At 60.3% G+C, this 57,671-nt stretch carries 44 protein-coding genes (1 of these 44 running past the window's edge); 29 read left to right on the top strand and 15 right to left on the bottom strand.

Features of this window, described 5'->3' with window-relative positions; all coding sequences use genetic code 11:
* Positions 1 to 313 carry the 3' end of a carboxypeptidase regulatory-like domain-containing protein gene (locus WKF55_05645; GenBank protein ID MEJ7759058.1) on the top strand. 428 nt of this gene lie to the left of the window's left edge, so 313 of the gene's 741 nt are visible here — the last part of the coding sequence; the start codon falls outside the window, past its left edge; the stop codon is at positions 311 to 313.
* On the opposite strand, the gene WKF55_05640 is transcribed toward WKF55_05645, so the two are convergent.
* Genes WKF55_05640 through WKF55_05625 form a run of 4 tightly spaced genes read right to left on the bottom strand, consistent with a single transcriptional unit; the run spans position 310 to position 4,647 of the window.
* Positions 310 to 1,212, bottom strand: coding sequence for an MlaD family protein (locus WKF55_05640; GenBank protein ID MEJ7759057.1), 903 nt, complete (start codon positions 1,210 to 1,212; stop codon positions 310 to 312). The genes WKF55_05645 and WKF55_05640 overlap by 4 nt on opposite strands.
* A complete protein-coding gene (locus WKF55_05635; GenBank protein ID MEJ7759056.1) occupies positions 1,209 to 1,952 on the bottom strand; it encodes an ABC transporter permease in 744 nt (247 codons plus the stop codon). The genes WKF55_05640 and WKF55_05635 overlap by 4 nt, the downstream gene beginning before the upstream one ends.
* A 17-nt stretch (positions 1,953 to 1,969) precedes the next feature.
* Positions 1,970 to 3,055, bottom strand: a complete 1,086-nt coding sequence (locus WKF55_05630; protein MEJ7759055.1) for an LptF/LptG family permease — start codon at positions 3,053 to 3,055, stop codon at positions 1,970 to 1,972.
* Positions 3,052 to 4,647, bottom strand: a complete 1,596-nt coding sequence (locus tag WKF55_05625; protein ID MEJ7759054.1) for an LptF/LptG family permease — start codon at positions 4,645 to 4,647, stop codon at positions 3,052 to 3,054. Before WKF55_05625 ends, WKF55_05630 begins: the two co-directional genes overlap by 4 nt.
* A gap of 136 nt (positions 4,648 to 4,783) precedes the next feature.
* Between WKF55_05625 and sprA the strand changes: the two genes are divergently transcribed.
* From sprA to WKF55_05600, 5 genes are all read left to right on the top strand, one after another.
* Positions 4,784 to 11,047: a cell surface protein SprA gene (gene sprA / locus WKF55_05620; protein MEJ7759053.1), complete on the top strand. Its 6,264-nt coding sequence runs from the start codon at positions 4,784 to 4,786 to the stop codon at positions 11,045 to 11,047.
* Positions 11,044 to 11,955, top strand: a complete 912-nt coding sequence (locus tag WKF55_05615) for a M28 family peptidase (GenBank protein ID MEJ7759052.1) — start codon at positions 11,044 to 11,046, stop codon at positions 11,953 to 11,955. The genes sprA and WKF55_05615 overlap by 4 nt, the downstream gene beginning before the upstream one ends.
* 13 nt (positions 11,956 to 11,968) lie before the next feature.
* Positions 11,969 to 12,553 (top strand): helix-hairpin-helix domain-containing protein, encoded by a 585-nt coding sequence (locus tag WKF55_05610; protein ID MEJ7759051.1) that lies wholly within the window; start codon positions 11,969 to 11,971, stop codon positions 12,551 to 12,553.
* Between the two features lie 44 nt (positions 12,554 to 12,597).
* The gene (locus WKF55_05605; GenBank protein MEJ7759050.1) at positions 12,598 to 13,794 is read left to right on the top strand and encodes a type IV pilus twitching motility protein PilT; all 1,197 of its coding nucleotides are present in this window, start codon (positions 12,598 to 12,600) and stop codon (positions 13,792 to 13,794) included.
* 82 nt (positions 13,795 to 13,876) lie between these two features.
* The gene (locus tag WKF55_05600; protein MEJ7759049.1) at positions 13,877 to 15,070 is read left to right on the top strand and encodes a type II secretion system F family protein; all 1,194 of its coding nucleotides are present in this window, start codon (positions 13,877 to 13,879) and stop codon (positions 15,068 to 15,070) included.
* A gap of 636 nt (positions 15,071 to 15,706) precedes the next feature.
* Here the strand turns inward: WKF55_05600 and WKF55_05595 are convergent.
* Both WKF55_05595 and WKF55_05590 read right to left on the bottom strand, forming a co-directional pair.
* Positions 15,707 to 16,315: a hypothetical protein gene (locus WKF55_05595; protein MEJ7759048.1), complete on the bottom strand. Its 609-nt coding sequence runs from the start codon at positions 16,313 to 16,315 to the stop codon at positions 15,707 to 15,709.
* Positions 16,312 to 16,596 (bottom strand): hypothetical protein, encoded by a 285-nt coding sequence (locus WKF55_05590; protein MEJ7759047.1) that lies wholly within the window; start codon positions 16,594 to 16,596, stop codon positions 16,312 to 16,314. The genes WKF55_05595 and WKF55_05590 overlap by 4 nt, the downstream gene beginning before the upstream one ends.
* Before the next feature lie 413 nt (positions 16,597 to 17,009).
* Between WKF55_05590 and WKF55_05585 the strand changes: the two genes are divergently transcribed.
* The 5 genes from WKF55_05585 (at position 17,010) to WKF55_05565 (ending at position 22,534) form a co-directional block, all read left to right on the top strand.
* Positions 17,010 to 17,417, top strand: coding sequence for a DUF6404 family protein (locus WKF55_05585; GenBank protein ID MEJ7759046.1), 408 nt, complete (start codon positions 17,010 to 17,012; stop codon positions 17,415 to 17,417).
* Positions 17,418 to 17,668: 251 nt separating this feature from the next.
* Positions 17,669 to 18,307, top strand: a complete 639-nt coding sequence (locus WKF55_05580; protein MEJ7759045.1) for a hypothetical protein — start codon at positions 17,669 to 17,671, stop codon at positions 18,305 to 18,307.
* 4 nt (positions 18,308 to 18,311) lie between these two features.
* The gene (locus WKF55_05575) at positions 18,312 to 18,902 is read left to right on the top strand and encodes an RNA polymerase sigma-70 factor (GenBank protein MEJ7759044.1); all 591 of its coding nucleotides are present in this window, start codon (positions 18,312 to 18,314) and stop codon (positions 18,900 to 18,902) included.
* 102 nt (positions 18,903 to 19,004) lie between these two features.
* Positions 19,005 to 20,093: a FecR domain-containing protein gene (locus WKF55_05570; GenBank protein ID MEJ7759043.1), complete on the top strand. Its 1,089-nt coding sequence runs from the start codon at positions 19,005 to 19,007 to the stop codon at positions 20,091 to 20,093.
* On the top strand, positions 20,093 to 22,534 hold the full coding sequence (locus tag WKF55_05565) for a TonB-dependent receptor plug domain-containing protein (protein ID MEJ7759042.1): 2,442 nt from the start codon (positions 20,093 to 20,095) through the stop codon (positions 22,532 to 22,534). The genes WKF55_05570 and WKF55_05565 overlap by 1 nt, the downstream gene beginning before the upstream one ends.
* A 158-nt stretch (positions 22,535 to 22,692) precedes the next feature.
* Here the strand turns inward: WKF55_05565 and WKF55_05560 are convergent, their stop codons facing one another.
* The gene (locus WKF55_05560) at positions 22,693 to 25,533 is read right to left on the bottom strand and encodes an insulinase family protein (GenBank protein MEJ7759041.1); all 2,841 of its coding nucleotides are present in this window, start codon (positions 25,531 to 25,533) and stop codon (positions 22,693 to 22,695) included.
* A gap of 165 nt (positions 25,534 to 25,698) precedes the next feature.
* Between WKF55_05560 and WKF55_05555 the strand changes: the two genes are divergently transcribed.
* From WKF55_05555 to WKF55_05535, 5 genes are all read left to right on the top strand, one after another.
* Complete coding sequence (locus WKF55_05555; GenBank protein ID MEJ7759040.1) at positions 25,699 to 26,742, top strand: glycoside hydrolase domain-containing protein; 1,044 nt, start codon at positions 25,699 to 25,701, stop codon at positions 26,740 to 26,742.
* A gap of 150 nt (positions 26,743 to 26,892) precedes the next feature.
* On the top strand, positions 26,893 to 28,557 hold the full coding sequence (locus WKF55_05550; GenBank protein ID MEJ7759039.1) for an ATP-binding protein: 1,665 nt from the start codon (positions 26,893 to 26,895) through the stop codon (positions 28,555 to 28,557).
* 60 nt (positions 28,558 to 28,617) lie between these two features.
* The gene (locus WKF55_05545; protein MEJ7759038.1) at positions 28,618 to 30,459 is read left to right on the top strand and encodes an ABC transporter ATP-binding protein; all 1,842 of its coding nucleotides are present in this window, start codon (positions 28,618 to 28,620) and stop codon (positions 30,457 to 30,459) included.
* A 23-nt stretch (positions 30,460 to 30,482) separates the two neighbouring features.
* Complete coding sequence (locus tag WKF55_05540; protein ID MEJ7759037.1) at positions 30,483 to 31,766, top strand: hypothetical protein; 1,284 nt, start codon at positions 30,483 to 30,485, stop codon at positions 31,764 to 31,766.
* A complete protein-coding gene (locus tag WKF55_05535; protein MEJ7759036.1) occupies positions 31,723 to 33,027 on the top strand; it encodes a hypothetical protein in 1,305 nt (434 codons plus the stop codon). The genes WKF55_05540 and WKF55_05535 overlap by 44 nt, the downstream gene beginning before the upstream one ends.
* Here WKF55_05535 and WKF55_05530 read toward each other — a convergent pair.
* Positions 32,970 to 34,043: a M48 family metalloprotease gene (locus WKF55_05530; GenBank protein ID MEJ7759035.1), complete on the bottom strand. Its 1,074-nt coding sequence runs from the start codon at positions 34,041 to 34,043 to the stop codon at positions 32,970 to 32,972. The two genes, WKF55_05535 and WKF55_05530, sit on opposite strands and share 58 nt — an antisense overlap.
* Positions 34,040 to 34,621, bottom strand: a complete 582-nt coding sequence (locus tag WKF55_05525; protein ID MEJ7759034.1) for a LemA family protein — start codon at positions 34,619 to 34,621, stop codon at positions 34,040 to 34,042. Before WKF55_05525 ends, WKF55_05530 begins: the two co-directional genes overlap by 4 nt.
* A gap of 214 nt (positions 34,622 to 34,835) precedes the next feature.
* Between WKF55_05525 and WKF55_05520 the strand changes: the two genes are divergently transcribed.
* The 7 genes from WKF55_05520 (at position 34,836) to WKF55_05490 (ending at position 44,571) form a co-directional block, all read left to right on the top strand.
* On the top strand, positions 34,836 to 36,278 hold the full coding sequence (locus WKF55_05520) for a DUF4403 family protein (GenBank protein MEJ7759033.1): 1,443 nt from the start codon (positions 34,836 to 34,838) through the stop codon (positions 36,276 to 36,278).
* On the top strand, positions 36,278 to 37,585 hold the full coding sequence (locus tag WKF55_05515) for an APC family permease (protein ID MEJ7759032.1): 1,308 nt from the start codon (positions 36,278 to 36,280) through the stop codon (positions 37,583 to 37,585). The genes WKF55_05520 and WKF55_05515 overlap by 1 nt, the downstream gene beginning before the upstream one ends.
* 58 nt (positions 37,586 to 37,643) lie before the next feature.
* Complete coding sequence (locus WKF55_05510; GenBank protein ID MEJ7759031.1) at positions 37,644 to 40,574, top strand: M14 family zinc carboxypeptidase; 2,931 nt, start codon at positions 37,644 to 37,646, stop codon at positions 40,572 to 40,574.
* A 134-nt stretch (positions 40,575 to 40,708) separates the two neighbouring features.
* Positions 40,709 to 41,251, top strand: coding sequence for an RNA polymerase sigma factor (locus WKF55_05505; protein ID MEJ7759030.1), 543 nt, complete (start codon positions 40,709 to 40,711; stop codon positions 41,249 to 41,251).
* Positions 41,248 to 42,249: a hypothetical protein gene (locus tag WKF55_05500; GenBank protein MEJ7759029.1), complete on the top strand. Its 1,002-nt coding sequence runs from the start codon at positions 41,248 to 41,250 to the stop codon at positions 42,247 to 42,249. The genes WKF55_05505 and WKF55_05500 overlap by 4 nt, the downstream gene beginning before the upstream one ends.
* Before the next feature lie 6 nt (positions 42,250 to 42,255).
* Entirely contained in the window at positions 42,256 to 43,743 is a 1,488-nt protein-coding gene (locus tag WKF55_05495; GenBank protein ID MEJ7759028.1) for a HEAT repeat domain-containing protein, read from the top strand.
* 12 nt (positions 43,744 to 43,755) lie between these two features.
* Positions 43,756 to 44,571 carry a HEAT repeat domain-containing protein gene (locus tag WKF55_05490; protein ID MEJ7759027.1) on the top strand — a complete coding sequence of 272 codons (816 nt, stop codon included), beginning with the start codon at positions 43,756 to 43,758 and terminating at the stop codon, positions 44,569 to 44,571.
* Here WKF55_05490 and WKF55_05485 read toward each other — a convergent pair.
* The gene (locus tag WKF55_05485; protein MEJ7759026.1) at positions 44,568 to 46,796 is read right to left on the bottom strand and encodes a DUF2723 domain-containing protein; all 2,229 of its coding nucleotides are present in this window, start codon (positions 46,794 to 46,796) and stop codon (positions 44,568 to 44,570) included. The genes WKF55_05490 and WKF55_05485 overlap by 4 nt on opposite strands.
* Positions 46,797 to 46,935: 139 nt before the next feature.
* On the opposite strand from WKF55_05485, the gene WKF55_05480 reads away from it, so the two are divergent.
* Both WKF55_05480 and WKF55_05475 read left to right on the top strand, forming a co-directional pair.
* Positions 46,936 to 47,652: a cytochrome c biogenesis protein CcdA gene (locus WKF55_05480; GenBank protein MEJ7759025.1), complete on the top strand. Its 717-nt coding sequence runs from the start codon at positions 46,936 to 46,938 to the stop codon at positions 47,650 to 47,652.
* Positions 47,653 to 47,737: 85 nt separating this feature from the next.
* Positions 47,738 to 48,244 (top strand): TlpA disulfide reductase family protein, encoded by a 507-nt coding sequence (locus WKF55_05475; GenBank protein MEJ7759024.1) that lies wholly within the window; start codon positions 47,738 to 47,740, stop codon positions 48,242 to 48,244.
* Here the strand turns inward: WKF55_05475 and WKF55_05470 are convergent.
* Positions 48,241 to 48,579 carry a redoxin domain-containing protein gene (locus WKF55_05470; GenBank protein MEJ7759023.1) on the bottom strand — a complete coding sequence of 113 codons (339 nt, stop codon included), beginning with the start codon at positions 48,577 to 48,579 and terminating at the stop codon, positions 48,241 to 48,243. The genes WKF55_05475 and WKF55_05470 overlap by 4 nt on opposite strands.
* Before the next feature lie 9 nt (positions 48,580 to 48,588).
* Positions 48,589 to 48,831 (bottom strand): hypothetical protein, encoded by a 243-nt coding sequence (locus tag WKF55_05465; GenBank protein ID MEJ7759022.1) that lies wholly within the window; start codon positions 48,829 to 48,831, stop codon positions 48,589 to 48,591.
* Between the two features lie 40 nt (positions 48,832 to 48,871).
* Here WKF55_05465 and WKF55_05460 point away from each other — a divergent pair, with 40 nt between their 5' ends.
* From WKF55_05460 to WKF55_05450, 3 genes are all read left to right on the top strand, one after another.
* Entirely contained in the window at positions 48,872 to 50,158 is a 1,287-nt protein-coding gene (locus tag WKF55_05460) for a hypothetical protein (GenBank protein ID MEJ7759021.1), read from the top strand.
* Positions 50,159 to 50,226: 68 nt separating this feature from the next.
* Positions 50,227 to 51,813, top strand: a complete 1,587-nt coding sequence (locus tag WKF55_05455; protein ID MEJ7759020.1) for a hypothetical protein — start codon at positions 50,227 to 50,229, stop codon at positions 51,811 to 51,813.
* A gap of 76 nt (positions 51,814 to 51,889) precedes the next feature.
* Complete coding sequence (locus WKF55_05450) at positions 51,890 to 52,246, top strand: hypothetical protein (protein MEJ7759019.1); 357 nt, start codon at positions 51,890 to 51,892, stop codon at positions 52,244 to 52,246.
* 53 nt (positions 52,247 to 52,299) lie between these two features.
* On the opposite strand, the gene WKF55_05445 is transcribed toward WKF55_05450, so the two are convergent.
* Positions 52,300 to 55,116 (bottom strand): TonB-dependent receptor, encoded by a 2,817-nt coding sequence (locus WKF55_05445; protein ID MEJ7759018.1) that lies wholly within the window; start codon positions 55,114 to 55,116, stop codon positions 52,300 to 52,302.
* 289 nt (positions 55,117 to 55,405) lie between these two features.
* Here WKF55_05445 and WKF55_05440 point away from each other — a divergent pair, with 289 nt between their 5' ends.
* The gene (locus tag WKF55_05440) at positions 55,406 to 55,777 is read left to right on the top strand and encodes a hypothetical protein (protein MEJ7759017.1); all 372 of its coding nucleotides are present in this window, start codon (positions 55,406 to 55,408) and stop codon (positions 55,775 to 55,777) included.
* A gap of 20 nt (positions 55,778 to 55,797) precedes the next feature.
* Here WKF55_05440 and WKF55_05435 read toward each other — a convergent pair whose 3' ends face one another.
* Positions 55,798 to 56,736, bottom strand: coding sequence for a PhzF family phenazine biosynthesis protein (locus WKF55_05435; GenBank protein ID MEJ7759016.1), 939 nt, complete (start codon positions 56,734 to 56,736; stop codon positions 55,798 to 55,800).
* Positions 56,737 to 56,739: 3 nt separating this feature from the next.
* On the bottom strand, positions 56,740 to 57,671 hold a 932-nt coding region (locus WKF55_05430), incomplete at its 5' end, for an ATP-dependent DNA ligase (GenBank protein ID MEJ7759015.1).

The following is a 57,671-nucleotide window of genomic DNA, read 5'->3' as shown; positions in this document are numbered from 1 at the left end:
TCTTACCCGTGAAGACGTCGACGCACGAGCTGCATCGAGATCCGAAGACCTGCTCCGCATGGTCACTGGAGTCAGAATCCGCTATCGCGGCATGGTCCCGTCGATCCAGTTTCTGCGGTGCGGGAGCGTCGCAGTCTACATTGACGGATTCAGGTCACACGATGGCTACGTGGGGTATTTCGCGCTGAGTCCACTCGATATCGAAGCAATGGAAGTCTATCACGGCATGGCAAGCGTCCCGCCGGAGTTCAGCCCCCGCCCTAACGACTGCGCCGCAGTCGTCGTCTGGACGAGATGGCACGGTGGGAATTAGAAAATCTTCAGGTTGATGTAACGCCGCGGGTTGTTCTTGACGTCGGCGAGCAGCGAATCCATCCGCTGGATCAACTTCCTTACGTCGTTGTAGGCGCCAGGATCATTCAGTGCCAGGCCAACAGTCCCCGGGCCGGAGTTCGCCTTCGACACCAGCGAATCGAGTTTCGCACTTGTTGCCTTGAAATCCGCCGTCAGAGCCGTCATGTTCGCGGACGTCTGCCTGACGTTGCTGAGCGTGGAATCGATCTTGGACGAGTCGATGCCGGAAGTAGCCCGCCGCAATGACGCCTGGGTCGCGATCAGCTGGCGGTTTTGCTCGGCGGCAATGACGCTGAACTGCGATACCAGCCGGTTCATGTTCAGCACCAGCTCATTCGACGACGCCAGGCTCTTGCGGAGATCGGCAACCCCTCCCGCAGCGATGAGCTCTTTCTGCAACGAGGTCGTAATTGCATTCACTGAGGTCGCAATGGAATCGGCCTTTCCGGTGAGTCCCGCAATACCAGGGGAGGATGGCCCGACAGGAACCGTATCCTCAGCGGGAATCGAGCGTGAGTTCGGGCCCACTGGTGTCAGCGCGATAGCCATGTCGCCAAAAATGCCGTTCGGCACTACAGTCGCCACCGTTCCCCGCGGAACCTTGTATTCGTCGCCAAGACGGAAGGTGGTCAGCACAGTTCCGTCCTGCCGGAGCTGCACTTCGTCGACGTATCCCACGTTGACACCTGCCAGCAACACCGGCTGCCCCTGCTTCAGTCCGGACGACCACGGGAACTTCGCGTACAGCGCATAACCCTTCGACAGGCCGCCCCGCGCCAGCCAGAGTGAACCCACGATAGCGATCAGTATCGCAATGGCCATCACTATTCCAACGAGTACGTCGTCGCGTTTTTTCATGCCTGTAAGTAGGGTGCGAGCAAAAGCGCAGTCAGCGCGTCGAGAACAAGTATGGCCACGGATGTGATTACCACCGCTTGCGCGGTACTGCGACCCACCCCCTCAGCGCCAGCGGTGGTGTTGTAGCCTTCATAGGAGCAGAAAAAGGCGATCGCTCCGCCAAACAGAATCGACTTAATGATACTGTAGACTATCTGGAACGGCGCGAATGCCAGCCGCAGCCCTTCCGAAAAAGCCGCGCCTGTCACATCCGTGGCAACCACGGCGGTAAAGAATGCGGTTCCAACTCCGATTGCATTGGCCATGATCGTCAACATCGGCACCATTATCAGCGCAGCGAGCAGACGGGGGACAACCAGATAGGCGATGGGATCGTAGGCGAGCGTCTCGAGTGCGTCGATCTGCTCGGTCACGCGCATGGTTCCGATTTCGGCAGTGATGCGCGCGCCCACCCGGCCGGTCAGAACCAGGCCCGTGAGCAGTGGGCCAAGTTCCAGAACGATCGATTGCCGGGATATCAGCCCCACGACCGACAGCTGCACTCCGCCAAACAGCTGATAGCGGGTCTGGAACGCGGTCACAGCGCCGATGAACGCCGCCACGATTGCCGTAAGCGGGAGGGAATCGACTCCGATATTGCGCATCTGCCTTATCGTCTCGGAGCCGTATGTAGCGGGATCCTTCAACCCCCGGCCGATATCGCGCATGAAATATCCACGTTCGCCGACCCGTGCGAACATGCCCGAAACCGCAGCGATCAAGTCTTCACGCGTGCAAAAAGTACGGCGCCAACAACACCGAAGAGAATGCTGGGCACCCAGGCCGCGAACTCGGGCGGAACGAGGCCGTTACCGCCAAGCCCCTTCATGAGCTGGATCATGAACATGAAAATGAGCGTAGTGCCGAGGGATACCCCGACACCGTATGCTGCACCCCCGCGTTGGGTGCTCGTCGCCAGAGCTGCCGCAAACAGCAAAATAATGACGCTCGTTACCGGAATGACGATCTTCAGCATCCGCTCCACGCGCAGCTGGTCGACGTCCGCGCCCGAACGCTCCATCGCGTTGATGAAGTTCCCCAGATCCCGGAATGCCATGTCAGTAGGCGCCTTTGGAGTGAGCATCAGGTCCTGAGGCCGCTCGACGAATCTGCGGTCGACCAGTGAATCGAATTTGTATGAAATGTTGTAAAGCGAGTCGGAGATCACGTGCATCACCCCCTGGCCGATGTTCCAGCCTTTGCGAGGCCCCCAATACTTCGCATTGCTTGCCGCTACAATATAAGAAGGGTAGCTGGGGCCTCTGCCTCTTCGCTCGACCGTCATGCCATCGATAACGCGGCTTTCGACATGCAGCGTCTGCACCTTGTAGACGCGGCCAGCATCCGCTGCGTAAGCGAAGTTGTAGCGCTCACTCATGGAAGTGAACGTCTGATTTTCGAGCAGCTCGAGCTTCCGCGAGTTGGACTGCGGTGCAATCTCACCAATCACCAACCCCATGCCGCTCGCCAGTATAGCGCCCAGAAAAATTGGAGCGATGAAACGATAGAAACTTATTCCCGACGCTTTGGCGGCCGTCATCTCCGAATGCCGGGTAAAGCTGCCAATCGAAAAAACGGTGGCGAACAGCACTGCCGCCGGAAGGATCAGAAACATCGACTCCGGCAAACCGTAGACGTAGCTGAGCGCGATGTTCCGGATCGGAAGTTGTTTTGCCAGATACTTGTCGAGATTGTCGGTGACGTCGAAGACAATCAGCAGCAGCGGAAACCCGAATGCGGTTGCTGTGAATATCTTCCAGAATTCGGAGAAGACGTATCTGTCCAGCGGACGAACGAGACTCACGCGCGATGCGAACCAGAACCAGTCACTGCCCCTGTCCCGTGGGGTGGCGTGCGTCCGAATCGACCGCGGATGGCGTCGATGATCTCCCGCGAGTCTCCACCGCGGGAAGATCCGGTTCTGTTGCCGACCTTTGCCAGCATCACCAGCGCCAGCGCGCCAAATACGAGATTGGCGCCCCACATCGACATGAACGGCGGAACCAGGCCGCGCCGAGCGAGCGACTCACCGGCGATCAGGCCGACATAATACAGCGCAAACACTACAAGACTCACCCCGATGGTGAGACCTACGCCACCTCGGGGGAAACGGAGCGCGATAGGCGCTCCAAGCAGCACGAATACAAAGCAGGCAGCCGCGAGCGCAAACTTCTTGTGGATCTCGACTTCGTAAAGATTCACCGTGTTTCGCGCATCCATGAGGCGAAGGCGAGCCGTCTCGACCTGGGCCGGAATAACCCCGTCCGGGATGACAACAGGCTGCCTGACAACGCTCGGGTCCGTTTGTCCAGGCGGCTGACCAGGTTCGACAGCTTCGGCAACGGGCGCAAACCGCTGTCCAGGCCCAGCGTTACCTGTCGACGGGGCGCGGGGCGACGGTTGCTGGGCGCCAAGCCCGCCGGCTCCCACCTGCCCCAGCAGCCCGCAATAGGCGTCGCCAAGTCCTACCGTTATCGGAGTGGCGGTGCGGGTTTCGAAGACCTCTCTGGCCAGCTTCACATTCCGGTTTTTTGCGAGAGCGGTTTTTTCAGCAAACTCCATTTGTGCCTCAGTCAGCGACCGGCGCGCGATCGACGCGTTCTGCTCCATTTCGCACACCGACATTTCCCGTTCGCCCTTATAGCCATCGTTGGCAGTCTTGCGGAATTCGTTACCCACGCCCTTGATGCGGATCAGCTCCGTGTCGAAGTGCAAACGCTGTAGCTGATCGGGGGAGGCTACCGGAACATCCTGGACCGTCCCGCTGTATAGCGTCAACTGGAGATCTGCCTGGTCGGGCGACATGCCCATATTGCCGCTGTCCGCGTAAATCGTACGCCGCCGGATTGGGTCACCGACATCGTAGATGGTCACTTCGCGCATGATGTTGGACGTCTTCTCGAGGTGGCCGGCCCGCAGATACAGCTTGCCGGGACTCACCTCGTTGATGACCTGCTCGCGCAACCCGAAAGTGGGTTTTTTCTGCGCGATATCGCTCTGTAGCGTGCGCAGCTTGTGGTTTGCACGCGGGAGAATCTGATCGTTGAACGCGACCATGAAGAACGTCACCCCGAGCGCCGCCCACAGTACGGGCGTCAGTACATACCTCAGGCTGACACCGCTGGCCTTCATTGCGGTTATCTCGTTTTCCGAGGCTAGCCGGCTGAACGCATACAGCGTCGATACCAGGACAGCCATCGGCAGCGACAGCGCAACCGTCAGCGGAATTGAGAGCCCCAGAAACTCGGCGATTATCTCCAATGGCAACCCCTTGCCGACAAGATCGCCGAACCGCTTGGCGATGTATTGCAGCAGCAGCAGCGCCGTGAGCGCCGTCATGGCGAACATGAGGGGGCCGAAATGCTCCTTGAGGACGTATTTGTGGAGTATCTTCACACTGTGAAATATACGGGGCCGCTGTGCCTGTGACCCTCATTTGAGAGTCCGACCCGGGGATCGATCGGCTGTACGCGGGCATCTGATCTCATGGCTGCTCACGTTCATGGCGACCGGTCTGAGCGCGGATTCAGCAATGGCTCAGCAAATACCCCGCGACACCGCGAGGCAAGCTCCCAGCGATACCATACTACGGCCGCCGCGAGACACATCGTCCGTGCGGCCGGGCGTCCGGATCAGGCTAGGCGGCGATTCCGTTGCGCTACGCCTCCCGACGGTTTTATCTCGCGCCGAGCGGGAGACCTTCCGGGAGGCGGTTCAGCAGATCGAGGCTGCGCGCGCAACGGCTTTCCAGCAGAACATGCGCTCCATCGAGCGAGCGGTGTGGGGCCAGATAGCGGCTTCTTCGTTCGCGACGGCCGTAAAGTCGCCCGATTACCCCCAGGAGATGATCGACAAGGCCGATCGCCGCGTGGCAGCCCGCGCGAGCGACATCATCGCCGACCATTCAGACCTTGGCCTGCAGCTCAACGCCCGCATGGAATTCCGCGGCGAGCGAAACCAGAATGACCGCTGCGCCGTTGGCGGGTTCATCGACCCCACCTACAACTGCGGTAGTGGCTTCCTGCCGATACTCGATTTTCAGTTCAACGCGCGATCGGGTGGTGTGATTGCCGACCGAATTCACGTCGATGTGGACTATGACACGCAGCGCGAGTTTGATGCATCCAACAACATCTCGATCAGTTACGGCGGAAAGCCCGGCGAAATGCTCCAGCGTGTTGAAATCGGCAACGTCACGTTTCAGCCGCCGGCATCGCGCTTCATCACTGCCGGAATCCCGAGTGGCAACTACGGGCTCCAGGCGATCGCCAGAGTGGGCTCGGCACGGCTTAAGGCGATAGTTGCGCAACAGAAAGGCAATGTCGTCAGCGACCGGGTGTTTACGGTCGGCGCAAACACACTTTCGTCCGTGGATCGGCGCATTGAGGATCATCAGTTCGAACCTCGCCGGTTTTTCTTTACCGTGCCTCCCCGGCTGCTCACGAACGCTTATCCGAACATCGATATCCTGGACAGCCGGAGGATGGCCGAGCTGGCGATGTCGCTGCCCGACACTCTGCGTCCAACCCGTGTGTTCCTCTACCGCCTCCTGATTGGTGGGCAGCCGGTAAATCCGAGCGGGCCTCAGTTCCGCATCATCGGCGATGCCCGCTCGCGCCGCGGCCAGGTTTACGAACGGCTCCGCGAAGGGATCGACTACTACGTGGATCCATCTCAGCTATGGATTGCCCTCGTTCGACCACTTTCGCTGAACAACGAGCGGCTTGTCGCCGCCTACCGCGTCCGGGTGAATGGCAGGGATACTATCCACGTCACCACCGGCGGAACGCCGGACCTCGAGTTCCGTCCCCAACTGGAGCAATTCGCGAACCTGCTATGGGATCCGCAAATAGTCCCGGGTGACCCTGCGTTCACCCGGGAAATCAGGAGCGTGTACCGAATCGGCGGCCCGGACGTGATCCGCCAGAGCGTTGTCCTAAAAGTCGTAACGGGCACGAGCGATGACCAGGAGAAGGCGGTCGATCCCACACTCCGGGGAGCGGATACGTTCCTTCAGCTATTCGGATTGGCGCAACGCACGAATACTTCGACCTTCGACATAGAGAACAGGCTATGGCCACGGCCATCCGATCCGAACTTCGAGCTGAGTCTCGGGCCATCCTCGGCCCGCGTGATCCGCGATCAGTTTCTCGTCTTTCCGTCGTTACGGCCGTTCGCGAGCGACGGGCTCGCCGGCCGGGTCAATCCCTCTAACGATACGATCTACACAATCCCCGCCGAGTACTTGCGGTCTGCACAACGTCCGCCGTCGGTTTACCATATCCGCGCGCGCTACCAAGCTGAGGGCAGCGGAACGGGCGGTACCCTGATGCTCGGTGCAGTGCAGGTGAGACCGAACTCGGACCGGATCTTCATGGATGGAACTCCGCTCGTTCGGGGCAGCGACTACACGGTCGATTACGACCTCGGACGCGTAACTTTTACCCGCCCCGACACGCTCTTCCGTCATCCGCGACAAGTGAGCGTTCAGTTCGAGGAAAACCCGATTTTCGCCCAAACCCCGACATCGATCCTCGGAGCTACGGCAGAGTTTCCCCTTTCGAGCGGCAGTGTGAATTTCACGGCAATCTCCCAGACCCAGAATTCGGCTTTCAATCGTCCGCCCCTTGGTTTCGAGCCTGCCGCTTCTCTCGTTGCGGGCGTTACGGCCCAGTTCGACTTCAATGCATCACCGCTGACGTCATTGGTGTCGATGCTTCCGCACGGTGAAACGCGGGTGCCATCGAGAGTGAGCGTTTCAGGAGAGTTCGCTGCCAGCCGTCCGAAGCCAAACGCCGCTGGCCAGGCATACATCGAATCGTTCGAAGGCGAAGGGGGCATCACCGTGTCCCTGGCTGATCCACAATGGTACTACAGCAGCCAGCCCGCACTTGGACGAGAAGTGGCATCGCGGCTCGGCTCCGATATTTTCGACCTCGCGCGGGCGTCGACCATGGCGTGGCAGAGTGAGGGTCTCGATCTGGCCGGCAATCCTGTTCGCTACCGGATCGAGGATATCGACCCGCTTACCAACATTGTTGGCGCGGGACTGTCGGGGTTCGAGCAGATTTTATGGATGACGCTCTACCCGCTTTCCATCGGCGGGCTCCGTGAAGGCGGTAACGTGACTGGAACCGGAGATCGTTTTCAGTGGACCGTCGGCATGGCCCCGCAGGGTCGAAGATGGAGATCGATTCGTACTCCGCTCGGACCTAGCGGCTCGGATCTTTCGCGAGTGGAGAGCGTGGAATTCTGGGCGCAGATACCGATCGCACCGGGCCGGCGCGCACGCAATCCGCTGATGGTGCTGGATTTTGGAGATGTGTCCGAAAACACGGTAGCCTTCGCTCCCGATACTCTCAGAGTGCGCAGGGGCGCCCCAAGCACGGCAGGTACCGCTGACAGCACTTACACCGGAAAGTCGTTGCAGGGATACGACCGCCTCGACAGCGAACGTGATCCATTCTCGCGCGCCTTCAACGTCGGAGTCGACGACAGGGGAATTGCAGGCGACGTTGCCGACGCAATCGTAGTCGTCACGGACACGGTACCAGGCGGGCCGGCACGGGTGGAGACGGTTGGCAACGTCGCGACTTGCAGAGGCGGCTACTCTCTCGTGCAGATCCTCGGCGACTCTCGCAGCAACTGCACAGTATTGAACAACCGGCTGGATGGAGAGGACATCGACTCTGACGATGTCCTTAACCTCACCGTCGTCGATCGTGATGCAGAGCAGTTGAAGCGCTATGTAGTGGATCTCGCGGACAGTTCCAGCTACAACCGCGTCGGCCGATGTGAGGCGGCGCGGCCGACAGTTGGCGTTCAGGCGGAGCGAATGTGCTGGGTATTCTTTCGCATCCCATTCAGATCGGCGAGCGATTCGCTGGGTTTGCCGCTGCTTCGCCGCGTTCGTGCACTGCGGATGACGATGGTTTCCAGCGATCGCGTGACGGATGGAGAATTTATCCGGGTGCCGCTCGCGCGTTTGCGGCTCACTGGCGCTCCCTGGCTCAAACGGCGTGATACAGGCTTGCGCGGCGTCGCCGCCGAGGAACCGGGCGGGGGATTTGTGACCGCCGGTGTCATCGGCACTCAGGACCGCAATCTTCCCGGGGGAATCGACTACGAATCTCCGCCCGGCGTCGTCGACGAGCCGGACAGTAAACGCATCAATTTTGAATCGAACCGCGTTCAGATCAACGAACGGTCGCTCAGGCTGACGGCAGGCAATCTCAACCGATACGACCGGGCCGAAGCCTATTTCCGTTTTCCTGACGGCGAAAAGAATTTCATGGCCTACAAGGAGCTGCGACTGTGGGCACGCGGCATCCGCAATGGCTGGGGCGACAATGGGGAGCTCCAGTTCTTCGTCAAGATCGGACGTGATCCCAATAATTTCTATCTCTATCGCACCCCGCTCAACGGAGGATCAGGGCGGAGTGCGTGGCTACCCGAAATCCGCGTTGATTTTCTCAAGCTGTTCGCACTGCGAGCAGAGATTCAGAACGCATACCTGCAGGGACGGACGAGAGGGTCATGCACAGGCACGGACTCCGCCCTCATCGCCAGCTCGCCCGTCCCTCCTTCGGGCGTGCGGTACGTCGCATGTTCTGATGGATATATCGCCTACACGTCCGATCCTGGCGTAAGTGCCCCGAACCTCTCTTCAGTCCAAGAGCTGTCGGTAGGTATGATCAGAGTGGGCGAGATGGGTTCATCGCGGCCGGTGGCTCCTGGTGACACGCTCGAGCTCTGGGTCGATGATATCCGACTCGGCGGCGTTGTGGATGCAGCGGGCTTCGCCGGTCAGATCGGACTATCCGTGATTGCGAGCGATTTCGCGGACATTCGAATGAATGTGAGCCGCCGCGACCCTCAGTTCAGGCAGCTTGCCGAGCAACCGAGCTTCCTAACCGACAACAGCGTGAACGTCAGCTCCGCTTTCCATCTCGAGAAACTGCTGCCGAGGTCGCTGGGTCTTTCAATCCCCATCACCTTCAACTACGCCTCGGCCAGTATCGACCCGTTGTTCGTTTCGCGATCGGATGTGCAGGGTGACGTAATCGAGGGATTGCGAACTCCGCGGTCGGCTGCCACGTCCGTGACATTTTCTGTCGCGCGTGCCACGCCGCTTACAAACTCGAGGTTCGCGCCACTGCTCAACAATCTGTCGTTGTCCAGTGCGTACACATCGGCAGCGGCGAGAAGCGAGTACGAAGATGGCCGTGCTCGCAACTTCACTGTCGGGCTGGATTACAACCTGTCGCGGGCGTTGCTTCCGAATCTCTCCCGATGGTCGCCGGCCGAGTTGCATGTCACGAGTGTTTATAGCCGGGGCAGGGACCGGCGGTCGGCGTTTACAAAACCGGCCGCCGCGTTCGACGACATACCCCGGGATATCGCCGGCCTCACAAGTACATGGCGGAACGGAACTTCATTACAATTACGGCCGTCCCGCTCATTGTCTGGGCGGCTCGATTTCAGCTCTGTGCGCGACCTGCGAGGTTATGGCGACGACACGCCTCTGGGAATAATCGCAAGCACCGAACGTGCGGGCCTGCTCGGTGCGAACACAGGATTGGAGAGAGAGCGGGAGATGCAGGCCGGGATCAACTTTACCCCGGCGATATCGTCGTGGATCAAGCCCCGCATCGACATCGGCAGCTCGTTCAACATGCTTCGCGATCCGAACACCCTGAGCTATCTGAATGTTGAAGACACAGTAGTGCGGCTGCCGCGAAGGCTCGGCAGCGCACAAACCACATCCGCTGGTTTGACGATTGATCTTCCTCGTGCAGCGAGACTGTATGCTGACAGCGGCGGCCTGGTGCGTCGAATGCTCACGGCCATGCAGCCGCTCGATGTGAACTTCAATCGAAGTCTCATTTCGGTATTCGATGGGAGCCCATACGATCCACCGATATCCTATCAGTTCGCGTTTGGCGGGCCGGGACGGTTTCGCGAGCTTGGCGGCAGGCCCGCAACAAGCGCCGGCATGCTGAGCCAGCTCTCCGCCAATCATTCGATGATCCTTCCGTTCGGTATGACGTTGGCGAACCGCTATCAGCTCATCAATGCCCGCAACTGGACGCGGCGCATCGATGAACGGCAGGCAGTGGCCGATGGCACGCAGGTAGTTTTCCCGGATGTGTCGCTGAGATGGAGCATGAAGCCCAGCCGCCTGCGTGGTGTGTTTTCTAGCATCGGCGGGAGCGCACGTGCCGTTCAGACACGGCAGGTAAATGCACGACAGCCCGAACTGGTTACGGGCCTCGGGGGGCAGGATGAAGTCGATGACGGCGAGCCTGCTGCGTTTATGATGGACCGGGGAGTGTCGGTGGTACGCAGCTACCCGGCAAATCTCTCATTGGTATTTGCTGGCGCGAGGCCGTTTTCCAGCACGCTCGGATACACGATTTCACAGCGCAGGGAGACGCGCCCCGGCCTGAGCGCGAAGAATGCGAGTGCGGACGTGAACGTCGAGATCGCGAAGCCGTGGGCGGTGCCGCCAGAGTGGAAACTCCGCAGCGATCTGCGTACGAGGCTCAGCTATCAGGACACTCAGGGCGATAACTTCGTCCTCAACCCGCTGGCCAGTAACGGCGAAAGCCGGTTGAGCGACAACGGGCGCCGCGCATGGAGCTTCAGTGCCGATACCGACGTTGCAGAGAATCTTTCATCCAGTTTTGTCGTGTCTCGTGTCGAGAGCTTCGACAAGAATCTGAACCGCCGTTTCACACAGACTGTGCTGAGCGCAATTCTGCACCTGCAATTCTTCGCCGGCGATCTCAAGTGAATCGACGCCTGGCCTGGCTCGCAGTGGCGACCGCGTCGGCTATCGCCGGTTGCAGTGGCGACAGCGGACCGAAGGCTGGCAAATTCGACGGTGACGCCGCGCTGAAGTATGCCGCGGCGCAGATGGCGTTTGGCCCTCGCGTTCCCGGGACGCCCGGCGCGCAACGCGGCGGCGACTGGATTCTGCAGCAGATGCGAGAGCGCGCGGATACGGTCATCGTGCAGAGCTGGATGCATACCACGGTCGACGGCAAGCAACTTCCGATGCGCAATATTCTCGCGCGGTTTCAACCGGCGGCGACATCCCGCATTCTTTACCTGACGCATTGGGACACCCGGCCCGTCAGTGACAACAGCGAAAACCTGGGCGACCAGCAACTCCCTGTGCCCGGCGCGAACGATGGAGCATCGGGAGTAGGACTCTTTGTCGCCCTCGCCGACGCGTTGAAGAAGACGCCGCCATCCATTGGCGTCGATCTGCTGTTCGTGGATGGGGAGGACTACGGAAACTTCAACACGATGCAGGACGTGTTGATCGGTTCCACCTACTTCGCATCGCATCTGCCGGATTCGTCGTACAAACCTATCTTCGGCGTGCTGTGGGACATGATCGGAGATGCAGATCTTGCAATCAAGAAGGAGCCGTACTCGATGCAGGGTGCGCCGGAGGTCGTCGATCGGGTCTGGCAGAAAGCGGCGGAACTTGGACACGACGACGTATTTCTTCCGGTGGCGATCGATTATCCGGTGACGGATGATCACGTGCCTCTGCTGAAGGCGGGACTGCGCGTGATCGACGTGATCGATCTCGATTATCCATTCCATCACCGCCCCACGGATACAATCGAGCGGATTTCTGCACGTTCGCTGTCTATCGTGGGGGAGGTCGCGGAGGCGCTGCTGCGCTAGCTGACAGAGGGCAATGCGGCAAATTGTTTACCCAGGCCGCAGGGCGGTGCAGGTCTGCATTCGCCAACAGGCGACCATCAACACCATGGCTACGCCGGGTGAGCGCAAAGCGCTGATGTTTCTGGGGGTGGTAATCGCGCTTGGGTCCGGTACCCGCGCCGTGACAGCTTTCACTGGCGATGTGCCCGCGGACAAAAGTGCGCGCCACGCCATCGATGCGCAGATTGCAGCGGTCGATTCAGTGCGCCGTGCGGGTACCGGAAAACGAAAAGGGAAGGGACGCCGCGCGAAAAGGCCAGTGGCCGCCGTTCCCTCTGTCATCGACGTCGACGTTGCGACGGTTGCAGAGATCGAGACGCTGCGGTGGATCGGCCCCGCGCTCGCCGCCCGCATCGTTGCAGATCGCGATAGCCTTGGCCCGTTTGGCAGTCTGAAGGAGCTGGAGCGAGTTCGCGGCATCGGTCCCGCGCTCGCCGCAAAGCTCGACTCGACCGTAACCTTTTCTCTCGTACCGCGTCCTTCAACCACAGAATACTCAAGGTCTTCCGCGCCCGCCAAGCGCCGGCGGAAGCCTCGCCCGGGGGATGTAAATCTTTGACTGCTCCTACCGCCATCGCTGTCAGGAGCGAGGAGATAGCAAAGATGACCGCACCAATGCAGGCGATTGCCTCGGCAGAGACGCCCGTTCAACCGCCGCCGCCGGCGATGGGTATCAACCTGCGTACGCTGCTGGAGGAGATGGTGTCGGTCGGCGCCTCTGACCTGCACATCGTCGCCGGTGAGTGCCCAAAGCTCCGCATCGATGGCCAGATGACGAGCGCCCGCACGGGCGGCATCCTCACGCCAAAGGACACGCTGTCGCTTTCCTATTCGGTGCTCACGGAGAATCAGAAGAAGCGCTTCGAGATGGAGGACGAGCTGGACTTTTCGTTCGGCATCGCCAGTCTCGCCCGCTTCCGCGGTAACTGCTTTCGCCAGCGCGGGTGCGTCTCGATGGTCATCCGCCAGATCCCGTTTTCGATCAGGACTTTTCAGGATCTCGGTCTTTCGGCGGCAATCGCGAAGATGGCGGAGAAGCCGCGCGGCCTGGTGCTGGTTACAGGTCCGACGGGGTCTGGAAAGTCCACAACCCTTGCGGCGCTGATAGACAAGATCAACCGCGAGCGGAAAGGCCATATCATCACCGTCGAAGATCCGATCGAGTTCATCCACAATCACCAGGGATGTCTCATCAATCAGCGCGAGGTGGGAACCGATACAAAGTCGTTCGCGTCGGCACTCAAGTATGCGCTGCGTGAAGATCCCGACGTCATTCTGATCGGCGAGATGCGTGATCTGGAAACGATCCAGGCGGCTCTCACCATCGCCGAGACCGGACACCTTGCGTTTGCAACGCTCCATACCAACTCGGCTGCAGAAGCCATCAACCGCATTATCGATGTATTCCCCGCTCATCAGCAGTCACAGGTGCGGGCGCAGCTTGCGTTCGTGCTCGAGGGAATCGTAACGCAGACGCTGGTGCCCAGGGCCAGCGGCCGCGGGCGCGCCATGGCGGCTGAGATTCTGGTGGTGACGCCGGCAATCCGCGCGCTCATCAGGGACGACAAGGTTCATCAGATCTACTCGTCGATGCAGGCTGGCAAGAAGTTCGGCATGCAGACCCTGAACGATGCTCTTTACGCTCTCTACATGGCTCGCGAGATCGGAATCGACGAAGCGCTCAAGGTGACAAGCTCGCCTGACGAATTTCTGCGGATGATCGGGAAGGAGCCAACGCCGGACTCGACTGCTCCGCCCAGCCAGCGACCGCTCACTGGTGGACTGGCCAACAAACGATAGAGCTGCACGCATTTCCGGCTGGCGGGTTCTCGTGGACCGCGCCACCGGATGTTCGCCATACTGACGTAATGGAGATCTGGTAATGACGACGTTTACATATACTGCCCGCTCGTTTTCGGGCGACATTCGCACCGCCACTCTGGAGGCGGCGTCGCGCGACGACGTGGTCGCTCAGCTCAGGCGGCAGCGGCTCAATGTCGTGAAGATAGACGAGGCGACACCGAAGAAGCCCAAGCGTGGCCACATCAAGATGCGCGATATCGTCATCTTTACGCGGCAGTTCAGCACAATGATCAACGCGGGTCTTCCACTCGTCCAGGCATTGACGATTCTGGCCGAGCAGAGCCAGAATAAAACGTTGTCCGACATCACCCGCAAGGTTGTGTTCGACGTGGAGTCGGGCAACACCGTTGCCGACGCGCTTGGCAAACATCCTCAGGCGTTCAGCGGCCTCTACGTGAACATGGTCGCCGCGGGCGAGGCCGGTGGTATTCTCGACACCATCCTGATGCGTCTCGCGACCTTCATGGAAAAGAATGACGCGCTCATCAGAAAGGTTAAGAGCGCGATGATTTATCCTGGAGTGATCATGTCGGTTGCGGGCATGGCGATCACGGTGCTTCTGATATTCGTCATCCCGGTATTCGAAAACCTGTTCAGCTCAGCGGGTCTTGCACTGCCATTGCCGACGCGGGTTGTGATGGGAGCGTCGCGGTTCCTGAAGAGTTACTGGTTTGTCGTGCTTGGGGTTGTCGCCGCAGCGGTGTTCATGTTCAAGCGCTACCGCGCGACATCGAACGGCAAGCTCAAGATCGACAAGTTTCTGCTTCGAGTTCCCGTGCTTGGCGACGTGCTGCGAAAGTCTGCGGTGTCGCGATTCACGCGGACGCTCGGTACGCTTATCAGTTCCGGCGTAAGCATCCTCGACGGTCTGGAGATCACCGCCAAGACCGCCGGCAACCGCGTGGTCCAGGATGCGATTATGGAGTCGCGTGCGTCGATTGCCGGCGGAGATACCATCTCGGCGCCGCTCAAGAAATCTGGCGTGTTCCCACCAATGGTCATCTCGATGATAGCGGTGGGTGAGCAAACGGGCGGGCTCGACGAGATGCTCGCCAAGATCGCTGATTTCTACGACGAGGAAGTCGACGCCGCGGTGAGCAATCTGCTGTCGCTGCTCGAGCCGGTGATGATCGTGTTTCTTGGCATCGTGGTCGGCGGAATGGTGGTCGCCATGTACCTGCCGATTTTCGACATGATCAACGCCGTGCAATAGGAGCGGCCCCCTCGAGTTACATCACACGTGGCCATTTTGGTGCATGACAATTGACAACCTTCACTTCGTCAAGGCGGTTTACGTAGGCGACCCCATTCAGGTCCGCCACGTATTCCAAGCTGCGGATCGATGATCGCCGACGCGCGCGCTCTGGATCAGCTTCGGCGGGCGCCGTAATCGCTTCCCAAAGGCCGGCGGTCCCGGCTCATCCGCCGTATGCGCCGTGCAATCACGACACCAAATGACGCTGTGGCCAGCATAGCAAACCATTTGATCCGTAGCGGTTCCGAAACGTGCACTTCGGGATGGCGGAACTGGTCAATGTAGGCCGACAGCGAAAGTGTCCCAAAAGGCCCACGCCGTAGCCAATGCGCACCACGAATCCTCGGTCCAGCCACCAAAAGGCACAGATGCACGCTACGACCAGCATGTAGTAGGCGCCCAGCCATAGCGGCAGGGTCAACAGCATTAGCGGGCCAAGCACCAGAACGAGCAATACAAACTCGCCAGCCACCGACATCGGACTGGGATGATGCCGCCCCTGTTCGTCCCGTTCAAACGACTCGAGTAGCGCGCCGAAGATTCGTGGCCGGGCCAGATGGTGCTGCGTCATAACGTAGACACGCTCCGCGTAGGTTACTGGGACTTCTTGACGGGCGGCTGTCCCTTGCAGCGCCTGTCCCACACCCAAAGGGCGAGGTGGCGTGCTTGCTTGCCTTCTTCCTCAGAAATTGCCGACGGCGGCACTAGAATTCGAGGCTCGCCTGCTGCGCTGTCTGCCGCGGCGGAGCCATCGCCTAACATGTTCGTAGCAACCGCCCGGGTCCCGTGCACGCTGGAATCCGGGCCGAAGCGAACCGCAAAAATATAAGACGTGTCGTCCTGAGTCTTCCTTTCCGCCGCCACCTGAAGCGCCAACGGCCGGCCGGCGGAATCGTAACCAGCAGCGATATTGCGAATAAACACGCCGGGTTCCCCGTGCGTCATGACAATCGTGACAGCGAGGCCGACGCGGGCCTCGGCAGTGTCCGCAGGAAAGTTCTGACACATCAGCGGCGTGGGTAGAACCGGCAATCCGAGCGGGTCGAAAGATGGATGATCCTGCGCGACGGCGACGCCCGCGAACAGGCACAACGAGCCCGCCGTAGCGGCGAACATGCGGACAACCCTTATGCGAACACCCGGCGGCTTCGGCCGGGTGCTCAGTAACAGCGCATCCATGGCGAGGCCGTATCGTGTTCTCATCGCTCGATTACCGAAGCGGCAAAACTGATCGGTACATCAACCCTGCGGATCGCACGCAATACTCGCATCTCAGCCTTCTGGCGCGCGAGATAATCGGCCATTTGCTCACCGACGCGGGCCTGCGGGACAAAGGTGACTGCAATCTCCGCGGGCTGTACCAATTCAGCTACCCATGTGCGGGAGGCGGGCTTGTTTGTAGCACGAACTTGGCTGATGTAGCGTTCAGATGTCTCGACAATCCGTCCGTCTGCGGTTCGGTCACGGGCCGGCCGGTCGAGCACGAGACGCCAGCGGGCGCCTAGCGCATTTCGATCCTGATAAAAGGGATGAATAAAGTTTCGGCACTCCAGCGATCCACCGCTTCATGCGTGCATCTTCGACCTCTTTCATCTATGAGGCTGGCCTAAGTGAGATCTCGGCGTTCGGCGAACTCCGTGTGCGATCTGCGCTTCTGCCAATAAGGTGGGAGTGCTTCTATCTACGCCTGCCGGAAGCGGAACACAAGCAAGAAGATTTTCCGTGAATGTTTTCGAGCAGGCCTCGCTTCCCACTCTGATGCCTGGTACCGATCCATTGAGTTCCCCGGCCGCAGGAAACAACGCCGTAGCCGGTTCGACTCTCGCGGCAACGACAGCCCAACTGGCCGTTGCTGCCGAGGGCTATTCGGAATGGCGCTGCGCGCGCATTTTGTGCGATGCCCTCGCAGGAGAACGCAATCGCGCTGGGCATTCAGGAGGCACGTTTGACCGACGCTTACCGTGAGCGCATGCTGGCCATTACCGAGGAACTCCGCGTCCAGGGTGTGAGAACCTACACGTCTGCACCACCGATGTACCGGCTGGCATGGCGAGCCGGGCTCCGCGTTCGTCCGCCTCTGTATCAACCCTTTGCTGCACTGGCTGTCGGCATCGGTATAGGGTTCGCAGTCGTCTGGGGACTGGTGATGTGGTTGTTGTTCTGGCGTGCCGAAAGCTTTGGGTTGACGAACGTCCTGGTCCGAGCGGTTGTCACCGGGACCGTATATGGTGTGTCATTGGCATTCTACTATCGGTGGAAGGCATCGAAACTCCGGTTGCCCCCACTGGACCCAGCGCCTACCTGACCGTCGCAAAGGTGCGGCACTCCAGGCATACGGTCCTGGCTGAACGTCGCATCGGACGGAACAGGATATCTCCTGGCTCCTTCACTACTATTCGCCATCCAGGGGTGTCTGCACCGCACGGGGTGTCCCCCAATTATGTCTATCTGCCCGACGTGGGGTATTCTGCCGCTCGGGAGATATAGATGTAGTGACCCGCATCGGTTCATGCGAGCTGTGACTCATCAGCCGCTTCTGATAAACGGAGTATTCCAGTGAAGAAGAACATTGCTGTACTATCGGTGCTCGCCGCGGTCGCTCTAACCGCCTGTGGAAGTGAACCCGTCGCTCCCGTCGTCGATACATTGACACGCGCCGAGTCCATCGCCCTTCTTCAGGCGATCGAAGAGCAAACGCTCGAGATCCTCGGCGCGGCAGGCTCACTGCCTGTCACAAGTGAACAGGTGCAACGGATGACCCGGGTCGCTTCTACCAGCTCCGGCGCCGTACCCCAACCGTTCGCGATTCCACTGACTGCCACGGAAATCTGCGATTCGCAAAGCGGTAGCGTGTCACTCTCTGGTACCGCCACGGGATTGCTTGACGACGTGGGGCTCAATTCCCTCGAAATCTCTGCGCTGATTACGCACCGCAATTGCAGGATCGACACCGGGGCAACGGGCACGTTCGACATTTCCGGCGCGCCGAACATCCAGCTGAAGTCCTCCCTCCGCTTTGTTGGCGGCGTTCCGCAGGAGCCGGTAGAGTTGTCGATGCGCGGGACAGTAGCGTGGCGGAATGCCGGCCGCAGCGGCGAATGCGCACTCGATCTTACGGTGCTCACTTCGATCACAACCAGCCGGGACGAGGTTCGCGGTACTTTCTGCGGAATTGCGGTCAACGAGTCCAGATGACGATGTGAGCGAGCCTGCGGCTCTCCCACCCGCCATGCTGGAGATCCCGCGAAAGCAGGATCTCCAGGCCGGGTCGGCCGACGAGGCAACGTTCGACACGCTGTTCCGCTCGAACTACGGGAATCTCTGCACGTTTGCGTACGGCTACGTACACTCCACTGAGCTCGCGGAGGAAATCGTGCAGGATGTGTTTGCGTCGCTGTGGCAGCGTCGTGACACCTGGCAGGTCGACGGGAGCGTCCGCGCATACCTGTTCGGCGCCGTTCGAAACCGTGCACTTCGCGGTGTAAATCGCGGGATCCTCGAGAACCGGGGGGCTGCGATCCTGGCCGCCGAAGCAGCGCTTGAAATCGATGATCCGCCCGCAACAGACACACTGCTGGATGCCTTTGAGACCGAAAACGCGGTGCGCGACGCGGTCGCTACACTTCCTGAACGCGGCCGGCTTGCAGTCACACTGCGGTATCAACAGCAGATGAGTTATGCAGAGATCGCTCAAACAATGGGGATTTCGGTGAAGGGAGTGGAGCACCTGCTGGGGCGCGCATGGAACAAACTTCGAGGAGAACTCTCGTGGTTGCGCGCCGTCGAATGAGAGTTGTGCCGCTCGCTGCTGAAAGCGCAGAAGCCGTTCAGGTGAACGCAGCGACGGCACATGACGAATCCGTGGTATTGAACCACACAGAGGGAGGTCGGGATGGATAGCCGGGTTCGCTGGAATAAACTTGATGCTTACCTGGTTGAGGAGGCCTCGGCGGAGGACGTGGCCCAGGTCAGCCGCTGGATGAAATCCGAGCCCGACGCCACGGCCGGCCTTGCTGCGCTGAAGCGGTCAGGCAGCGCATCCGACGCCCCCGACCCCGCGGCGTGGGATGTTGAAGCAGCGCTGACGCGGGTGAAACATCGTCCGGATAGCCAGCCCGTTGCCGGTGTTGGCCGCGGCCTGCGTTTTCCCTGGGATGGCCGTCAAAAGAATCGGACGAAATCTGCCACGGGGCACACCCGACGACTGGCGCTTTCGTCCATCGGATTGGCGGCAGCAGCGGCGCTGATCTTTGCCGTGGCGCCGCAGCTTCAACGATCGATACGCGACTCGTTTGCGGCGCCTGACCGGACACTCGTTACTCTGGCCGGCCAACGCTCGAGCGTCACGCTTGGTGACGGCACCCGGGTGATCCTTGGGCCGGCAAGCCGCCTCCAGTATTCATCGACCCTTGTGACCGCGAGCGGACCTCGCGAGGTGGAACTGAGCGGGGAAGCATACTTTCGTGTTATGCACCGCGCCGAGCGACCATTCCGCATCGTGGCAGGCAGAACGGTTACCGAAGTGCTTGGCACGTCGTTCTCTGTCCGCGCCTACGACAACGATGAATCTGTGCAGATCGCAGTAATCGAAGGGCGCGTGTCGTTCGAGGCGGCAACGCCGCGATCGGGCGCGAAGCGCGTTCCGCCACGACAGGCAATCCTCCGTGGTGGCGATGTTGCGCGCGTTGTGTCCGATTCGTTCACCATTACACGCTCCGGCGACCTGAGCGCACACACTGCGTGGATTGAAGGTCGGCTCGTGCTCGAGCGCGTGTCGCTCAGCGATGCCGCGCGACAACTCGCGCGCTGGTATGACGTTGATATCGAAATCGCGGATCGGTCAATCGCAGACCGGCGGGTAACCGCATCGTTCGCGCGACAACGCCTGCCCGATATTCTCAGCGCACTATGTGAGGCAGTCGGCGCCAGGTTCGAACAGCGCGGCCGGCTGGTCATCATCAGCCCGGCAGTCAGTCGGTGATGACTCGACTCAGCACGCGAGGCAACTTGTGCAGCGTGTTGTTGCTTGCGGCCGTGTTCCCGGCATTCTTCGCCAGCACCGAGCTGCTGGCACAGGCAAAACCGTCGGCACCGATGTCCCTCGCCGATGCCGCATTGATTGTTCCGGCTCTTCGCCTATCCATCAGTGCCGACATCCGGGCAATGCCACTGGCCGAGGCATTACGAGCGGCCGTGCCACGATCGGAGCTCGACTTCGTATGGGACGCATCACTCGAAGAGCTCGCCCGTCCGGTGACGTTACGCGCGAAACGGATAACCGTCGCCGATGCGATCATCGCGCTGATCGAGCGAAGCAATGCGGCCCCTGGACTCGAAGTGGTGTTCATCCCGCCAAGGAGTCTTGTCGTCCGCCGGCGCGCCGCAGAAACGTCGTTGCATACGCAGAGTCAGGGTGGCATCGGTGCACTGGTGATGAACCCCGCGCCCGTGCCGCTCAGGGACGTCGTCGTCGTCGCCGCTCGGTATTCGTCTCTGCAGGGCGACAGCCGTCCCCCGGTCTTCACGCGTGAACAACTGCTCGGCACACCGCAGATCGGCAACGATGCGTTGCGCGCGGTGTCACGTTTGCCCGGAGTGACGGCAGACGATTTCACCGCGCGCTTCACGGTCCGCGGAGGAACGGGCGACGACATCCTCGTTCTACTGGACGGGGTTGAACTCATCCAACCGTACCATCTGCAGGAATTTGGCGGAACAATCTCCATCGTCGACGCGAGGGCAGTGGAATCGCTCCGGCTCTCCACCGGAGTACGCGGGGCGGAGTATGGCGGCCGGATAGCGGGCGTTCTCGACATGCGCTCGCTCGAGCCGGATGCAGGCCATCTCAGCGGCGGGACGGCGGCGAGTCTTCTGGATGCGGGCGCCTGGGCAGCGGGGCGCCTTGGAACGGGGAACGCGTGGTCAATGGTCGGGCGCTATGGATTTCCGGAGTACGCGCTTAGCCGCGGCGGCGCAACTGGCGATCTGCGAGCGAGGTACTACGACGTGCTCGCAAAGGCGCGTTTTGCCCGTGGCACTGACACAGTCGCATTACACGCGCTTGTCGCTGGAGATCAACTGTACTACCAGCCCGCCGAAGATACGCAGATCCGCGGGTCGGCAGGAAATGTGTACCTGTGGGCTACAAGCCGGAAAGGAATCGGCGAACGCGCCGAGGTACGGCAGACTGTTTCAGTAGCGGGTATTGACCGCAGCCGCAACGGTGTCAGTGCTGGCGACGATGGATTCTCGCCTCCCACGCAAGTGACTGACAACCGCAATACTGCGGCGTTTGCCGCAAGACAGGATTGGCGCGTCAACCTCCGGCCAGCCATCGCGCTGAGCGCGGGAGCGGAGCTCGCACGAACGGAGAGCCGGTATCGTTACACACTCCTTCGCGGCGCCTTTGGCGCGGACCCCGTTTCGCTGCCAGCCCCGCGCGTCTCATTGAACCCGAAGGCTTGGTCCTGGGCAACGTACGCAACCGGCCGGTGGCGGATTGCCGAGTCCACCATAGTTGAGGCAGGTGCGCGCCACGATGTGCAACGGATCCCGGAAAACAATGAGGCGGCGTTCAGCCCGAGTCTTCTTCTCGCCCACACCGCAACGAAGCACACCGTATTGCGGGCGGCATTTGGCCGGGTCGCGCAGTTTCAGCGGCCCTACGAACTCGACGTCGCTGACGGCCAGGTGGCGTTTGAAAAGGGTGACCGTGCTGCTCACGCGGGTGTCGAAGTCGAGCACACCCTTCGCGGCGGACACATCCTGCGAACCCAGTTGTACCGGCGAACATATTCGCGCGTTCGTGGCAGATTTCTCGACTCGGGCCTCGGGCCGTCGCCCTTCCCGGAACTGGACCCGGCCGGAAATATCCGCTCCGCGCCCGAGAACCGGCGGGTCGTGGGTACCGAAATGTCGATCGACGCCCGCCCGGGAGGAGCGCTGTCCTGGGGAGGAAGTTACGCCTGGTCGCGTAGCAGAGATCGAGTCGAGAGTAACACTGTACCTAGTCCATACGACCGGCCGCACGGCGTGCATGCTCGGGCATCGTACACAACGCGACAAGGCTGGCATATCGGTGCCGCGTGGCAGGTTCACACTGGTTCGCCGTATACGACTCCCATCTACACCGTGACGTTTTCTGAGACGGGCGACAGCATATCCCTGGTTCGGACACTTGGCCCTCCAAACGGCAACAGGGTTGGGCCGTATCATCGGCTCGACGTGCGCGCGCAGCGCTCCTGGACCACCGCGCTGGGTCGTTACGCGATCTTTGTGGACGTGCTGAACGCATACGACCGGAAAAATCCGCGGCCATCGATCCAGTTCGTTGTCGATGGGGCGAATGCTCCAATTACGCTGAACGATCCCGACGCAATGCTGCCGGTCCTTGCGAACGTTGGATTTCGATTGGAGTTCTGACCTTCTCACAATTTCGAAACAGCCGCTCGCAAGCGCAGGATCGACTACGATGATGTGTTCGAGCGTGACAACGCATTCCACGAACGTATCGTTGCGGCATGTGCACTGCAGATGGCAGGCAGATAGTGCCGCGTGCGTGGATCGAAGCTCACTCGTGACTACTTCGCCGCTGCCTCCGGCAACAACACGAAGCGCGCATAATTCGCTGGGTTGAGATACAGCTTTGCTGCGCTCTGTATCTGCGCAGCAGTGAGTCCGCGGACCAACGTATCGTATGCGGTTGACAGTCCGCTGAGGTCTTCGCCTGCCTCGTCCCGCGCCAGAATGTTTGAGAGCCAGTAGACATTCTGCTTTACTTCCACTTCGCGGCTGCGGGAAATCTGCTCCCGCACCTTGTCGACATCGGCCTGCGTCGGCACCTGAGTCCTGAGTGTGTCGGTCAGTGCAAGAACTGTCTTTGACAGCGCCTCGACATTCTCGGTCGACGAAGCGAACCGTACCTGCACAGCGTACTCCGAACGCGGTTTCTTCACGCAGCTTCCACCGACGTTGGGACTGTAGGCACCCCCGAGCTTTTCACGCAGCGTTTCGTTCAGGCGAGTCTGAAACAGCGTTGTGAGCGCGCGCAACGCGAGCCTGTTCCCGGGAGTTGATTCACACGTTCCAGTGAACGCGATGATAGTATTTGCCTTTGCTTCCGTTCCCTTTCTCACAACGCGTTGTACGACGCCTCTCGGTGGAGCGCTGCCGTTGTCGCGGAACGACTCCTTCCGCCCCGTGGCAGGAAGCGATGCAAGGTAGCGCTCAACGTTCGGCCTCAGCGATGCGGTGTCGACATTGCCGACGAACGCAAAAGTAAAATCGCCTGCGTCGGCGAATCGGTCCTTGTAGATCGCAACCGCGCGCTGCGGATTCACCTCCGCAAAAAGCGCCGGGGACAACGGCCGGGCCCGAAAGGACTTCTGCGACATCGTGACCTGCACTGTGTCCGCGAACACCGCCTCAGGCGCAGCGCCGCGGTTCGCCAGGAAAGGCCTCACCTGATTGCCGAACGCGGCGTACGCTACCGTATCGAGCCGTGGCGCCGTGAAATTGAGATAGATGAGCTGGAACGCTGTTTCGATATCCTTCGGTGAAGTGCGCCCGCTTATTCCTTCGCTGGTCTCACCGATCGTCGGCGTAACGCTCACAGCTTTGCCGCTGAGCTTCTTGCCGAGGTCGATCTGGTTGAAGCTTCCGGTGCCTCCGAGCTGGACAACCTGCGCTGCCAGCTGCGCGGACATGAAGTCTGCATCGGCAACCAGGGACGATCCACCCGGACTGTAGGCGCCAAACAGCACTTCGTCGGCTTTGAAATCTGTCGGTTTGACGATAACCCGGGCGCCGTTCGAGAGCTTCCACTCGACCGCTCCGATTCCCGCAATCGCCCGTGACGAAACGATACTTCCCGGTGCTGGTGGCTTTTCCAGCAGCGCTGCGCCGGAAAGAGTTTCGGTATATGCGGCCAGAGTGACCTTGCTGGCGCGATCGAATACAGAGAGCAGGCCGCTTTCGGTAGGCACGGGAACACCGGTCTTGAGCGGCGTCTGAGCGATAATCACGCGATTTTCATCGCTGATCCAGTTGCGGGCGAGCTGGTTGACGCCAGCCAGCGGGATCGCCGGAACGAGCTCCTTGGCCAGCGTGTATTCGTAGTCGATTCCCGGAATCGCCTCACCTCGGAGGTAATGGCCGATGTACTCCTCGACAAATGCTCCGGACAAGGTTCGGTCACGCTCCGTAAACGCTCGCTCGTATCCACGGAGCAGGTCCTGTTTGGCGCGGTCGAGCTCGGACTGAAGAAACCCGAACTGATCCACACGTCTCGCTTCCGTAAGTAGAGCTTCGAGGCCTTTCTCGACCCCGCCGTCCTTCACCCCCGCCGCAAGCGTGAACGCTTCCGTCGTGCGGGCAAAAAAACTCCCCTTGGATGCGCCAGCGCCAAGGAACGGGGCATCCGGCTTCTGAGCGATCTCGGCAAAGCGGGCATTGAGCATCTGCAGGTACAGCCGCTCGGTCAGGTCGCGCCGGTAGTCGCCAACGTTACGTGTGGTGTGCGCGGGCAGCTTGTAGATGAGGTTGACGTTCGAAGTCGTCGCCTCTCTGTCCGTTGCCACGGCAACCAGTGGCGCAGTGTTTCGGGGGACGTCGTAGATCGTGCGTGCAGGCGCCGACGACGGCTTCTTTACGCGGTTGAAATGGGTCTTGATCTGCGCCTCGATCCTGGCAGGATCGAAGTCACCGACCGCGATTACCGCCATCAGATCAGGACGATACCAGTCCCTGTAGTATGCCCTGAGCTTCGACGGCGTAACCGACATGATGCTTTTTTCGGTTCCGATGGGGAGGCGCTCGGCATAGCGGGAGCCCTTGAACGCGATGGGAAGCCACTGCTGCAGCATTCTGTCGGACGCGCCTTTCCGGCCTCTCCATTCCTCGCGGACAATCGCGCGCTCGCTCATGACTTCAGCTGAATCGAAGATCTGTCCATGTGCCCAGTCTTCGAGAATCGTGAATGCCTGTTCGACGATACGGGCCGTGTCCGTCGGAACGGGCAGTATGTACACGGTTTCATCGAAACTCGTGAATGCATTCAGATCAGCGCCGAATCTCACACCGATGGATTCGAGGTACTTGATGAGATCGTTCTTTGCGAAATGAGTCGTTCCGTTGAATGCAGTATGCTCGAGGACGTGCGCGAATCCCTGCTGATTTGCGTTCTCCAGTATCGACCCTGCGTTCACGACAAGCCGCAGCTCCGCGCGCTTTTCGGGCCTCGAGTTCTGCCTGATATAGTATCGGATGCCATTGGAGAGTGTCCCGATCCGGACCTTTGGATCTACCGGCAGAACAGTTGATGCCGCGCGGGCTGGCGGAGGAGGTGGTCCAGCCTGCTGAGCCGCGACCGGAAGGGCGAGCAACACGAACATCGACGAGGCAACGGCGCGTATGCGCGACATGGCGAGACCTGGTATCGGTGGTGTAGGGTTTACGGATAAGTAACCGGTATGGCCGTGAATTGATGCGCGTGGAATCTAACGGCCTGCGCTTTGCAATCAAAACATATGAACTTTCCCCGGTTCGGCTGGTATGATCTATTCGACAGGCCAGTCCCATGAGGTAGCATGCCCCGTCTGAAAACGCTTGGCTTGCTGGCGCTTCTGCTCCCATTGATCGTCAGCTATGATCCTTCTCAACCGGTGCCGAACCCGGTATCGGAGTTGAGCAGCGCGATTGACAATGCGTCAGCCAACATTGCGACCAATCTCCGCGTAGGCCGGCATCTTGGCTTCGATACCTACGCCTACCCCGGCGACGATGCAATGCTCGCGTGGCGGCAGAACGATGCACCCTACGAATGGGTTGGCTACTATCTGCCGTCGACGCCCTGTCACAGGGGAGAATCATGGTCGGGCAAGCGCGAACGCCTTGCCAGCATGGGCTGGGGCACGGCGGTCATTTACGTTGGGCAACAGGTCTGGAGCGGCACGCCCCGGCAGAAGATCGTGCGCACGAAGTATGTCACCAAGTATATCCAGAAGCGCGTAAAAGTATCCCGCCTCGTCAAGGGCAAGATTGTCAGGGGCAAGCGCAGGAAAGCGCGCCGGGTTTCGTCTTTCGTACAGAAGCGGATTCCCATCAAGGTCCCGGTCAAGACCGTCACCTATGCGCGGGCGGAACCTGGCCAGTCCTGCTCGACACATCTTGTGAGCGGAGCCCGCGGAACGAAAGACGCGAATGATGCAATTGCCAAGGCGGCGGGCGAAGGCTTTGTTCGCGGTACGGTGATTTTCCTTGATATAGAGCGGATGGAAAAAGTACCGTCTGCCATGCGCGACTATTACAAGGCATGGACGGCCCGCGTTCTCGACGACGGCACGTACCGCCCCGGTTACTATGCTCACAATCACAACGCGAAAATCATCTATAACGACGTTTCGGGCGTGTTCCTCGATGCAGGCAGTCTCGAGCAGCCACCGTTCTGGATTGCGAGCGGCCGCGGGTTCTCGGAAAACAAGCAACCGCATGAGGTTGGGCATGACTTCGCAAAAGTCTGGCAGGGCGTTCTCGATGTCGTCCAGACTCACAACGGATTCAAGCTGCCGATCGACGTAAACGTGGCAGCGGTAAAGTCGCCCTCATCGAGCGGACTGCCCGCCTCCAACTGACCGCCGCAGCACCGACTGAGGTAACACTTCGCCACGTGGCCGGGCCTCCAATCCCGCTGCGAACCAGGCGGAGGTTGGTCGCCTCGAGTCCGCTTTCGCATGACGTCCTTATGGCCCCCTTCGTGCATTCCTGAGGGCACAGGCGGACACATGACAGCACAACGTGCGGAGCAAAAAAATTCTCGGGAAATCGCTCCCATCGCATCGAATGGCCAGCCGGGACGTTCGGAAGGCGCGGCGGCCTATTTTCTCGCCGTCGCGGTCGCTGCCGCAGCGCTCGGCCTGACCTTTCTGCTGCAGGCCGACCTTAGTCAATCTGTTTTTGTAATCTGCTTCGGGGCGGTAGCTTTGAGCGCATGGCATGGCGGATCCGGCCCCGGGATCACGTCGGCTATCGTGTCGGTAATCGGCGTACAGTACCTGTTCATCGATCCCCCCGGTCTGGTCTTTCCGCAGGCTCTCGGCGATCTGGTTCCGTCGGGACTGTTCTTGATTGCGGCTGTTGGTATCGCTGAGCTCTCGGACAACTTGCGCCGGGCCCGCGCTCGCGCGGTGGCTCGGGAAGAATCCCAACTCTCCGAGGCCGAAGCACGTGAAACAATGGCCGAATTCGAAGCCGAAGCCGCACGGGCTGGTGCCACCGAACAGTTCCGCGAGGAAACTCATGTACTCGAATCACTGCATCGGCTCGGAACGACGCTTGCCTCCGAACTGGATAGTTCGCGAATAGAGAAAACAGCCGCTCAGGCTCTTGTCGAGTTGACGAATGCGGAATTCGGCGCAATGTCGGAGACGTTTACGGGCGTGGCAGTACGGAGCGAAAACGTGCTTTCCGATCCGCGGTTTCACGGGAACTCCCCGTTCTCCGATCTGCCGGCCGCCAGTACGGAAATGAAGAGCTATCTCGCAGTGCCGGTTGTGTCGAGAACGGGGGACTCGCTCGGCGGGCTGGTTGTAGGGCATACGCAACCGGGTGCCTTCTCCGATCGTCACGAACGCATTGCGATGTCGGTGGCAAGCTGGGCCTCGGTATCTCTCGACAACGCCCGGCTCTACAAGGCGGAGATTATTGCGAGGGCTGAGGCGGAAGGTGCCAACCAGGCGAAGTCTGCGTTCCTCGCCACCATGTCACATGAGTTGCGAACCCCGCTCAATGCCATTGGCGGGTACGCTGATCTGCTGGAGGTGGGGGTTCATGGCGAGCTGACCGCCATGCAGCAACGTGACGTAACGCGTATCAAGCGGAGCCAGCGTCATCTGCTATCGCTTATCAACGATATTTTGAATTTCGCCAAGATCGAGGCCGGCAAGGTTAAATACGCAACCCGGCCGATCGTCCTCGCTGAGCATCTCCCTGAGCTCGAAACGCTGATCGCTCCGCAGCTTCGCGAGAAGCATATCGAGTACGTGTTTTGCTGCCACGACCCGGTGTGCAGTGCGTATGCCGATCCTGACAAGATGCAGCAGATTCTGCTGAATCTCCTTTCGAACGCACTCAAGTTCACAGAGGCCGGCGGCAAGATCACGGTGGGCTATGAGGCGGCCGAAAAGAGTATTGGCATTTTTGTAAGCGATACAGGTATTGGTATCGCCAAATCCAAGCTGGACGTGATCTTCGAACCGTTTATCCAACTCGATCGCGGCACCACGAGTCAGCACGAAGGCACGGGGCTCGGGTTGTCCATCAGTCGGGATCTCGCCCGTGCGATGGGTGGCGATCTGACGGTCACAAGTGAAGTCGGGAAGGGATCGGCGTTCACGCTGCTGCTGCCGGTTCGCCCGCAAGCGCCAGCGAAGGCAAAGGCGCAGGCCTAGGCGCTACATTCAGCGCAAGCTGTCGCGTATCGGCGCACTTCCACCGGTCCCACCATTTCCGTGCCACCGAAAAAATCGATCAACTACTCACGTGCCTGGGCCGAGTCGAGAGAACTGATCTGGAGACACCGCAGGTCGCTCTCGATCGGTCTTGCGCTGATGCTTGTCAACCGGCTGTCGGGTTTGATTCTCCCCGGAAGCTCGAAATATCTGATCGACGAAGTGATTGGCAAGCAGCGCTCCGATCTGCTCGTACCCTTCGCGCTGGTCGCAGCAGGTGCGGTCATAGTCCAGGCGTTTACGACTTATTCGCTGTCCCAGATCGTGAGCATCGCTGCTCAACGCGCGATCGCGGACATGAGGCAGAACGTTCAGACTCACGTGATGCACCTGCCCGTTTCGTACTTCGATTCGACCAAGACTGGAATCCTCATTTCACGCATCATGACCGACGCCGAGGGAGTTCGAAACCTCGTCGGTACCGGGCTTATCCAGCTCACCGGCGGTCTGGTCACTGCGATCATCGGGCTTGGCGTGCTCTTCTGGCTCAACTGGTCGTTGACGGCGATCATGCTGGTGATTCTCATTGCTTTCGGCGGTCTCATGTCGGTCGCGTTCGCGCGTCTAAGGCCGTTGTTTCGGGATCGCAGCAAAATCAACGCTGAGGTAACCGGCCGGCTGGCAGAATCGATAGGTGGCATCCGAATCCTGAAGGTCTACGTCGCGGAAAAGCGCGAGGAACGGTTGTTCGGAGAGGGAGTTGGCCGCCTGTTCGAGAATGTCCGAAAAACGATCACGGGGAGTTCGATAGTGCAGACAGGTGCGACGCTGATTGTCGGCGCCATCGGCGTGCTCATGATCGTTGTGGGGGGCGGCGCGATACTCGATGGCAACATGACTCTCGGTGGCTTCGTCATGTACGTGTTCTTCATCGGGCTGGTTGCCGCGCCGCTGGTTCAGATCGCATCTGTCGGTACGCAGATCAGCGAGGCATTCGCCGGACTGGACCGGATTCGGGAAATCCGCGAAACCGCAACGGAAGATCAGGAGGATTCGGCGCGATCGTCATTATCGGTGATAGAGGGGCGGGTCGAGTTCAACGACGTGACTTTTTCTTATGTGCCGGCACTGCCCGTGCTGAAAGGCGTCAGCTTTCTGGCGCCCGCTGGATCTACTACAGCGCTGGTAGGTTCGAGTGGATCGGGCAAAAGCACTTTGATCGGGCTGGTCATGGCGTTCAACCGGCCCGACAGCGGCGCGGTGCTCGTCGATGGCAACGATCTGCTCGGCGTGAGGCTGCGCGATTACCGAAGTCAGCTCGGGGTAGTGCTGCAGGACAATTTCCTGTTCGATGGGACGATCCGCGAGAATATTGCGTTCGCCAGGCCCGATGCCACCGATGGCCACGTGCGCGAAGCCGGCCGGATTGCGCACTGCGACGAGTTCATCGACGGATTCGAGCTGGGCTATGAAACCATCGTCGGCGAGCGAGGAGTCAAGCTGTCGGGGGGTCAACGTCAGCGCGTCGCCATCGCGCGCGCGATACTGGCCGATCCCCGCATTCTCATTCTCGATGAAGCAACGTCGAGTCTCGACAGCGAGAGCGAGGCAATGATCCGCGACGGTCTCCGTTCGCTGCGGGCTGGCAGGACCACCTTCGTGATTGCGCATCGACTGTCGACGATCGAAAGTGCGGATCAGATCCTCGTGCTCGAAGGTGGCGAGATCGTGGAGCGTGGAACGCATCGCGAGCTGATCGAGCTCAATGGACGATACCGGCAGCTCTACGACCGGCAGTATGGCATCGAAAGAAACCGGTTCATCAACCCAGGAGAGGATTTCACTCCGGAAGTCACATCGGCAGTCGAGGAGCTGCCGGTGGCGTCACTAGCGGCCGAGTGACGCTATCCGGGGTAAGATTTATCATGCCTGCCTTCAGCAATTTCCTTTACGTCGCAACGGCGCTGGTTGCCGTCGGCAATGGAGGGTTTACAGGAGTTGCTGCCGCGCAGTCATCGCCCGGGTCTCACCAGGGAATGACTCACGACTCGTCGGCGGTCAATCCCGCGGCGGAGGCTGGGTCGCGTTTCGTCGCTGGCGCCCGCGCGATCGGTATCGCGACGCTCGCCACGCCAGCTTTCAATGGCACTTCCGCGCGCGAGGGATATCTCACTCAGCCGATGGTGATGGGATCATTGACTGCGTTTGGCAACCGAGTACTGCTCGACGGAATGCTCAACTTCGAAGGTTTGACCATCGACCGGGGCGAGCTTAACGCCGGTATCTATGGAGAGGGGTATGTCGACCGCCGTCATCCCCACACCTACCTGCATGAGCTTGCGCTGACAGCGCTGCTCGGCAGTGGCTCGTCGCGGTTTTCAATGACCGCTGGAAAAGGTTTCGTTCCCTTCGGAACCGACGATCCGATGTCCCGTCCCTTCGTCAAGTATCCAGTGAACCATCATCTGGCGCAGATTCTGGAACGAGCCGTCATCTCCGGTGCGGCGCGATATGGTCCGCTCGCGCTGGAGGCCGCACGGTTCAATGGCGACGAGCCTGAGTCGCCCTCGGATTTGCCAAATCGCAGTCGGCTCTGGGATTCGTGGGCACTGCGTGCCAGCCTGATGCACGCCGCCGGTGCGGAATTTCAGGTCAGCACGGCAGAAGTAAAATCACCTGAAGTTGCGCAGGGGGACGGCCTCGATCAGAGAAAATACAGTGCTTCGTTGCGGTACGAGCGCCCCGGCACCCGCTATGCGCTCGTCGAATGGGCGCGAACCGCGGACCGCGATGCAGGCCGCACCGCGTTCGCGTTCAGCTCGGCACTCGCTGAAGGCGCGATGACCCGCGGAGCAATGACATTCGCATTGCGCGCTGAGCGCACTCAGCGAGCCGAGGAGGAACGACTGGAAAATCCGTTCCGCTCACCCCGCCCGCACACCGATTTCAACATTCTCGGTCGCACGCGGTGGGACATCGTGTCCGCCGGCGTGAGCGCCAATCTGTTTCGGAAGTCCGCCTGGTTCGTTGCACCGTTTGTGGAAGTATCGCGGCAACATGCGTCCATAATAGCCCGACCCACCGTATTTATTCCGCGCGAGTTCTATGGATCGGACCGAATGTGGTCACTCTCAGCCGGCATGCGGCTGGGAGCAGGTATGTTTCATGCGCGAATGGGCCGTTACGGCGCTGCGGCCGCGCATCACTGAGGTTGACACTATGTGGAACTGGAAGCCGAAGTTCATGATCAGATATTCGTTTCTCGTGCTGACGGCAGTGGTTGCAGCCTGCGGCGGTGACAGGGTCACCGACCCGGACCCGGGCCCCATTACCACACCGGGCGTGCTCGAGCCTGTGTTGCTCGCTGTCAACGGCAGGGGCGCAGTGCCGGAGAGGTTCACGGCGGAGCTTTGGGTGCACGGTAATACTGGCTACACCACAACCTGGGGCAGACGAACCGTCAACGGTGTGGGATCCATCGGTAATGCGATAAACATCTGGAACGTCGCAGGCGCCACACCCGTGCTTATCGATTCGGTGATCGTGTCAAACGCCAGCACTCTGGGCGATATACAGACTACCAGCGATGGAAAATATCTCGTAGTCGCAACCGAGCTCGCGCCCGGTTCGATCGTGATTTACGATCTGCAGGACCCGGTTAAACCGCGTTTGATCTCGCGATTCACCAGCGTGAATACAAACTCCGGCGTTCACACCGCCGAAGTGCAGGCGGTTAACGGCCGGACCTATGCTTTCCTGTCAATCGCGGGCGGTTCTCCGTCGCGGCTTGTAATAGTGGATATCACCGATCCTGCCGACCCGCGGGAGGTGCTCTCTCGTGAGATGGGGCGTCCGTTCATACATGACGTCTTCGTGCGTGACGGAATCCTTATGACAGCCCTCTGGGCCGACGGAATCGCCATCTTCGATATTGGCGGAGGCGGTCGAGGTGGGAGCCCGTCAAATCCGATTCGGCTCGGCTCGGTTGCGACCGTTGGGGGAAACGCGCACAACATTCACTGGTTTCACGATCCCGTCACGGGTTCAAAGCGGTACGCTTTCGTCGGTGAGGAGGGCCCCGGCTCGATCGGCTCGTCGTCGATTGGGGACATTCACGTCATCGACGTAAGCGACATGACGAACCCCCGCGAAGTTGCATTCTTCAACGCGCCTGGCGCTGGAGCTCACAACTTCTCGGCGGATGAGCCGCGCGGGGTTCTGTACTCCGCGTTCTACAATGGCGGCGTAAGGGCACTCAACATCCGTGGCGATCTTTCCACTTGTACGGCCGCCGACCGAAGCCCTGATAACCGGTGCAACCTTGGCAAAATGGGCCGGGAAGCCGGACGTGGATTGCTGAACGCCGGAATGCCGGTATATGTGTGGGGCGTGCAGTTCACCGATGGCAGACTCTACGCTTCGGACATGCTCAACGGCCTCTGGAGACTTTCCCCGCTTCCGGCTTCCTGATAGGCCATCGATCGCAGGCGCGACACGCGATCCCGCAGCGGTGGGTGCGTCGCCATAAGGTTGGCAATTCTTCCCTCCCGCTCATCCCACGCCGAATGGAAGGGATCGGAGATACAGAGCTGCGCTGAGCTCTTCGGGATCGCAGTCGGTTTCACGGCCGAGCCGCCGATCTTCACCAGCGCGTCGGCAAGTGCCGCTGGATTGCGCGTGAACTGCGCGCTCATCGCATCGGCCAGAAACTCCCGCGACCTTCCTACCTTCATGACCATGTAGCGGGTAACCAGCGGCGCCACCAGCCAGCTGATGACCCACACCACAAGCAGTACGATGACGAGCGGGCCGGCACCCTTGCTGTCACCGCCACCGCCGCGCGATTTCGACCTTCCGCCACCCCCGCCACCCCCGAAACGCATCGTATTCGAAGCAACGTTGTGCACGAGGGCGACTGCGCCAACCAGCGACGTCAGAAGCGTCATGAGCCTGACGTCGAAGTTGACGATGTGCCCCATTTCGTGCGCTACCACCGCCTGCACTTCGTCCCGCGTGCAGACATCGAGCAACCCCGTCGTCACGGCGAGATGTGCGTCGTTCGCATGCACGCCGGTGGCAAAGGCGTTGGGTGCATCGTCCGGTACCAGCCACACGCGGGGACGGGAAGCACCGGATGCAATCGTCATCTCGTCGACGATGTTCATCAACTGCCGCTGGCCTTCCGTTTCAGCTTCGGTAAGCTCGTGCGCCCCGGTTGCCTTGACGAGACTCGTCGCGCCGAATCTGTATGCCCACCACGCCATTGCCCCGGCAAGGAGCAGAAGGGACAAGCCCACGCCCGGGAAGACGTGTACCGATGCGGCACCTGAAGCCGCGCCCTCTGCCGCCCGTGAGCTCGCCAGATACCAAATGAAGTCTCCACCGAAGCCGAGCCACGCGAGAAATATGACGAACCCCGCCACGAGACGGCGGCTGGCCTTCCTGTTCGCCTCCTGCTGCGCGAACAGATTTCCCGCTGTTGTCATTTTGCCGGCGGAGTGAACGACAGGTCCACCTGCGGTACCGCACGCTCGGCAACGTCCGTGATCTCCCAGAGTGCCGCGGGTAAGGCCCCCGCCATGCCCGCGAACAGCATCGTCGGGAAAGTCTGCTGGGCAGTGTTGTACTGAGTCGCGGTGTCGTTGTAAAGCTGCCTGGAAAAGCCAATCTTGTTTTCTGTGGCTGTAAGCTCTTCCTGTAGCTGGGCCACATTGGCGGTCGCCTTCAGGTCAGGATAGGCTTCAACAACGGCGAGCAACCGGCCAAGCGCGCCAGTCAGTTGCGTTTCCGCTTCTGCAGTGGCAGCTACACTGCCGGTGGTGGACGCCGTGATCGCCTTGTTACGGGCGGATATGACGGACTCGAGGGTCTCCCGCTCGAAGTTCATCGCTCCCTTCACTGTATTGACAAGGTTCGGAATCAGATCGTGACGCCGCTTCAGCTGCACGTCGATCTGCTTCCAGCCATTCGCCACCTGGTTCTTGAGCGAGACGAGACGGTTATACGCGCTGATCCCGAAAAAGATGAACAGCACGATGACTGCCAGCATAATCAGGGTAATCATGGGACGCCTCCGACGGCGATATGGACCACAGTGCGACCGGCATGGCGAATTGCCGAATGCCGCGTCACACCAAGATAGTGTTGAGCCGCGCCACCGCTATTGATAAACGCCTTTCAGACTCGCAGGTTGTGTGACGAACTGACTGCATACTGAACACACCTCGCAAGATGCCACCGACTGCGACTTCGGCTTGATACAAGCTCTTACGGATTTGATGACTTCCGTGTTTCGTGGTGCCGGGCCACGCCCGGTTGCTGCGATGTCGCTGGCAGCTGCTCTCATGCTGCTGGCAATTGGTGCATGCGACGGCTCCCTCGATGTCGACGCTCCGCCCCCGGCGATGTCGGCGGACATCGATACCCTCCCGGCGTTGCCGACATCGACTCTCGATATCCCCCTGACCTACGACCTGTCTCCCGTGGTCGAAGCGCTCGAAAGAGCGGTACCGAAAACGTTTGGTGATATCGATGACAGACGACAGTTATCAAACAAAAGAATGCGTGTTGCATTCGAGGCAATACGTGAGCCGTTCAAGGTCTCGCTCGACGGGCAGACCGCCAACCTGACCGCGGTAATCAACTATCAAGGCAAGGGCTGGTACGATGCGCCGCTCGCGCCGGAGGTAAGCGGGTCCTGCGGTATCGATCAACCGAAACCACGAGCGCGGATTCAGATAGCGACGGCGCTCCGCATTACGCCCGAGTGGAAGCTGCGGGGTCGGACGCGCGTGGGAGATGTCACACCATTCAGCGATACGCGCCGCGACCAGTGCCGAGTGACGGTATTCAACATCGATGTCACCGGACGCGTGATCGAAGCCGCGCGAAATGCGGTGATCGGCAAGCGCTCGCTGATCGACCAGAAAATCGCTGCGCTCGACATTCGCCCACGCTTTCAGGAGTGGTGGCATCTACTCCAGCGTCCCATTCCGCTCACCGACAGCGTGTGGCTACAGATCAATCCATCCGCGGTGCGAATGGGCGAGAGCGTGGGCACGCGGCGAACGCTCGTTACTGCGCTGGGCTTCTCGGCCTCTCCCCGGATAGTGACCGGGTCTCGCCCGGCGCCGCTGGAAACGCCGTTGCCGCCGCTGTATCCAGCCGCGGTCGGCGACGGCTTGCACATTCTGCTCGATGGCGTGATAGGATATGACATTGCGTCGCGCCTGCTCGAGGACAAACTCAAAGGGAAAAAAATCGACCGCGCCGGGCAGACGCTCGAGGTCAGTCACGTTCGATTGTTCGGCATTGGCGGGGGCAAGCTCGCTCTCGAGCTTCGCTTCAAGGGCGCCGCGCAAGGCAGGATCTATTTCGTGGGCACCCCTCGCTACGACGCGAGCACGAATGAGCTGTTCGTGCCCGATCTCGACTACGACGTCGGATCGGTAAATGCGCTGGTAAGTGGCCTGGAATGGGTAAAGCACAACGACGTGCGCGAATTCTTTCGCCAGCGCGCCAGATGGTCAGTTGGCAGCGTTATGCAGAAGGGACGTGAACAGCTGGCGAAAGGACTGAACCGCGACCTTGCACCAGGCGTGCGTCTCACGGCGGACGTCAAAGCCGTTCACGGCCTCGCCGTCAACGCACAGCGAAGCGCAATCCTGCTCCGCGCGCAGGCCGATGCCACCGCAAAGCTCACAGTGAAGAAGGGAGGCTGATGAAAGACGAGGGACTGATTCGCGCGGTGAGTGTTCGGGGCCTGACCGCGAGTATCGTGAATTACACCATCGGGGCCGGGATTTTCGTGTTACCCGCCGTTGTTGCGGCCAGAATCGGTGGCGCAGCGGTAGTGGCGTATGTCGTTTGCGCAATTGCAATGGCTCTCATCGTGATGTGTTTCGCCCAGGCCGGAAGCCGTGTGTCGCTTTCCGGGGGAGCTTACGCGTACGCTGGTACGGTGTTCGGGCCATACGTCGGATTTCTCGTCGCGATGATGTTGTGGTTCGGCGCCAACATCCTCGCGAGCGCGAGCGTCGCCAACATCTTTGTGGGAGCGCTGGGTCAGCTCCTGCCCGCGGCACGCGATCCAATCGTCAGGGCTGTGATTCTGGCGGCGCTGTACGCCGGACTGGCTATCATCAATATGCGAGGAGTAAGAATTGGCATTCGTGTAGTAGAGACATTCGCGGCGGCTAAGCTCGCTCCTCTGATCATCCTGGTCGTGGTTGGAGTGTTTGCAGTGCAATCAATGAACTTCACATGGCCGGGTATGCCGTCGATGGGCGAGATCAGCCGCACGTCGGCGATGCTGATCTTCGCATTCCTCGGCGTTGAGAGCGCGCTTACGCCGAGCGGAGAAGTCAAAGATCCTGCGCGAACTGTACCCTACGCCGTATTTCTGGCTCTTGGCGTCGTGACCCTGCTGTATCTGGCCATTCAGATGACCGCGCAGGGAATACTCGGCCCGGAACTGGCCACCAACACTGCCGCTCCACTCGCTGCCGCTGCGCGCGTTTCCATCGGCCGAGGCGGTGAGCTGCTGGTGATCATTGGCACAGCTATTTCGACATTCGGGTACGTTGCTGGCGATATGCTCGCCGCGCCACGCGGCATCTATGCGCTGGCGCGGGATGGTCTGCTCCCGTCGCCAGTCGCAAAAGTGCATCCGGTCCGGCGCACACCCGACGTCGCGATTGTGATTCACGCTATTGCGTGTTTCGGATTCGCGGTCAGCGGAACGTTTGAGGGTCTTCTCGTTCTCGCGACGCTTGCGACACTTCTGGTTTATCTGGCATGCTGCGTCGCCGCGTTCGAGCTGCGCCGCCGCGACATCAGGACAGGAGAGGGGATCCCCTTCCGAATTCCCGGAGGCCCAGTTGTACCCATCCTGGCTTCGTCGGTTGTCATCTGGCTGATCTCGAGCGCGACTCGCGCGGAGTTCATTGCGCTCGGCTGGATGGTGCTCGTGTCGAGCGTCATCTTTTTTCTCACCCGCATGTCAGGGCGACGAACCTCTGCTTCGTAAGATCCGGTTCCAGTCAGGTACCACGCATGTCCGTTCAGCACACTGATTTTTTCCAACGGTGCACACTTTGAAACTGCTCAAGGTCATTCCCGCCCTTCTCGCTATCGCTCTACTTTCCATCCGCGGCGAAGCACAGCAGCCGATTGACAGCGCGTATTCTGCTCAGATCAAGGCACTTACACCCACCGATGCGCGCTGGAAGTTCACGACCGAGATGGTCGAGACGCTGCCTGCCTCCAGCACGGTCCCGACGCCCCTGAAAATCCTTGGCTACGTGCCGGGGACTGTAGGCAGACTGTCATACGTAGCCGACGTCAACCGGTACTTCACCGCCGTAGCCGCCAACTCCCCCCGTACGAAGCTGTTCTCGATTGGCAAGAGTGATGAGGGACGCGAGATGATCGCGCTCGTCGTAGCAGACGAAGCAACCATTGCGAACCTGGAGAGCTATCGTGTGTCGCTCGCCCGGCTAGCTGATCCGCGCGGTCTCGCACCGGCTGAGAAAGCGCGGCTTATCCGCGAAGCAAAGCCCATCTACTGGCTCACCGGCGCGATCCACTCTACGGAGACAGGCAGCCCTGAAATGCTGATGGAGCTCGCGTATCGTCTGGCAGTCGACGATTCCGAGAACACGAAAGTAATTCGCGCGAACGTGATCACCATTATCACGCCTGTGATCGAAGTTGATGGTCGCGACCGGATGGTGGATGCGTACAAGCTGGCACGTCAGCTGAAGCTGGGCTCCGGTGGCGTTCCTCTGATTTACTGGGGCAAGTACACCGCGCACGACAACAATCGCGACGGCATGGTCCTGTCACAGAAGCTGTCGCAGAGTGTGATGTCCACTTTTCTCAAATGGAAACCGGTTGTCGCCCACGACCTGCACGAATCTGTGCCGTTTTTATACACCAGCACCGGTACGGGACCATACAACGATGAGTACGACCCGATCGTCGTGAATGAATGGCACACACTTGCATACCAGGAGATCAACGAGCTCACAAGACGAGGTCTTCCAGGAGTCTGGACGCACGGCTTCTATGATGGATGGGCTCCTAACTATACCATTCTGGCGGTTGCCAATCTTCACAATTCGATTGGCCGGTTCTACGAGACGTTCACCTCCCGTGGCGCGGATTGCCATACTGTCCGGCTGCCCGCGAGCGCGACGGAGAGGCGCTGGGACCGGACGAATCCTCCCGTCAATGGCGTGCGCTGGTGCATTCGCAGCAACATCAATTACCAGCAATCGGGTGTCCTTGTCGCACTGCGCTATGTCGCGGATCATCGCGAGACGTTCCTCACCAACTACGTCGCCAAGGCCGAGCGGATGATCGACCGCGGGCGGACCTCGGCACCGTATGCGTTCGTGATTCCGCATAAGCAGCGGCATGCTGCAGAAGCCGCCGATCTGGTGAATCTGTTCCGTGCCCAGGGCTCGGAGGTACACGTCGCTGTATCGGATTTCAAGCTCCGACGCGTGCCACCGCCAGCCGCGACGCCAGCTTCCGTTCCGACGCCTGTTTCCGTTCCAACGGCTATTACCGCGCCGACGGCCCTTTCAGATACTGCGGTTGTTTCCGTTCCTGCCGCCGTTGTGGCGCCAACAAATGCAGTCCCTCGCGTCCCATCCGCTGCCCGCCCCGCGCCGGCCGCAGGCTCTGCCATCACTGTCTTGTCAGGCGACTGGATTGTTCGTCTCGATCAGCCATACTCGGCGACGGTGCGTACCCTGCTGGCGATTCAAAAGTACAAGGCCGATGATCCGCCGCCGTACGACGACACTGGATGGACCCTCGACGCACTGCGGCACGTCGAGACCCTCAAGGTCAGCGATTCTTCAGTACTCAGGCAGCCAATGCAGCTGCTCACCGCCGACGCTGTCGTTCGCGGCACGAGCGAAGGAACCGGGAGCACGTTACTTGTAAGGCACCTCGGCGATTGGCGCTCGGCGGTATTGCCGTGGAAGCTCCAGGGCGGACGATTGAGTGTCTCCGACGCGCCATTCACCGCCGGGGGAGCCAGCTACCCGGCCGGGACGTTCATTGTTGAAAATGCTTCACAGCGAAGCCGGGATGCTGTTAGTCAGCTCGGTCTTGCGGCCGTCTCCTCGGGGGGCCGGATAACGGCGGCGATGCACGCCGTCACGCTGCCGAGAATCGCGCTGATGCATTCCTGGATTGAAACGCAGAACGAGGGCTGGATCAGGTTTGCGCTCGAACAGATGGGAGTGCCTTTCACCTATATATCGGAACAGACGCTCCGGCGTGCATCCGCGCTCGACAAGTACGATGTCGTCGTTTATCCGCATGTGAGTGCACCCGCGTCGAGTCTGATCAATGGCCGGCCCATGGTGGGACCGCCGATTCCGTGGAAGAAATCGGCAGCGACACCTCACCTTGGAAAGTGGGACGAGACCGACGACATCCGGCCAGGGATGGGTCTCGACGGGCTTTCTGCACTTCGGAAATTTGTCGAGCGCGGAGGATTGCTGCTCACCACCGGCAGTACGAGCCGGTTGCCGATCGAGATGGGATTCAATCCGACGGTGAGCGTTACCGCGACAACGCGCCTCAATGCGCGAGGTGCAATTTTCCGGGCTCAGACGGTGTCAACGGCGAGTCCTGTTCTGTACGGATACGATAAAGCCACGTTCCCGGTCTACTTCAACCAGTCGCCGGTGATGGCGGTAACTCCGCGGGATACCGCGGCCAACGTTGACGGGATCGACTCAGGCATTCTGGACCAGCGGGAAAGAATGCGGGCCAAGGTGATCCTGAGGTTTCACGAAAAGGCTGACTCGCTGCTCGTTTCGGGTTTGCTCGTCGCTGGAGATGAACTCGCTGGCAAGGCGGCAGTGGTGGACGCGCCGGTGGGGAAGGGACATGTGCTTCTGTTCGGAATCCGCCCGCTCTGGAGGATGGAATCGCAAGGCTCGTTTGCGCTGGCGGTGAATGCCATCGCCAACTGGAACCATTTGAGCTTCTGACTGGCGCTATCACCATCGGTGGGTGACGGGCAGCGGGCAACGGGCAACGGTCCCCGCCGCCACCGAACCCTTTCCGTCAAGCACGTGTCAGAGTTGCGATGATAGCGCTTTCGATTCCCCGGGAACGAGGCGGTTTGAGCGAAAGACAACTGATCGCGCGGGTCGTTGCTGGAGAACCCAGTGCCCAGCGTGAATTGTACGACACTCATGTAGACCGCGTATTCAGACTTGCCTTCCGGCTTGCCGGCGACGATGACCTGGCTCGCGATTTCACGCAACTCACCTTCATCCGGGCGTTTGAGCGAATCGGCGATTTCCGCCACGAATCCTCACTCTCAACCTGGCTCCATGCCATCGGTGTTTCGATAGCCCTGAACGGCTTGCGCAAGGTGAAGACGGCAAAGAACCGTGAAGCGCCGATTGAAGCGGCATCGGGTATCGGAACGTCGATCAGGGAGGCCGAGCCGGATCTCAAGACGCGTCTCGCGGCGGCAATTGACGCATTGAGCGAGAAGTATCGAACGGTTTTTCTGATGCACGATGTCGAAGGGTTCACACACGATGAGATTGGATCGACGCTCGGCATTCCGGTGGGTACATCGAAGACAAGGCTGTTTCAGGGACGTGCAAAACTCCGTGAGGCGCTGGCGGATTTCAATGGTGAGTGGATATCATGAATGACGATAACCGGCTGGATGATCTGATTCGCAGGGCAGCGGCGGGGCATAATTCTCCGCCGGAGACACCGCGCGAGGAGATGTGGGCGGCGATCGACGCGGCGAGGTTCAACCGTGACGGCACAGTCCCGGACGTTCCGCGACTGTTCGTAGTACCGGCGGTAGCCTCGGCGACCGGTAGGCCGGTCGCTCGCGAGTCCTTGCCTGAAACGATATCCCCTCGCCCTCGCTTCGGCTGGTTGAGCATGGCAGCCGCGGCAGTGCTTCTCGTGGCTACTGGCATCGGTATAGGGAAGTGGACAACGAACAGCGCCGGACCCGCGCGAAGCATTCCGGTTAAAACAGCTTCTACAGGCGTGCGAGTGCCGGCCATCGTATCGCTCGGCGAGCCTGGGGAAGGGCAGGCCGCTGAATTACCGAACTACGCCGAGGGGTTGGCCGCTGAATCTCAGGATCCTCTGCGCGTGGCCGAGCCCAGCGCGGTTTCGACGAATCGCCCGCGCTCCGGGTCATTCCGAAACCCCATGGCATCACCTGTCACATCGAAGGCAGACAGACGAGTAGCCACCGGGCTCCGCAGCCTGCAAAGGTCGCCATCGACTGGCGGATTCGCGTCTGACGATCGGGAAACTTCCGCGGCTGGATCGCAGTCTGTAGTGCCCTATCAGGTCGCGACCATCAGACATCTCACCGATGCGGAAGCGTTGCTGACGTCGTTCACGCTCGAATCCCGCGACCAGCAGACGGATTCGCGTCTGGCGGGGTGGGCGAAGGGTTTGCTGTCCAACACCCGCCTGCTTCTTGATTCCCCGGCAGGCGATGATCCGCGGCGCGCGAAGCTCCTCGAAGATCTCGAGCTGGTTCTGGCGCAGATCGTCCAGCTATCGCCGCGCTCTGCAGCTCAGGAGCGCGATCTGATCGACGGCAGTCTCAGAAACGGAGCAGTAATGACACGCTTGCGCACCGCGATTCCCGCGGGGCCGACGAGAGGATATTAGGGAGACATGATGAAACTGACAGGATTGATCGTAGCGGCCGCCATGTTTTCCGGTGCGCCTCACGAATGGCCGCGGACCGGGGCAGCGCCGGTCGCAGCTCCGGCGATGCATCTCGCAGCTAACATAGCGGTGCGTGCGTCGCGATATGCACGGGATTCCGCGGACGTACTGTATCGCGAAGCGCGCGAGGCACTGAGCCGGGGCGAGTACGCACGCGCGGCGAATCTGTTCGGCAGAGTCGTCGAGCGGTTTCCGAAGTCTGAGTACGCGGGCGAATCGCTCTACTATCAGGCGTTTGCAATGTACAGAAGCGGTGGCACGGAGAAGTTGAAGGATGCGCGAACGCTTCTCGCCCGGTTGCAGAAGAAATATCCGCACGTTGCGCGCAGGGGCGACGTGGCGACGTTGCGCACCCGCATTTGCGGGGAGCTGGCGCGGCAGGGTGACGCGCCCTGCGCCGCGGAGGTTTCCGAGGCGGCCGCGAGCGTCGGCGGCATTGTCGGAAATGCTCTGTCCTCAGCGCAAGCCCCACTTGGAGCGCTCGGTGCAACCGGCGCGGGGGCCTCACGCGCTTCAGGCAGAACGGCGGCCACTGCCCGGGGTGCAAATTGTCCGGCCGAAAACGACGAGGATGACGAACGCATCGCGGCGCTGAACGCGCTGCTGCAGATGGATGCCGCGCGGGCACTTCCAATACTGTCGAAAGTACTTGATCGCCGGGATGCATGTTCAGCCGGCTTGCGCAGAAAAGCGGTGTTCCTGGTTTCGCAGAAGCGCACACCGGAAACGGCTGACATCCTTTTGCGGATTGCCCGTAACGATCCGGACCAGGAAGTGCGCGAGCAGGCCGTGTTCTGGCTTTCGCAGGTGTCGGACGAACGCGCCGTGGACATGTTGCAGGAGATTCTGCGAACCTCGCGCGAGGAGGGGTTGCAGAACAAGGCGCTGTTCGCACTGTCGCAGCATCGAAGTGGGCGCGGCGCCGCGATTTTGCGTGAGTTCGCCACCCGCGATGGCACCTCCGACGAACTCCGCGGACAGGCGATTTTCTGGCTGGGACAGCGTAGATCGCCGGAAAACACTGAGTTCCTTCGGTCGCTCTACTCCCGGCTGAGAAACGATGAGCTCAAGGACAAGATCCTTTTCTCGCTTTCGCAGCAGCGCGGTGTCGGAAACGACCAGTGGCTGATGGACATTGCGATCAATCCCGCCGAGACAATCGAGCTGCGCAAGAAAGCGCTGTTCTGGGCAGGTCAGGGTGGCGTGTCGCTCGATCGACTGGTTCCGTTTTACTCCAGGATGAAGGAGACCGAGATGCGGGATCAGATGATCTTCGTGTTTTCACAGCGCAACTCGCCCGCCGCTGTCGACAAGCTGCTCGATATCGCGAAGAATGATCCAAATCCCGAGCTCCGAAAGAAGGCGATTTTCTGGCTCGGCCAGTCACGTGACCCGCGCGTTCAGCAGTTTTTGCTCGATCTCATCAACCGGTAGAGGGCAGGTCCAATGATTTCCAGACAGACAGGTCTCGTTGTAATTGTCGGGTCACTTGTGGTGATGGCCAGCCTGGTGCCGCGACACGCTGCTGCGCAGGGCGCTTCGGTTGCTCGCCGTATCGCCGCGGCGCCTGATGGCCGGGTACGTTTTGCTTTTGCCGCGCGCCCCGGTGTGTGTGGCAACGGCGACCATATCAGCCGAAGCAACAGCGGTAATACGCAGTGGAGTTACAGGGAATCGGCAGACGTTGTGTGGGATCAGGAGTGCAGCGTCGGCCCCGTTCGCATCGTTGCCGATGTTGGCAATGGGCGAATCATGAAACTGCGCACCTATGTCGGCGGCCGGTGGCGTCCAGCGAGTGGCACCGTCACTGATCTTGGAATCGTCTCCGCGCGGGACGCGAGCGATTATCTGATGAGCCTCGTCTCCACGGGCAACGATCGGGTTGCGAAGGACGCCATCTTTCCCGCGACGATCGCGGATAGCGTCGTGGTCTGGCCCGCGCTGCTGCGGGTAGCACGGGACGAGTCCCGGCCGTCAGAAACCCGCAAACAGGCAGTGTTCTGGGTTGGGCAGGCCGCAGGAGACGCAATCACGGCAAACCTCGCCAGTCTGGCGGGTGAGAATGATATCGACCGGGAGATTCGCGAGTCTGCGGTGTTTGCCCTGTCTCAGCAACGAAATGGCGAAGCTGTGCCCGCGCTCATCCGGATCGCCCGCACCAACCGTGATCCAAAAATCCGAAAGAACGCGCTTTTCTGGCTGGGCCAGTCGAGAGATCCACGCGCCCTTGCGCTGTTCGAGGAAATCCTCACGCAGCGTTAGCGGTCAGAAAGCGCGCCGAGGACGTCGGTAATCCTGGCGGCCTGAGCCATGCCCTTGACGGTGTTCATGATCGGCACGCCAAGGGCTTCTCGACCCTGTATTCTCAGTGCTTCGGCCACGAGATATCCGGTCACCGTATAGGTATACGGTATACCGAACGATGGACGGTCAACCCAGTCGCCTTCGTCAATGAGTTCCTGTGGTCCCTTGTAGACCTGTGTCCAGAGAGCGTAGGAGCGGTTTACGTCGAGAAAGCCGTCGCCAACCTGCACCGTATCGCGGCCGGGCACGATTGGTTTCTCGACGAGCTTCTCGACGAGTCCCTGTCGCAATGAATGATTTGCGAGACCCAGCGTTTTGCCGTAACCGCCGGTAGAGAAGAAAATCGCTCGCTCGGGGTATGAATCCTTGATCAGTCGCAGCGTGACGATCTGATCGCGGGTCAGATAGCCCGGCTGAATGGTTGCGACGAGATCCCGCTGCTTGAACAGCTGTGGTTCGCGGAGCTCGAGATATTCGGGCAGCGCGTCTGCTTCGGCGAAGCTCATTGCCAGCGGCGATCTGGTCGGCTTCGGCCATTGCTTGTCCCGATAAATTGCTGGGCCTTTGGCCGCGTCATATTCACGCACCGGCCGGCGAATCATTTGCCGAACGAACCAGTCGGTGTTCAGATATGAAGTCACCAGTACCAGTACGTCCTGGCGCACGCCTTCCACTTCCTGCGCATACCAGAGGGGGAAGGTGTCGTTGTCTCCGTTGGTGATGAGAATGCCGTACGGCTCGACGGAGTTCAGCATATCTGCTCCCCACTTTGCCGTGAAGGTGTCACCGCGGTGCGATGCCGCCTTCCAGTTGCCGACGAGAGGCGCGCACGCGATCAGCAGGAGAGGTGTGGCGAGCAGCCAGCCGCGACGGCTGGCGTAACCGGCGCCATCCGCTTTCGCGCCGCTCGACCCGTCAAGTATCTGAGCGACGGATTGCCAGATATACACAAGGCCGAGCGCAGCCCACACGCCCCACGCCGAGTAGCTCCAGATGTAGAAGTAATCCCGGTCTCGCACCTCGCGAGCAACGTCGTCACCCAGCTCGGGCGACTGCGACCATCCATACTTGAAGTTCATGTAGTAGATGAGCGCCAGCGTCAGTGTGAACATCAGCGGCCCGAAATACCAGAACGTGCGGCGGTCGTGCGTCCAGTGGACATATCCTCCTATCAAGCCAAGAGACAGAAAGACGACTGCCAGTATCGCCTGGAGTGCCGCGCTTTCTCCGTGCGCATCGCGCAACCACTGCCACTTGAAATAGAGCCACCACATGCCGACCTGGGCAGTAAACGGGGCGCCGCGTTCGAGTTTTTTGCCGTACTGCTCGCGGTTGATGTTATCCATCACGCGTTTTTTGGTGAGCTCACTGAACGTGCAGGCGGCGCTTATTTCAGTGACGCAGGCCGTTGTCTCGCCTTCGTTGATTGCCGGAAAGTAAGCTGACCGAATCGGCAGGTAGATGAACGGCGTGAGGCCCAATGCCATCACCAGCAGTCCCTTCGTAAGTAAACGCCAGTTCAGAAAAGTTTGCCAGCGGCGCACGAGAATAGCCACGCCCACTGCGGGTGCCGCAAGAAATCCGGCAGGGTGATTGGCATAGCCAAGGCCAAGCAGGAAGGCGACCAGTATGAGCCGGCGGTTGGCTTTGGGACCATCGGGATCGTCGGTCCACGAAATCATCAGCCACGAGACGGCAGTGAAGAAAAAGAGCGAGATGGTGTAGACCTTCTCGTTTACAACGCTCTGGTTCCAGACGGTGAACGCCGTTGCGCCGATCAAAGTCGCAAGAGCGGCGCCGAGCAGGCGTTGCCACCCGTTGCCAATCCATCCTGAAAGAATTCGCTCGGTTATGAGAAACCAGAATCCAGCGGACAAGGCGCTGGCAAGCGCGGCCATCGTATTGATCTGCTGCGCGTAGCTGCCGGGAAGGGGAAGCTGGCCGAACACATTCGCCAGCAAGATGAAAAAGGGGTTGCCGGGGGGATGCGGCAATCCGAGCACCTTCGCGGCGGCCATGTATTCGCCGGTATCCCACATCGCCGTGGAAGGCGCAATCGTGATGAAGTAGAGTACGAACACCGCCAGCGCCGCGATTCCCGCCGCGGCATAAGAGGGCTTGTAGCCCGCCCCGGTGTCTGAATGAGAAAGCGTTGCGGCCGATCTTGAGTTGACTGCTGTCATCGTTGTTTCGAGGAGGTTGCGGTGCCGTGGTCGAGCACCCCGCTTCAAGCGAACAAATCTACACCTTTGCGGGGGCCGTCCCCGGGCCGTCAAAACCCGACGAGCACGCATAATCCGCCTTACTCACTACCTTACCATGATGGACTTCTCCTCGATTTCGACACAACTGTCATCCAATCCGTTGATTGCGATGGGCATTCTTTTCGTTGCGGGCGTGTTGACGAGCCTGACGCCCTGCATCTATCCAATGATTCCGATAACGGCCGCCATTGTCGGCGGGCAGACGGTAGGTGAGGAGAAGCCGCCGCGATGGAGGACGCCGCTCCTGACTTTTGCCTATGTCATGGGACTGGCGCTTGTATATGCTTCGCTAGGGCTCGTCGCTGGCCTTACCGGCACGATGTTTGGTTCGATAAGCACCAACCCGTGGTTCTATTTTGCGATGGCGAATCTGTTGATGATCGCGGCCCTGTCGATGCTCGACGTTCTACCCGTACGACTCCCTGCGTCGCTCGTCACGCGTGCATCGAGCGCGGGAACGGCTGGCCGATTCTCGGGGGCGTTCGTGATGGGGTCCGTTTCGGGCCTGGTCGCGGCTCCATGCGGTGCGCCCGTGATGGCCGCCGTCCTCACCTGGGTCACGACGACGAAACAGGCAGCACTTGGGTTCGTCTATCTGTTCAGCTTTTCGGTCGGTATGTGTGCGCTACTCGTTGCTGTCGGGTTGTTCAGTGGGACGGTGACAAGGCTGCCGCGCGCGGGAGCGTGGATGGTATGGGTGAAGCGCGGGTTCGCACTCGTCATGATTGGAGTCGCGGAATACTATCTGGTGCAGATGGGGTTGCTCCTGATATGACGGCGCCAAGGCGTTCTGAACACTTCCCGGTTACAGCGGGTAAATAACAACCGATGACCGCCCTCCCCCCAATGGAATTGCTCCGATGCGACTAAGCAACCTCATGTCCGCCGCCCTGATTGCAGTTTCGGCGACTCTTGTCTTTACTACCTCCGCCAGCGCCCAGGAAATCGGGATCGCGGTGGGCAAACGCGCTCCGGCCGCGATTGTCAAAACTCTCGACGGAAAGTCGGTCGATCTCGGCTCGTATGTCGGCCGCACGCCGATGCTTATCGAGTTCTGGGCGACATGGTGCCCGCAATGCCACGAACTCGAGCCAGCACTTCTGGCCGCGCAGAAGAAGTACGCCGGCAAGGTCAAGTTCATCGGTGTTGCGGTGTCGATCCGACAATCTCCGGCGCGCCTCAAGGCATATGTCGCCAAGAACAAGCTCACCCACGAAATACTTTTTGATGCCGACGCCAACGCTTCTGACGCTTATGAGGTGCCGGCTACGTCGTACGTCGTCGTCGTTAACCGCAAGGGTAACATCGTTTACACCGGGCTCGGCGGCTCCCAGAATCTGGAAGCCGCAATTCGAAAAGCGCTTTAGAGGGAATCCACCGGCACGGGTGCCAGCTTGTCGATAACGGCGCCCAGCTCGGTGTAGGCGGTGGCAGCCAGAACCCGGAACGGCTTTGTAACGTAAGCAACCTTTCCGGCCGGATCGATCACATATAGAGCCCGCGTGTCGGTGTTCCGTTTCGCGTCGAACGAATCATACATCGCGCCCACCTTCGACCCCTTGTCGCTGGCGAACAACATCGGGAAATGCTGCTCCCGGGCCCACGATGCGAGAGTTGTATCTGCGTCGACGCTGATGCCGACCACCACGACTTTTCTTCCATTGTTGAACAGCGTGGCGTACTGATCACGGTACGCCTCCATTTGGACTGTTCAGCCCTTTGTCCGCGCCTGGTAGAAAAATGCCAGCACTACAGTCTGTCCGCGGTAGTCGCTGAGCATGAACGGCCTCTGCAGGAGGCCGTATCGCGTGGCTCCCGGCAATGAGAAATTGGGAGCCATGCTGCCCACCACCAGGGCAGCGGCCGGGACTTGCCGCGGCGCCTGCGCGCTGGCCGGTATTCCCGTCAGGACAAGGGCGGCCGCCATTCCGATCGTGAAACTCCGATGCATCATTTGTCGTTGTTCGCTGGAGGGTGAGAAGGTATGATAGCCGATGGTACGAGCCTCGTGCCAGCGGGCAATCGAGAATTTTCGAAGTGCAAACCCAACGGAGTTTCCAACGATGGCAGCGCCGCTCACCGCAATCCCCGGCCATACGGGCAGAATCGATTCCGCATCCCGCGCGGGAACCCGGACGATGGCCGCCGAATGGCCGATCTACGCCATCGTCGCGGCCTCGACGTGCATTGCCGTTGGACTGATCTGGGACATCTCATGGCACCGCACCATCGGTCGCGACACTTTCTGGTCGCCCCCCCACCTGCTCGAGCAGATCGCCGCAGTCGTTGCAGGACTGAGCTGCGCCTGGATCGCGCTCCGTACGAGCTTCGGAAATGACAGAGTAGCGGAGAGCAGGTCGGTCCGTTTCTGGAAGTTTTTTCATGCCCCGCTCGGCATCTGGGTCTGCATCTGGGGCACCGTGATGATGATTACGTCGGCGCCGTTCGACAACTGGTGGCACAACGCGTACGGGCTGGATGTCAAAATTATCAGCCCGCCGCACATCATCCTTCTCATGGGTATGCTCGGGATTCAAATCGGCGCGATGCTCCTTGCACTGGCAGCGCAGAACCGGGCGACCTCAGAGCGCGACCGCAGCCGCCTCGGGATGATTTTCGCCTATTCCGCCGCTGTGGTCGTCGTCATGATGACAATCATGCTCATGGAAGACGCAGGTTTCGCCAATGAGATGCACGGCTCTGGTTTCTACAAGGCCACGGCCGCCGTGCTTCCGTTGTTCCTGGTAGCGTTCGCGCGATCGTCGAGACTCAGCTGGCCAGCGACGCGCATCGCAGCATGCTACATGGCAATCGTCATTCTCAGCATCTGGGCGCTGCAGCTCTTTCCCGCTCAACCGATGCTCGCTCCGATCTACAATGCGGTCACGAGCATGGTGCCACACCCGTTTCCGCTGCTCCTGGTATTTCCCGCCCTCGCATTCGACATTCTCATGCGCCGTGCGGGCGCTACACACGACTGGCTGCTGTCGGCGGCACTGGGCGTGACATTCGTCGCAGTCATGATCGGGATACACTGGTACTGGGCTGAGTTCATGCTCTCCCCCGCGGCCCGGAACTTCGTATTTGGCGCCGATCAGTGGGACTACACCGAGCGGCTTGGCCCGTGGCGTTACGAATACTGGAATGTCGATAAGGACGCCCGCGGCAATTTGAGCGTTCCAACGCTCGCTGCAGGTCTGGGTATGGCCGCGATCTTCGCTACCGTTGGCTCCCGGGCGGGGCTGTGGTGGGGCAAGGGCATGTCCAGAGTCAAGCGCTAATGTATGGGCTCCCATACATGTTTCAGCGTTTCGTTTCGAGAATTGACGCTTCCGTTGAGGGTGCGGGAGTGAAGACAGCTTTCCGGATTTTCGGAGTCGCACTTCTTTACATGATCGCCGCCGCGCATGTCGGTAGTCCTGACACGTGGTTCGAGGGCAAAGCGGGTGCCTACCCGGTGACAGTTCAGATTATGCCGGCAGGGGTTGTTCCGGGCGTGGCCCGTGTTTTCGTACGCATTGCCGGTGATCAGCCCGAGCGCGTTACAGTTCAGGCCAACCGTTTCGACGCAACTGGTGGCGCACCGCCACCCGAGGTGGCACCTCGTGTAGAGGGCGAAGCCGGACTGTTCGCCGGTAACCTGTGGATAATGACTGGTGGATCCAACAGCGTCACTGTCGAGGTCACCGGTGCCAGGGGTCGAGGTAGTGCGGTCGTTCCAATGGTGGCGTCGGCAACGCGCCGGCTGGAGATGGATGTTCCAATGGGCATTGGCCTTGCGGCGATGGGCATCCTCCTCTTTGCCGGACTCGTGACGATCATGGGTGCCGCGGTACGCGAGAGCACCCTCCCCCCCGGTGAAGCAGCGGGTACAGCCAGTCATCGACGCGCCCGTAATGCCATGCTCGCAACGACCGTTGTCGCTGCCGCACTGGTGTTTGGCGGGTGGACCTGGTGGAATGCGGAAGATGAAGGGTTTGTCGACAGCATGTTCAAGCCGCTCAAATCGCAAGCGAGTGTTCGGACTGGCCCCAGCGGAGCCGTACTGCACCTTGCCATCGTCGATTCACCATGGGTGATGCGCGGTGACTCTGCATGGCTGAGCCGAAATCGGGCCAGCGCGTGGACTCCGTTGATGCAGGACCACGGCAAGCTCATGCACCTGTTCCTGGTTCGCAACGATCTCTCCGCGTTTGCTCATCTGCATCCGTCATCCGTCGATTCGGTGAGCTTTCTGGCTGACTTGCCAACTCTGCCGGCGGGACAGTACCGGGTATTCGCGGATATCGTCCACGAAAGTGGATTTACCCAGACGATGGTGAGCTCTCTGAATCTTCCGACCCCGGCCGCACCCATATCGAAGACAGCTGCCACGGGAGTTTTCGGGGTAGCGGGGGGAGTTGCAGCGTCGGCTTCGGGCGCCAGTCAGGATGATTCGTGGCTCGCCGGCCCGGTGGATAAGCAGGCGACCACGGCAACACTTGCAGGGGGTATCGCGGTGACATGGAACCGCCCACCGGGCCCCATTCTGGCGGGGGTGCCGGCCCCGTTGCAATTCACCGTAACTGACCGTGACGGCGGTCCGGCTCAACTGGAACAGTATCTGGGGATGCCCGGGCATTCGGTCGTCGCGCGGGACGACGGCTCAGTATTCGTCCATCTTCATCCGGTCGGGACGATCTCGATGGCTTCCCAGATGGCGTTCGCCATGCGCGAGCCGGGAGACACTGTCAGGGGCCGCCTTGGCAAGAGAATAGCCGCGGCAGCGATGCCCGACATGGCCCACGATTCTGTCACGTCCAACATCGTCTCGTTCCCGTATGCATTCCCCAAGCCAGGGAACTATCGGGTATGGGTGCAGGTGAAGCATCAGGGAGCGATTCTGACAGCCGCATTTCACGCCACTGTCGAAGATGGCGCGGAGCGTGCACGGTAATTGCCCGATTGGTCAGGCTGGCGCGGTTGAACCCTATCCAGCGCGTCGCGTAGCCGACCCCAACAGGGAGTTCCACATGAATCGCAAGCTTATGTCGTTCGTCGCAGCGGGGGCCGTCACCATTGCGTCGCCTTTGAGTGTCGCTTTCGGTCAGTCGGCGAAAGCTCCTGCTTCCCAGGCAGGCAGGCTGGCTGGTCCGACCGTTGCCGCCAGCACAGCGGGCATCAGACCATCCACTTCCGTCAAGAGCGCGGCGTCCGCGCCTCAGGCTCGCGATGAGCGAAACATGGGGGCGGGCCAGAACGTGGCTCTCATGGTTGTCGGAGGTGCAGCGCTCGTAATCGGCGCCGTGATAGGCGGCACTGCCGGACTCCTACTCGCCGTAGGCGGAGCCGTGGTTGGCCTTTACGGGCTTTATAACTTCGTTCAGTAGCGCAATCGTTGGGGGGGGGGGGGGGGGGCCCGCCCCCCCCCCCCCCCACGACTCTACTTTCGCCGGTCGTCGACCGCCGACAATCTTTCCGTACGACGGAAGGCGGATGGTGCAGACCGCTCGTCGGTACCACGCGGCGCGGTTTCAGCAACAGCCCTTTTTGTCGCCCGACGAAGCGGGCTCCCCAGATCTGGAAGGTCAATCGCCGCTCTCACGTAGCCATATCGGCCATTGAATCCCCCGGGTGACTGCCCCGAGAAGAGATAAATGCCCCGCGTCTGATTGGCCGTGATGAGCGTGTCAGGATAGGTGTCGAGAACGTTGTTTGCGCCCACAGTCAGATTCAGCCGATTGGCAAACTTGTAACTCAGGGCAAGGTCGGCGACCCACTGAGAACCGAAAGTCTGATCGGCAACTCCACTTGTTGCCCCCTGGAATACCGTGAACTCGCCGAACCTGCTTGCATGAATATTTGTGGTCAGGTTGCGAAACACGTGATTTGCTGTGAGGCGGACGCTGTTCTTCGGCTGGCCTCTTTCAATGAGAGTGCGCTGAACACGGTCGAACAACGCCGTGCTGACGGCCGTCAATTGCGGCGGCGTGGCCTTCACGTTCCTCACGTCGGTCTCATTCTGGTTGTAGCCTCCGGTGAGTCTCAGCAGTCCCGCCTCACCGAGCTCGATGCCGTAGTTGACGACTACGTCGAGCCCCTTGGTGCGGGTATCGATGGCATTCGTGAAATAGCGGGCACCGCTTACGCCGGGAATCCCGTTGTTCGCCAGGAGGTTACGTACCGAGGCGTCGATGAAGTTGCCGGAGAGCACGATCCGGTCGTCGATTTTCACATCGTAATAGTCAGCCGAGACCGAGAAGTTGTTGCGAAGCCGGAAGGTCAGGCCGCCGCTTACGTTGAACGATTGCTCCGGCGTCAGCGCCGTTGCGCCGAGCAAGGTTGCGCCGGGGCTCCCAACAGCGAATGTCCGAATCTCGAACGGTGTGTTGACACCGCCGACGTTCACGAAGTTCGTCGCAACCGAGGAAAAATTGGACTGGCCAAGCGAAGGGGCGCGGAACCCCGACTGTACGGCGCCGCGAATCGCCAATCCCGGGACAATCTCGAGCCGGGCAGCGAATTTCCCGTCGACGGTGGAGCCAAAGTCACTGTAGTTTTCGACGCGTCCGGCAACCGCCAGCAGCAGCTGCTGAATCGGCGTGGCCTCGACGTCGATGTATCCGCCGACGTTGGTACGAGAGGCATCCGCTTCGTCAACGGGTCTGAATCCGGGAAACACCTGCGTGAACGGCGGTGCTATGCCTCCCGCTCTCGGTCCGTCCAGAATGCGCTGGGTTCCAACCGCGAATGAATTTTCGTCACCGCGCTCCAGCTTGTATCCATCGCGCCGCGCTTCCGCGCCGACAGCGACGTTGACTGGTCCGAGCCCTGTGCCTCTGAACAATCTTGCGAAGTCAAGATTGCCAACCAGTTGATTCAGCCGCAGCGCACCAGCATAGAATTCGGTCGGCGACGCCAGTCCCAGTGAGACGTTGGCGGTCTGCTCGATGTTGAACTCGAATGAATTCGCCCCGTAAACCCCGCTCAGATCCCACTTCCATTCACCGAAATTACCACGCACTCCCAGGGAGGCCGAGCCATCCCTGATGTCGCTACCGATGAGGGGCAGAAAACCGTTCGGATAAAGGCCGCGAATCGTTCTGTCATCGGAGCTTCGTCGGAAGAATCCGGGCGCAAGACCATCGCGCATCCCGTAGCCGCCAAACGCATAAACCCTGAGACCCGATTCGAGCGGGATCTCACCGTTCAGGAAAAATCCGAGGTCGCGCGACTCGGAGTCACCCGACCAGCTCTGCCGCTGATTTTCATTTCCATAGATCGCAGTGCCATCAGGCAGCTCAGCGCAGCCGACGGTAACGCTGAAACACTGAACGGTTGTATCCACGCGTGCACGGTTGGTACGGTCGCGGTTCCTGAACTCGCCAGTCAGATGAACGAAGCCGTCTCCGCGAATCGCACGGCCCAGATTGCCGTCGATCTGAAAAACCTGGCCGTCAGAGTAATCGGCGCTTCCGCCGAGGCCCTCGAAGGTGGAAAACGTCCGGCCAACAGTTGTGGACAGCGACGTTTGTGCTTCCGATTTCAGAATGACGTTGATGACGCCCGCGATGGCGTCGGATCCGTACTGTGCAGCGGCGCCATCGCGCAGAATCTCGATGCGTTCGATAGAGGCCACCGGAATCGCGTTAAGATCGACGCTGGTAGAGCCGCGTCCCACCGATTGGTTGACGTGGACAAGCGATGTGGTATGACGCCGCTTGCCATTGACGAGAACGAGGGTCTGGTCCGGCCCCAGACCGCGGAGTGTCGCCGGCCTGATGTGATCCGTACCGTCGTTCACCGACGGCCGCGGGAAATTCACCGACGGCGCGAGCATCTGAATCACCTGACTCGTTTCCTGTGCGCCGGTATTCCTGATTTCCGCAGCCGACAGTACGTCGATTGGTACCGGTGCTTCGAGAACAGTACGATCGGTCGCTCGAGTGCCCGTGACAACAACTTCATCCAGCCCGGTGGGGGCACTTGAAAGAGTAAAATCCTGAGTGGCTGTCGCCCCCGATGTGACTACAACGGTATCCTGCTCCGGCGTGTAGCCGATGCGATTCACTCGAACCACATACTGCCCCGCAGCCAGATCGAGCCGGTACGATCCATCCCCACGCGTTTTCGTGGCCTGCAGCGTGCCTTCCACCGATACGAGCGCGTCACCCAACGCCTGAGCGTTTCTCGCGTCGGTGACGCGGCCGGCGATGGTGCCCGACTGAGCTTGCAGAGAAGACCCAGTTGCGAAAAGCATAAGAGAAAACAGGAAGCAACTCAGCTTCCGACCCGACGCGGCGAAAAGCGCGCGCGTCGGATATACGGGTTGCAGTGGGACAAGGCCTTGTGTCATAGGGCAACGTTCTCCAGTATGGGCAGACAGCTTCGCTCGGGAAATGCCGTGGGGGAGCGGTCCCAATATCCACCGGGAACGGCAGGAGTGCAACAATGAATGACGTGCTTCGCGAGCACGGCGGCCTTACATTGTTCAACTCGTCAAGTCCGCGAGCGTTGCAGCAGATCCATGTCAAACCCGAAGGAGTGTAATGATGAAACCGATTTCACCCACGATTCACGGCGTGCTCGATTACCTCATGGTCCCGGTGTTCTTCCTTGCGCCGAGGCTGTTTGGATTCGACGGTCTCCCCGCGACCATCTCGATGGTTCTTGCCGGAGTTCATCTCATCCTGACGGCGCTGACCGCGATGCCGCTCGGCCTGATCAAGGTGATTCCATTCAAGGTTCACGGCGCCATCGAGCTCGTCGTGGGCTTTGCACTCATCGCCCTGCCGTGGATCCTCGGTTTCGCCCAGGTCAACTCCGCGCGAAACTTTTTTCTCGCCGTGGGAATCGTGATTCTGATCGTGGCAATGCTTACCGACTGGAAGAGCACCGGCGGTGTGACTGCTCGCAGCTGAACCGCCACCGTCGGTTCCAGTCAGGGGACGTGCAGCACCCCTGACGACACGAGTACCGACGCACCCCCGACCCGGACGGCTTGAATCGCACTACCGCGAATGTCAGTCTCCACCTCAAGCCGGCTCGGTCTTCCCATCTCGACACCTTGATGGATCGTCCATTTCAGCAATCCGTCCTGCCGGTTGGATCGCCACGCGAGGTAGCCACCGAGCGCAGCGGCCGCTCCACCGGTGGCCGGATCTTCCGTGATCCCCATGGTGGGCGCAAACATGCGCGACCTGATCACGCCATCGCCGCGCTGGACACCATCGCGCGCGGCAGATTCGAGGTCTTCGACGAATAGATAGATCTCGGGAGCCCAGGTGTGGCTGAGCTCTTTCTCCCAGATGTCGAGCCGTACGCGCGCCCTTCCAAGGGCAGCGAGGTTCCGTAAGGGGACGAACAGAAATGGGACGCCGGCCGACACGGCCTCGACCGTCATGGATCCGCCGCTCTGGATGTCGCCGGGCGCGAGTGAGAGAATCGACGCAAGTATATCGACACCGGGAACGCTCTCCCTTCTTTCAGGCAGCCGCGGTGCCGTCAACTGACAGAAAACGGAGCCGCTCGCGGTGGTGCGGATCAGTACCCGGACGGGGCCCGCCAGCTCTTCGAACACGATTCGTGTATCTGCACCGGCAGACTCGATCTCGCCGGTGACGGCCAGCACAAATGCGGCTCCCACCGTTGGATGCCCTGCGAAAGGGAGTTCGCCGCCCGGGGTAAAAATCCGGAGCCGTCGCGTGTGTGAAGGATGCTCCGCCGGTAACACGAACACTGTTTCGGAGAAATTGAATTCTCGCGTGATGGACAACATGTGCTCGTCACTCAACCCGATGGCGTTGGGGAGGACGGCCAGCTGGTTGCCGCCGAACGCTTCGTCGGTGAAGACGTCAGCCGTATGGTATTGGTATGGCATGCGTCAGGTACCATCCGCTACACTGGGTGTAATCAGATGCAGCGGCGACTTCGATTCAGTTGTGAGCTGGTCTATGGTGCACTGAGCGGGAGCCTTGTCCGGCCGCCAGCGCAAAAATTTCGTACCGTGCCGAAAGCGTCCACCGGTAAAATGGTCGTACTCGACCTCCGCGACGAGTAAGGGCGCCAGGGGTTTCCACTCCGAGCTTCGTTTCGTGCTCCACCTGCTGGGACCGCCAGGTGCCTTGCCGGTGAATCCCGGTGCCTCGATGAGACCTTCGAGCTTTGGCACCAGCTCTTCACGAGTCGCGGTGCTGAACGCTGACGAGAAGCCAACATGGTTGAGTAACCCATCGTCATCGTACAATCCCAGCAGCAACGAGCCGATGACCGGGGCCTTCTCGAGATATCTGAAGCCCCCGACCACGCAGTCAATGGTTTTCCGTTTCTTGACCTTGATCATGCCGGATCGCTCGCCAGACATGTAAGGCAGATCGAGACGCTTGGCAACGATTCCGTCGAGTCCTCCGCCGACGGTTTCAAACCACTGCGTCACTACATCAATTTCCCGGGTTGCCGGCGAAAGTCGCACACTGTCGTCCTGCAGATACTTCAAGGCAAACGAGTCGAGCAGGGGCCTGCGTTCGATGAGCGGGTGCGAAACCATCGGCAGGCCCCGCTCGCTGACGAGGAGATCGAAGACGATATACACCGCTGGCGTTTCCGTCGAGAGCTTTGCAATTCGGCTTGCCGCCGGGTGGATGCGCTGCAGCAGATCGTCGAAGGAGAGTGCGCCCCTGACGGGCACGACGATTTCACCGTCAAGCGCAAACCGTGGGGCCTCGAGTGCCAGAAGCGCCGCGACCACCTCCGGAAAATACCTTTCCAGCGGCTGACCGGATTTCGACTGAAGCCTGACGTCGTCGCCATCCCGAA

Source organism: Gemmatimonadaceae bacterium (genome assembly GCA_037721215.1).
Taxonomy (GTDB): Bacteria; Gemmatimonadota; Gemmatimonadetes; order Gemmatimonadales; family Gemmatimonadaceae; genus UBA4720.
The sequence above is the reverse complement of the archived record's forward strand: the minus strand, read 5'-3'. Positions and strand labels throughout refer to the sequence as shown.

Coding starts and splice junctions, on each gene's coding strand:
- WKF55_05640 (MEJ7759057.1), bottom strand. CDS start 1,212: ATGAAAAAACGCGACGACGTACTCGTTGGAATAGTGATGGCCATTGCG.
- WKF55_05635 (MEJ7759056.1), bottom strand. CDS start 1,952: ATGTTCGCACGGGTCGGCGAACGTGGATATTTCATGCGCGATATCGGC.
- sprA (MEJ7759053.1), top strand. CDS start 4,784: ATGGCTCAGCAAATACCCCGCGACACCGCGAGGCAAGCTCCCAGCGAT.
- WKF55_05610 (MEJ7759051.1), top strand. CDS start 11,969: ATGCGGCAAATTGTTTACCCAGGCCGCAGGGCGGTGCAGGTCTGCATT.
- WKF55_05605 (MEJ7759050.1), top strand. CDS start 12,598: ATGACCGCACCAATGCAGGCGATTGCCTCGGCAGAGACGCCCGTTCAA.
- WKF55_05600 (MEJ7759049.1), top strand. CDS start 13,877: ATGACGACGTTTACATATACTGCCCGCTCGTTTTCGGGCGACATTCGC.
- WKF55_05595 (MEJ7759048.1), bottom strand. CDS start 16,315: ATGAGAACACGATACGGCCTCGCCATGGATGCGCTGTTACTGAGCACC.
- WKF55_05585 (MEJ7759046.1), top strand. CDS start 17,010: ATGCCCTCGCAGGAGAACGCAATCGCGCTGGGCATTCAGGAGGCACGT.
- WKF55_05570 (MEJ7759043.1), top strand. CDS start 19,005: ATGGATAGCCGGGTTCGCTGGAATAAACTTGATGCTTACCTGGTTGAG.
- WKF55_05565 (MEJ7759042.1), top strand. CDS start 20,093: ATGACTCGACTCAGCACGCGAGGCAACTTGTGCAGCGTGTTGTTGCTT.
- WKF55_05560 (MEJ7759041.1), bottom strand. CDS start 25,533: ATGTCGCGCATACGCGCCGTTGCCTCGTCGATGTTCGTGTTGCTCGCC.
- WKF55_05555 (MEJ7759040.1), top strand. CDS start 25,699: ATGCCCCGTCTGAAAACGCTTGGCTTGCTGGCGCTTCTGCTCCCATTG.
- WKF55_05550 (MEJ7759039.1), top strand. CDS start 26,893: ATGACAGCACAACGTGCGGAGCAAAAAAATTCTCGGGAAATCGCTCCC.
- WKF55_05540 (MEJ7759037.1), top strand. CDS start 30,483: ATGCCTGCCTTCAGCAATTTCCTTTACGTCGCAACGGCGCTGGTTGCC.
- WKF55_05535 (MEJ7759036.1), top strand. CDS start 31,723: ATGCGCGAATGGGCCGTTACGGCGCTGCGGCCGCGCATCACTGAGGTT.
- WKF55_05530 (MEJ7759035.1), bottom strand. CDS start 34,043: ATGACAACAGCGGGAAATCTGTTCGCGCAGCAGGAGGCGAACAGGAAG.
- WKF55_05525 (MEJ7759034.1), bottom strand. CDS start 34,621: ATGATTACCCTGATTATGCTGGCAGTCATCGTGCTGTTCATCTTTTTC.
- WKF55_05520 (MEJ7759033.1), top strand. CDS start 34,836: ATGACTTCCGTGTTTCGTGGTGCCGGGCCACGCCCGGTTGCTGCGATG.
- WKF55_05515 (MEJ7759032.1), top strand. CDS start 36,278: ATGAAAGACGAGGGACTGATTCGCGCGGTGAGTGTTCGGGGCCTGACC.
- WKF55_05500 (MEJ7759029.1), top strand. CDS start 41,248: ATGAATGACGATAACCGGCTGGATGATCTGATTCGCAGGGCAGCGGCG.
- WKF55_05495 (MEJ7759028.1), top strand. CDS start 42,256: ATGATGAAACTGACAGGATTGATCGTAGCGGCCGCCATGTTTTCCGGT.
- WKF55_05490 (MEJ7759027.1), top strand. CDS start 43,756: ATGATTTCCAGACAGACAGGTCTCGTTGTAATTGTCGGGTCACTTGTG.
- WKF55_05485 (MEJ7759026.1), bottom strand. CDS start 46,796: ATGACAGCAGTCAACTCAAGATCGGCCGCAACGCTTTCTCATTCAGAC.
- WKF55_05480 (MEJ7759025.1), top strand. CDS start 46,936: ATGGACTTCTCCTCGATTTCGACACAACTGTCATCCAATCCGTTGATT.
- WKF55_05475 (MEJ7759024.1), top strand. CDS start 47,738: ATGCGACTAAGCAACCTCATGTCCGCCGCCCTGATTGCAGTTTCGGCG.
- WKF55_05470 (MEJ7759023.1), bottom strand. CDS start 48,579: ATGGAGGCGTACCGTGATCAGTACGCCACGCTGTTCAACAATGGAAGA.
- WKF55_05465 (MEJ7759022.1), bottom strand. CDS start 48,831: ATGATGCATCGGAGTTTCACGATCGGAATGGCGGCCGCCCTTGTCCTG.
- WKF55_05460 (MEJ7759021.1), top strand. CDS start 48,872: ATGGTACGAGCCTCGTGCCAGCGGGCAATCGAGAATTTTCGAAGTGCA.
- WKF55_05450 (MEJ7759019.1), top strand. CDS start 51,890: ATGAATCGCAAGCTTATGTCGTTCGTCGCAGCGGGGGCCGTCACCATT.
- WKF55_05445 (MEJ7759018.1), bottom strand. CDS start 55,116: ATGCTTTTCGCAACTGGGTCTTCTCTGCAAGCTCAGTCGGGCACCATC.
- WKF55_05440 (MEJ7759017.1), top strand. CDS start 55,406: ATGATGAAACCGATTTCACCCACGATTCACGGCGTGCTCGATTACCTC.
- WKF55_05435 (MEJ7759016.1), bottom strand. CDS start 56,736: ATGCCATACCAATACCATACGGCTGACGTCTTCACCGACGAAGCGTTC.